Raw genomic sequence first — 56,666 nt, forward strand, 5'->3', positions numbered from 1 at the left:
CCCTCATGGCGATCGTCGCGAAATGTTCGTCCTCAGCCACTTCCCACAGCACCGCGACGGGCTTCAGCGCCATGCCGCCATAGGGTTCGAGCGGGTTGGGCGCGAGCCGGGTCCAGATCACGAAGCCGTCGCTTGCCGGATCGCCCGAGGCCACACCCAGCGTGAAGGGATCGCTGCCGAATTTCGGATCGGCCATGAGGTTGCGCGGATAAGGGCGCTCCTGCCCGAAAGCTGTAAACGGCAGGGTGCCGATCAGGCCGGCACCGCCGGCACCGAGCAACTGAAGGGCGTGGCGACGATCGAAGGGGCGCATGGGCTGGCTTTCTGCAGGGATCAGTCGGAAAGGCGGGTCTAGAGCAGTTTCCGGTCAACGGATTATAAGGTGGATGAAGGCGGTGCGGCCGTAATCGTCCACCTCGGTGTAGTGCTGGAGCTTGTCGCCCATCAGCCACTTCGGCTTCTCCCCCAGCACGTTGTAGAACTCGTACTTGAGTGTTGCGAACGAGGTGATCTTCTGGGTGAGGCTGAGGTCCACCGTGCCATAGCCCGCACGGCCTTCGTCCAGCCAGGGCGAGGCGCCGACGCTCTCGAGATACTTGCCGCGATAGTTGTAGCGCGCGGTGAAGGCGCTGCGCAGGAACGGGGTGTGCCAGGTCACCCCGGCATTGGCGAGGATCTCGGGCTGATAGAGCATCCGGTCGATGCTGCGGGTGCCGCTGTCGCTCACCACGTCCATGTGCCCCTTCATCCAGGTCAGGTTGGCGAAGAGGTCGAACTTCTGGCCGGCAAACTTGATGCCCTTGTTCTCGATCCGGCCCTCGATACCGAAGATGCGCGAACCGGAAGCGTTGAGGGGCTGGCTGATCTTGTAGGTGGTATCGTCAACCGTCGTGTAGCTGGTGAGGTCGTAGATGTCGTCGGCGATCCACTTGGCGAAGGCACTCACCCCGAACAGGCCCTTGTCGCCGTGGAAGCCCTGCGTGAAGGTCACGTCGAGATTGGTCGCCCGGCGGGGCTTGAGGTCGGGGTTGCCCTGGCTGATCGTGCAGCCCTCGCCGCCGTCGTCGGTCTCGCCGCAGCTCACGCTGCGGGCCTGGGCGACATCGCCGGGCGTCGGGCGGCCGATGGTGCGACTGGCCGAACCGCTGAGCACGGTGCGGCGGGCCAGCCTATATTCCGCCGAGAACGAGGGCAGCGGGAAATCGTAGCCGCCGCGATTGCGGGTCATGCCATCGATCGCGCCTTCCGAGACGTAAGGCGTGTCCGCCGCAAAGCGCGTATGGTCGAGCCGCACGCCCCAGACGAGCGCCAGCCTGTCCGTTCGGTAGTGCAACGCGGCATAGGGCGTCAGCGTGGTCTCGTCATAACGATAGTCGGAGATCAGGCTGTCGTAAGCCGAATTGCTCGCATCGACCGTCAGTTCCGCCATCTTGTCGACAAAGCGATAGTCGATCCACGGCATCGCCCCGATCGCCCCCAGCGCGGTATAGTCCGGCGTGAACAGGTAGTCGGTCATGACCATGCCGGTCTTGTATTCGGTCTCGTCGAGGTTGCGGCGCAGGATCAGGTTGCGCCATTCCGCGCCGACCGCAAAACCCAGCCCGCGATCGTCCTCCTCGGCATTCCAGGTATAGTCGATGCGCGCATTGCCCATGTCCTCGCGGGCGACGCGAAACATGTCGTAGGCCGTGCTGAGGTTGTAGGTCGTCTTTGCCGGATCGAGCGCGTTCACATCGCTGAGCGAGGTCACGTAAGGCAGATTGCCCGGCCCACCGTTCGAGGCATAGGTGATATAGGCCGATTTGGGATAGGCCCGCGCGACGATCGAGTACTGGTGATTGTCGTAGAGCGCCTTGTTGTAGCCGCCCCGGATTTCGAGAACACCCGCACCGGCCTTCCACGAAAGATCGCCGATCACGCCGAACAACCGGCGGTCCCAGTTGTCGTGACGATAGCGCGTATAGATCGAATTGAGCTGCTGGCGGCCGCCGTCCTCGGTCTGGTCATAGATCGCGCTCTTGGTGTAGTAGTCCTGCTTGTTCATGGTGGAATCTTCGTAGCGGCGCCGTCCGAAGGCCATGATCGAGGCATAGAGGCTCTCGTCGGCCGACTGCCATTCGAGTTTGGCCGAACCGCCGTAAGAACGCAGCGTATTGGTATAGCTGGCATATTGCTGGTCGTACGGCACGATCAGGCCGTTCCAATTGGGATCCTGCGGGCTGGCCAGCTTCTTGCCGGCATCGCTGAAGTAGTACTTGGTTGCCTGCCAGTACTTGGCCGAGTTGCGGATGCGCTTCTGGTATTCACCGGAAAGCACGATGCCGAACTGGCCGCCGGGGCCGAAGCGATCGCTGACGACACCCTTGATGCCTTCGCCCCAGTGCGCGCCCGAACCCGTAATGGCGTTGATGTGCGCCGGTCCGCGATAGGTCGAATAGATGCCGTTCAGGTCGATCACCTTGTAGAGCCCGTCGTGATCGAAGGCGCTGCGGGTGGCGACGTTGACGACGCCGCCGATGGCGTCACCGGGAAGCTCGGGGGTAAAGCTCTTGTAGACCTCGTTTCCCGCGCTCATGTTCGAGGGCAGCAGTTGCAGGTTCACCTGCCGCGAACCATCGCCGTCCGAACCGATCGAGGCGATGGAAAGACCGTCGATGGTGGTCGCGTTGAGATTGGCGGAAATGCCGCGGATCGAGATGAAGCGCGGGGTATCGCCTTCCTCGATGCCGGTCACACCGGGCAGGGTGACCAGCTGCTCGACCACCGAGCCATCGCCGCCCGCCAGTGTCGCCACATCGTCGAACCGCACGGTATCGACCACAGCCGTCGCCTTGCGGGTCATGCGCGAGGGCACGCGGCGGGCTTCGACAAGGATCGCACCGCCACGGTTCGGCGCGGCAACCGCCGTGCCGTCACGCCGCCCCAGCGTGATGACGGTGCCGTCGATCGACATGACGTCCAGCCCGGTGCCGCGCAGCAGCCGGCCCAGCGCTTCATCGATATCCAGATTGCCCTTCACCGCATTGGTGCGCCTGCCCCGCGTCAGGTCCTTTTCGACAAGGACCTGCACCCCGGCCTGCCGCGCAAAGCTCTGGATGCCCGCGGCGGCGGGCTGGGCGGGTACATCGATCGATGCGGTGCGGGCCTCCACGGCCACGGGCGCGCAGATCGCTGCCAGCCCGGCGCCAAGCATCCATATCGAAGTACGCGAAACCGAAAACATGAAACCTCCACCTGTTGCTGCACAGGAAGAGGATCGACAAAAACAAACCCCTCACTTTTATTCAGAAAAATTTCAGATTACTATTCGATGACTATTTCATTTCCATTTGATGACACTTTAGCGTGCGTCAGACTTGCCAGCGCCTGTGCGAATTCCTGTGCCTGGCTGGTCTGGAAATAGCCGACCAGCCGGTACTGTGCCGCACGCGGGTTCCGGATGCGGATCGGGCGCAGGCTATAGCGGTTGAATTCCGCCGCCGCCTGCAGACCCGTCTCGCCATCCAGCCCGATCTCGCCCCGCCGCCAGGCCAGCGCCTGATCCACGTCCACCGCCACCGGCGGTGCCTGCACGGCGATGTCGGTGCGCAGCAGCGCCTCGTCCCCGCGCGCGATGGCCATGGGGCGTTGCCCCGAGCCGTCGACCCAGGCCAGAACCCGTCCTTCGCTGACGACCACCCGCACGCCCTGCGCGACACTGCGCACCGAAAACGCGGTGCCGGTAGCCCGCACATGCACGCGGCCCACCGTGACTTCGAACGGCCGCGCGCGGTTGTGCGCAACCCTGAACCACGCTTCCCCCTGCCGCAGCGTCAGATCGCGGCGCGCGTGCGAATAGGCAACGTCGAGCTGGCTACCGGTGTTGAGCGCGGCAAGCGAGCCGTCCGCCAGCGTGACCTGACGCTGTTCGCCGATTTCGGTGGCATAGTCCGGCGCGGTGGGCCCCAGCAGGAACAGCGCCAGTGAAGCAGCCATGGCGGCCAGGCCGCCCACCGCAGCCGCCACCGCAGCCGGGCGTATCCACCGCTGCCAGCGGGGCCCCGCCTGCTCCGCTTCCGGACGAGGCACCGCATCGAGCAGGTTCAGAACCGCCTGCGCGCGCACAAAAGCGCCGCGATGGCGGCGATCCGCATCGAGCCAGGCATCGAGTTCGGCCTGCTCCGCCGCATCGAGCACTCCCGCGTCGCCGCGCATGGCCCAGGCACCGGCGATATCGTCAATGGAGGGCATGGATGGCAGGCTCGTCTCGGGTATCGGGCTTCGGGTCGGGAGTGCGGGCGCTGTCGGGCTTGCAGTCGTCATGCCGGTCATCGTCACCGGCCATCATTTTCATCAGCAGGCGCAATCCGCGCAAGGCATTATTCTCGACCACTTTCTCGGTCACGCCAAGGTAGCTGGCGGTTTCCTTCTGCGAAAATCCATGGAGCCGGCGCATTTCCAGCGCATGGCGATAGGCCGGCGGCAGCGCGGCGATCAGGTCGAGCGCCCGGCGCAGTTGCAGCCGCGCGCCGACCGCCTGCTCGGGTGAAGGCGCTTCGTCCGGCATCCCGTCGATTTCGGCCTGATCCGCCGCCTCGAAAGGCACCAGCCGCGCCCGGCGCACGCCGTGGACGACGATCGAGCGAACCGTGGCGAAGAAGTAGGCACGGCCGTTCAGGATATGCCGGTGGTCTGGCAGTTCGGACAGCCGGCAATAGGCCTCCTGGACAACGTCGTCGACATCCCCCTGCCCGCGCAGGCTCCTGCGCAGCCACGCGCGGACTTCCGCCTCATGCGGCAATATCTGCGAGGTGATCCAGCGGATCCTCTCCTCGCGCAAATCCTGTGCGGACACCAGTGCGACCCATTGACCTAGGACCTGGACGGTCCGGCGCCCCAAAGCCACAACGGTGCGACACATTCATGACATTACGCGATTTTTTACGTCATCGTCCCAGCAGGGTCGGCGCATCGATGGTGAACTTGAAGCCGAAGATCAACGCGTCCTTGATGTCCCTGGTGCGGAAGGGCGCGCCGGTCTGGTCGGGATGCAGGATGTACTGGACATTGGGCGATATGCGGATCGCCGGGCCGAGCTGGGCGCCATAGGCCAGTTCCATCATGTACTGGTGACGCTGGATTTTGCCGTCGCCGCCCGCCGAGACCCGCGCGGCGCGCATGCGCTCCATGGCAAGGTCGCTGAAACGCTGGTCGCTGATCATGAAGCCGATGGTATCGGCATCGCGCCCGGCGAAAGTGCCGGTCTGCACCACGCCGAAGTCGAAGAAGCGGCTCTCCTCGACGCGGCCGGACAGGTTCGTCATCGCCACGCCAAAGACACTGAGGCCGCGCTCTGAATTGGGATCGGGCCGGGTCAGGCGCTGATCGAAGCGGAAGTAAATGCCTGAGCGGCCGTTGCGGGTCTGCGCCTCGCGCCCGGTGAGGATGGCGATGCCGCCCTGATCGTCACGCAGCGGATCGGCATAGTCGCCCCGGTCGAACCAGCCACCGACGATGTAGTGGCCGGGCAGGCGCACGCCCTTGCCTTCATTGGAGTAGCCCAGTTCCCACGGCACGATCACGCCGGTGGCGTTCTTGATGCTCGGGTTGAAGCCGTGGTCGCTGGCGCGCTTGCGGTCCGGGTTGACCTCGTAAGCGCCGACATGGACGGTCACGTGCGGCAGGACTTCGGCCTTGGCGCGGATCATCCAGCTCGATGCCGGAAAATAGGTGAAGTTGCTGTTCTTGAAGACGAACGTCGGGTTGCCGCAGCCGGAGTTGCCCTGGAAGTTGCAGTAGATCGGCGAGTTCAGGAAATGGATGTTCGCCTGGCTGCGCCCCGCCTCGATCATCAGGCGGTCGTTCAGCAGCTTCTGCTCCCAGGTCAGGATCGCGAGGTGGGTGTTCTGGGTGCCCCAGATTTCCTGAACCGAGGTGTTGTTGCCCAGCGCCAGCGCCGAAAGGCTGTCGCCATGGCGGTTGGTGATCGCGGCGTGGATGGTGCCACCGCCGATGCCGACGATACGGTCCATGTCGAGGTCCGCCCCGACATAGATCTGCCCGGCATAGGCAGCGTCGCGGCGCAGACCGCCGGTGACGTTCGTTGCCGCCTCTCCGGTGTAGCTGAGCGCGAGGGTTATGCCGTCATCGGCCAGCGGCTGCCACGGCTTGGTAGCTTCAGCCTGTGTCTCTGTGGCCGTTGTGTCCTCTGAAACCGCCTCCTGCGCCATGGCGGCAGACATGCCAGCAAACAAGGAAAGGGCGATGGCACCTGCGCAGCAGGCGCCCTTGAGCAGTGCGAACCGCATCGAAACGTATCCTCTCATGGGTCGGCCCGGTCTTGTGCCGGACCGGAATTATGTCAGCCGGCGGCAGCTTCCGCCGAGGTCGGGCGCGGCTTGAGCAGGCCGACAAGGACCCCGCTCACCAGCACGCCCGCCAGAATGGCCACCCCGTAGACCGCCAGATGCGTGACCGCGCCGGGGATCGGCAGGACAAACACGCCGCCATGCGGCACCTTGAGTTCGACTCCCGCCGCCATCGAAATCGCCCCGGCAATCGCCGAGCCCGCCATCAGCGAGGGGATCACCCGGAACGGATCGCGCGCGGCGAAGGGGATCGCGCCCTCGGTGATGAAGGCGAGGCCCAGCACGGCGGCGGCGCCTCCGGCCTCGCGCTCCTCGGTCGTGAAACGATCGCGGAACAGGCGGGTGGCAAGGCCCACGGCGAGCGGCGGCACCATGCCTGCCGCCATCGTCGCGGCCATCGGCGTGTAGACCTGACTGGAAATCAGCCCGACCGAGAAGGCATAACCCGCCTTGTTGACCGGCCCGCCCATGTCGAAGGCCGACATCGCGCCCAGGATCACGCCCAGCAGGATCGCGCTCGATCCCTGCATCGAGCGCAGCCACTCGGTCAGGAACGCCAGCGCGGCAGCGACCGGCGTGCCCACTGCGTAAATCATCAGCAGTCCGGTCAGCAGCGTGCCCAGCAGCGGCAGGATCAGCACCGGCTTCAGGCCCGCAAGGTTCTTGGGCAGCTTGATAAGCCGGTTCAGCCATTCGACGCCGTAACCGGCGATGAAGCCCGCAACGATGCCGCCCAGGAAACCCGCGCCCAGATTGGCAGCCAGCATCCCGCCGATCATGCCCGGCGCGATGCCGGGACGGTCGGCCACCGAATAGGCGATATAGCCCGCCAGCGCCGGCACGATCAGCGCGAAACCGCCCTGCGCGCCGATGCGGAACAGGGCACCCGCAAGTGTACCCTCGGCCGCTGCGCCGTTGGCATTGATGCCCCCCAGCGCAAAGGCCATGGCAATCATCAGGCCGCCCGCGACCACGAAGGGCAGCATGAAGGAAACGCCGGTCATCAGGTGCTTGTAGGGACCGGCCCGCTCGGCAGCGGCACCGGCGGTCTCGGCCGAAGCCGCGCCGCCCTGCACTTTTGCTTCGGTCAGCGCGCGTTCGATCAGCGTCTTGCCGCCCGAGATGGCGGGCTTGGTGCTCGATGCGAAGACCCGCTTGCCGGCGAAGCGCGCACGGTCGACCTCACGGTCCGCGGCGATGATGACAACATCGGCCGCAGCGATCTCTTCCGCCGTCAGCGGCGAACCGGCGCCGACAGAGCCCTGCGTTTCCACGCGGATCGCATAGCCCAGCTGCTTCGCGCCTTCCTGAAGGCCCTCCGCCGCCATGAAGGTGTGCGCAATGCCGGTGGGGCACGAGGTGATTGCCACCACGCGCGGCGTATCGGTGGACGCCTGCGGTTCCTGCACCAGCGCGGCGGCCGGATCGGCCAGCACAGCCTCCAGCGTCACCCGGCGCTGCGGGGCAAGCGGAAGCGCTGTTCCAGCCTCGTCATTGGCGGCGACCAGCAACAGCGTGTCGCCTGCCTGCAATTCCTCGGGCAGAGGGTTAAGCACGCCCTGTCCGGTGCGCACCTCGATCTCGATATCGCGGCCCCTGGCCCGCGCCGCCTTGCGCAGCGCCTCCCCGGCAAGCACGCCCTGTACGGCGGAATCCGCCGCATCGATAACTGCGTAGAGCTTGGCCATTATTCCTCTCCAGCCCCAATTCCCGTTGTGGCTTTCTGCTGCTCCATCCAGCCGCGCGGCATGAACGGGGCGACGCTGACTTCTTCGGCAAGCGCATGGACAGTCGGCAGATCGGGCAGGTTCGGCCCGGCCATGCCCAGCTTGGCAACCGCAAAGGCCGTGGCGAGGCGCGCGGTACGCTCAAGGTCCGCCCCCTCGCCCAGCGCCGCGACGATCCCCGCGACCATGGCATCCCCGGCGCCGACCGTGCTCGCCACTTGCCCGATGGCGAGGCGCGCCGTGGCCGCGCCTTCTGCCGAAAGGAACAATGCCCCCTCCTCGCCCATCGACACGACCACCAGCGAAACACCGCGCGCGCGCAATTCACTGGCCGCTTCGGAAAGCGCCGCCAGATCGGGGAGAGGACGGCCCAGCAACTGGGCCAGTTCCTCCCGGTTGGGCTTCACCACATCGGGCAGCACATCGGCCGTCAGCGCGCACTTCAGCGGCAGACCACTGGTGTCGAGCACCACACGGCACCCGGCGGCGCGCAGCCGCGCCACCAGCGTGACATAGCTATCCGGCGGACAGCCCGGCGGCAGGCTTCCCGCCAGCACCACCAGATCGCCCTCACGCGCGGCTTCGCAGATCGTCGCCGCCACCATTTCGGCGCGGCCCGCATCGACGGCGATCCCGTCCAGATTGATATCGGTCGTGCCCGTCACATCGACCAGCTTGAGATTGACCCGCGTGGCTCCGGCAATGCGGATGAAGCGGTCCTCGATGGCCTTGGCGGCAAACAGCGCGTCGAAAGCGGCAGCATTGTCACTGCCGAGCAGGCCATAGGCGGCGACCGGCATGCCCCAGTCGGCCAGGCAACTGGCGACGTTCACGCCTTTGCCGCCCGCGTTCTGGCGCACCGAGCGGGCGCGGTGGACTTCGCCCACGACCAGCCGATCCAGCAGGACGGTCTGATCGATGGCCGGGTTGAAGGTGACCGTAAGAGTGCGCATCAGCCTTCCCCTTCTTCGATTTCTGGCACATCGAGAGCGCGGATGTCGCCCGCGCTTTCCATATCGAGCGCTTTGGCGGCGAGTGCGCGCAGCCCTTCAAGGCTGGCGCCGCGAATGCGCGCCTTCACTGCCGGAATGTCACGCGGGGTCATCGAAAGCTCGCTGACGCCGAGCCCCACCAGCAGCGCCGCGCCGAAGGGATCACCGGCAATGCCGCCGCAGACGCCGACCCAGCGGCCATGCGCCTTTGCGCCCTCCACCGTCGCCGCGATCATGCGCAGGACAGCCGGGTGCAGGCTTTCGGCATCGCCCGCCAGTTCCGGGTTCTGCCGGTCGATGGCGAGGACATATTGGGTAAGGTCGTTGGTGCCGATCGAGAAGAAATCGGCATGGGCGGCCAGCGAGCGTGCCTGAACGGCGGCGGCGGGGACCTCGATCATGATGCCCACCGGCACCGCCGGCGCATCGAGTTCGGCGCGGATCGCCTCGCACCGGGCGCGCAAGGCAACCAGTTCGTGAACCGAGGTGATCATCGGGAACATGATCGAAAGATCGCCGCCTGCCTTGGCCGCGCGGTAAAGCGCGCGAAGCTGCGGCTCCAGCAAATCTGGCCGACGCAGCAGCAGCCGCGCGCCGCGCACGCCGAGGAAGGGGTTCTCCTCGCGCGGCAGGTCGAGATGCGGCACCTGCTTGTCGCCGCCGATGTCGAGCGCGCGGACGATCAGCGGGCGATCGCCGAGCGCCTCGGTCATGGCACGGTAGATTTCGGCCTGCTCATCCTCGCCCGGGCTGTCGCCGCGTTCGAGGAACAGGAATTCGGTGCGCATCAGGCCGACGCCCTCACCGCCCTGCGCCAGCGCGAACGCGACCTGATCGGGGCGGTTGACGTTGGCAGCGATCTCCACGCGGTGGCCGTCGCGGGTTTCGGCAGGCTTGCCGCGCTCGGCCTCTTCGGCGGCGCGCTTTTCGGCAAGGTCCGCGATCCACCCGCGGGCAGAGGAAAGATCGGCGTCGGACGGGTTCAGCCAGACGCGGCCACTGTCACCATCGACGATGGCGGTGGCTCCGGCGGCAAGGCCGAGCAGGTCCGCACCGCCCGCCACCACCGAAGGCAGGCCCAGCGTGCGGGCCAGGATCGCACTGTGCGAGGTCGGCCCGCCGAGTGCCGTCGCAATGCCGGCAACCCGCGTGGTATCGAGCGTAGCGGTATCCGAAGGCGAAAGGTCCGCGGCAACCAGCACGCAAGGCTCCTCGGGCAGATCGGTCAGCGACCCGGCCGCAAGCACGGGATCGATCTCTGCCAGAACGCGGCGGCCGATGTCGTGAAGGTCGGCCGCGCGGGCGGCGAGCACCGGATTGCCCAGAGCCGAAAGTTGCCCGGCGATCCGGTCCACCGCCTGATGCCACGACCATGCGACCCCGTGCCCCTCCACCATCAACTGGCAGGTGAGCGTGATGAGGTCGGTATCGTCGAGCAGTTCGGCCTGCGCCTTGAAGATCGCCGCATCGCCTGCGCCCAGACGGCGGGTGGTATCGTCGATCAGCGCCTTCATCTGTGCGCGGGTGCGGGTGAGCGCATCGTTGAGCTGGGTGCCACCACTGGCCAGATCGGTCGGCCGGTCGGGCACGTCGAGTTCCTGCGCGGAGAGCACATGGACCTTGCCGATGGCGAGGCCCGGGCTGGCGGCGACGCCGGCAATCATCTGCGGCTCGCCCACCGGCTTCCAGCCCCGGATCGGCGCGGCGGCCTTCTCGGCAGCGCGCGCGGCGTCTTCCTTCTCGCGCGCGGTCAGGCGGCGGACCACGGCGGCAAAGCTGTCCAGCGCCGCACGGCCCCCTGCCCCTTCGGCGGAGAGAGTCACCCGATCACCAGCACGCAGCCCCAGTTGGAGGAGGGAAACGAGGCTGCGAGGATCGGCGCTCTCCCCGCCGTGACGTACGCGCAGGCGCACGCCAGAGGCACGCGCCGCTTCGACCCAGGCCGAAGCGGGACGGGCATGGAGGCCGGTTGGGTAATCGACCGTCCATTCAATGGTTTCTGCATAGTCGGCCGCCGGTTCGGACGGGGAGGACGCCTCCCCGTCTTCCCACAGGGCGCGCGAAAAGGCGGCCGGATCGTCGGTAGCGACAAGCGCGGCAAGGCGCGGCTCGTCCTGAATGAGGCGGGTCAGGCGGCGCAGGATGGCAATGTGGCTGTCCGAATTGGCAGCAATACCGACCACCAGATGAGCGCGCTGGCCGGGGTTCCATTCCACCCCGTCGCGCAGCTGGAGGATCGCCACGCCGTCGCGGCGGACCAGCCCCTTGTCCTCACCCAGACCATGCGGAATCGCGACGCCCGCGCCAAGGAAGGTGTTGGCCACACCCTCACGGCGGACCATGCTGTCCTCGTATCCGGGTGCGACGCATCCGGCGGCGACCAGAAGCTGGCCGACCTGGCGAATCGCATCGACCTTGTCTGCCGCACTGGCGTCAATTCGTACGAGATCCTCGACCCCCGAGGCGGGCGCATCTGCGAGCATTTCAAGCCTCTCCTGACCGTTTTGATAACGAGTCTTCGATGACTCTAGAAAACGTTTTCTCGCGATCGTTGTCAAGAGAATGCTTGCGATCATGCGAAGAGATGAGGCATAGTCCGCCGCAGGAGAGGGGCGAAACGCTCCAGCAAGTGAGAACGATTTCTCGAATGGTGCACCACTGATGGCAGTTGGAATCAAGGACGTAGCCCGGGTCGCCGAAGTGTCGCCCGCCACCGTTTCGCGGGTGCTGTCGGGACGCAGTGTCGATCCGGCGATGCAGGAACGGGTGCTCGCCGCGGTCAAGTCCACCGGCTACCGCCCCAACCTCGCCGCGCGGCGGCTGCGCTCGCAGCATACCAACACCATCGGCCTGATCGTTGCCGATATCCGCAACCCCTTCTTCACCGCCGTCTCGCGCGCCATCGAAAACCTGGCCACCGCGCAGGGACTGCGGGTGATCCTGTGCAACACCGACGAGGACCCGGCCAAGGAAGCCGCCTACCTCGAACTCATGCACGAGGAACGCGTCACGGGGGTAATCTTCGCGCCCTGCCGCCAATGGGTGGAGAAGGCGGAGAGACTGGAGCCGGGCTTTCCCGTCGTCCTCATCGACCGCAGCCTGCCCTCGGCGGGGCTCGACAGTGTCCTGCTCGACAATGAAAGCATGGCCGCCGAGCTGGTCGCCCACCTCCACGCACAGGGCCATCGCCGGATAGCGGGGCTGTTCGGCGCCGCCAGCAGCACGGGCATCGAGCGTCGCGCCGGGTTCGAACGGGCCGCACGCAAGCTGGGCATGGAAGCCACCGCCGTGGAAATGCCGCATGCCACCGAGGCGGCACAGCGTGTCGTCACCGACTTGCTGTCCGGCCCGGTCCGGCCCGACGCGCTTGTCGCCAGCAACGGCGTCATGCTGCTGACGGTCCTGCGCGCCCTGCGGACCCTCGGTCTCGAAGCGCCCAGCGACATAGCCCTTGCCGGGTTCGACAACAACGACTGGATGGAATTCGTCGGCGGCGGCCTCAGCGTCATCGAACAGCCGGTCGAGGAGATCGGCCGGACCGCGATGACCATGCTGCTGGACCGGCTCGACCATCCCGATGCACCGGCCCGCAAGGTCGTGCTGGCAGGGCGCCTCATCACGCGTGGATCGAGCGGGCCCCGCGGCGCCGCCGCCCAACCTATCGGAGCCTGACCAACCATGACCGACTTCAGCGCCAAGCAATCGATCGGCCGCGACACGCATCTCTGCATGTCGCTTTCGGCACGCCCCGGCAACGCCGGGTCGCGCCTGCACAACACGCTTTACGGACTGCTGGGGCTGGACTTCGTCTACAAGTCCTTCTCCACTACCGATCTGCCGGCCGCCATCGGCGGCGTGCGGGCGCTTGGCATTCGCGGCTGCGCGATCTCGATGCCGTTCAAGGAAGCGGTGATCCCGCTGCTTGACGGGCTTGAGGATTCGGCCCGCGCGATCGACAGCGTGAACACCATCGTCAATGAAGACGGAGTGCTGACCGGCTACAATACCGACTATACGGCGGTGCGCGATCTGGTCGCCCGGCGCGGCATCGATCCCGCCACCCCCTTCCTGCTGCGCGGCAGCGGCGGCATGGCCAAGGCCGTGGCTGCAGCCCTGCGCGACCTCGGCTTCCGCGACGGAACCGTGATCGCCCGCAATGCCGAGGCCGGCCCCGCACTTGCTGCCCAATACGGTTTCCGCTGGCTACCCGAACTGCCCGAACAAAATGCGGCCATGCTGGTCAACGTGACCCCGATCGGCATGGAAGGCGCCCAGGCCGGCGAACTCGCCTTCACGCCCGCGCAGATCGCGGCCTGCGAAATCGCTTTCGACGTTGTCGCGCAGCCCGCGGAGACACCGTTCATCAAGGCTGCTCTCGCGGCCGACAAGACGATTATTTCCGGCGCCGAAGTAATCGTTCTTCAGGCCGTCGAACAATTCTTTCTCTACACCGGCATTCGTCCCGACGATGAAGCCATTGCCAAGGCCACCGCCTTCGCGCATGGCCCTGCCGTAGCCCAGCGGCTGCGCGACGCGGCGTAACGCCTGCCCCAAGGGGTGAACCCGCGCCGGCAATGCCATCGAACTGTCCGGAACATGGGGTAAGGGAACCATCATGAGACCAACCACACTCACCCGTTTCCTGCTTGAAAAGCAGCGCGAGCCGAACTCGACCTGTCCGCCCGAACTGCGCCTGCTGATCGAGACGGTCGCCCGCGCCTGCAAGGCGATCAACCATGCCATCGCCAAGGGCGCGCTGGGCGACGTGCTTGGCAGCCTCGACAGCGAGAACGTCCAGGGCGAAGTCCAGAAGAAGCTCGATGTGCTCGCCAACGAACTGCTGGTCGATGCCAACGAGTGGGGCGGCCATCTGGCCGGCATGGCCTCGGAAGAGATGGAGACGATCCACCCCATTCCGAACCGCTACCCCAGAGGCGAATACCTGCTGGTCTATGATCCGATCGATGGTTCCAGCAATGTCGACGTCAACCTGTCGGTCGGCACGATCTTTTCGGTTCTGCGCGCGCCCGAGGCCTGCGCCGGACGGGAAGTGCGCGAGGAAGATTTCCTGCAGCCCGGCACCGCGCAGGTCGCCGCCGGCTACGCGATCTACGGCCCGCAGACGCTGCTGGTGCTGACGATCGGTTCGGGCGTCTACGAATTCACGCTCGACCGTGAACTCGGCGCCTGGATCATGACCGACGGCCCGATGCAGATCCCCGCGGGCAACTGCGAGATCGCCATCAACATGGCGCGCCGTCCGCAATGGGCACCCGAAGTGGCCACGTTCATCGACGACCGCCTGACCTCCGGCAAGGGGCCGTGCGGGCGAGATTACAACATGCGCTGGACCGCCTCGATGGTGGCCGACGTCCACCGCATCCTCAAGCGCGGCGGCGTGTTCCTCTATCCCGCCGACCATCGTACCCCCGGCAAGGCCCGCCTGCGCCTGCTCTACGAAGCCAATCCGATGAGCTTCCTCGTCGAACAGGCCGGCGGCGCCTCGATCGACGGTGCCGGACGCATCATGGAGGTCACGCCGGTCGGCCTGCACCAGCGTGTCGGCCTGATTCTGGGCGACAAGGACCAGGTGGCCGAACTGCGCAGCGCAGTTCCCGCCTGACGCGCAAGGAGGCCGCGTCCGGAATTGGGCGCGGCCTCCTTTCCGTTCACGCGGCCGAAGCCAGCGGATAGCTGGCCGTCAGCGCTTCAAGCCGCCAGCGGATGTCCGCGGGCATCGGGAAACGGTCGCGGTTGTAGTCGCGGTGGCCGTTGCCGGCCTGCTCCACCAGATCGTCATGCATGCTGCCCATCAGCCCGTTGATGGCGCTGAGGAAGCGGGACATGCGATAGACCTGCTCGTCCGGTCGCAACGTGCGCATCGCATCGTAGAACGACACCTGCCGGCTCACGACCTTGCGCATCATGTGAAAACGGTGCCCGGTGAGCGCGCCTTCACCAAGCCAGGACGCCAGACGCCGGAATTCGAGCTTGCGGAAGGCGAGAAAGCCCATGGCATCGTCGAGACGGACCTGCTCGACCTCGCGGCGCACCGCCAGCCATGCAGGCCAGAGCAGGAGAAGGCGCAGCAGGAGCGCGTAAGCAGGCACCGCCAGCCGCCGCCGATTGCGGAAGGCATCCTGCAAGTGCCCCATCAGCGCCACCGTCGAGCGGAACAGCAGGGGTGCCTTGTGGCGGCGGCCATACAGCACCAGGGCAAAGCGCAGTTGCTTGTAGGAAGCGCGGATATGCTTGTAGCGCACCCGTGCATCCTGCGGCAGATCGCCGGTGACCAGCAGTGTCGCGACAAGATCGCATAGGGCCCGGCGGTCCGCATGTTCGTGCCAGAACTGTACGCAGAGATCGAAGCAGGCCTTCATGTCCTCCTCGCTGCAGGCGACGGGGACCGGGTCGGGAAGACTGACGACGGGATCGACCACGTCGTCCATCTCCACCGCCTGGAACAGCGCGGCAAGGGTCTCGGCCTTGTAGCGGTGACGCGCGCTCATGCCTGCGCCTCCGGCGCCATCACGGAAACGAGCATGTCCCGCTCCCGGTAGGCCCAGAGCGTGGGCAGCAACATGAACAGCGCCTTGAGCGACACCCCCGCCACATAGGCAAGGCCCGCGCCGGTGATGCCGAAGAAATGGATCAGCACAAACAGCAATAGCGCATAACCCGCCGCCGCCGTGCCTTCCGAGACCAGCGCGGAACGCTGGCGCCCGGCCATGTAGAGCAGCGATTCCAGCGGGAAACTGGCCATCGTCACGATCAGCGAAGCGGTCATCAGCTGAAGCAGGTCATAAGCCTCGACATAACGCTTGCCGAACACCAGGCCGATCACCGGTTCGCCGCCGACCATCACCACCAGCAGGATCAGGAGCCCCATGCCGCCCGAGATGAAGGCGCTGCGGATCGCCAGCTGCCAGGGATGCCGGCTGGCGGGGTCGAGGCGCATGATCTCGGGATAGAAGCTGCGCGACATGAGGTCGGCCGGCTTGCTGGCGGAATCGAAAAAGGTCGCGGCGATCTTGAACAGGCCCGCACTCGTCGGTCCGAGCATGGCGCCGACGATGAGGTTGCTCACCGGCCCCCAGGCCGCCCAGATCGAATGGGCGATGTTGGTCGTCCACACGAAGTTCCAGGCCGTCTTGAGCCGCCGTCCCGGACCGATCAGGCCCGGACGCAGGGCGCCGGCGATGCCGCGGCGCCGCAGTTCGATCACCGACATGATCCACAGGCACACGTCACCGGCAAGATCCGCGACAAACCAGGTGATCATGAAGCCGATGAAGCCGAAATTGCCGAAGTACGAGACCACGCCGCCCAGGGCCCGCAGGGCCGGGGTGACCAGCTGCTGCAGGGCCAGCTGGTCAAAGCGGTCCAGCACACGCAGGACACCCGTGGGCGTCGCGGCGGTCATCGTCGGGATCAACAGGCAATAGACCATGGCGAGGTGGACGTCCTCGGCCGGAATGTCGAACCAGTCGGCCAGAAACGGCAGCAGCGCCAGGCCGCCGACCAGGCCCACAAGCCCGCTGGCAAGGTCCAGCCCGAAGGCAAAGCCGGTCACGTCGCGCAGTTCATCGATATCCCCGCGCCCGAGCGCCGGAGTGCCGTAGCGCACGATGAACTGCCAGGTCTGGAACTTGACCAGCGCGCCCACGCCATTGGCATAGGAATGGATGATGACCAGCGTACCGAACAGCCCCGGCGTCATCCCCCGCCCGGCACAGGCCAGCGCGACAAGGCCCAGAAGCGCCGCCACCAGCTTGCCCGAGCCGAGGTAGGAGGCATTGCGCACGATCGTGCGGAACACCCCGTCGGCGAACCAGTGCTTCACGTTGAGCGTATTGCGGTTGAACGACTTGATCGAGAGGCTTTTCATCACGCGGCCTCCTGCGCAGGGGCCGCGCCCAGCGCAAGCAGCCGCTCGGCGATGGCAGCGCGGGCCTGTGCAAGAACCTGTTCCAGCGGCTGCTCCGCGTCGATTTCGACGATCGGCGCCCCTTCAAAGGTCAGGCGCGGCACGTCGGCGACCTTGCGGGCAAGCGAGGAGAGCCGGTGGTCGGGCTTGCGGGCGACCGCCACGTCGAGCGAGACATTGAGCCGCAGCACGAGATCAGGGCGATTGGCGACCATCGCCGCGTAACGCCGGTGTTCGGCCCGCGCGAGCAGGCCGACAAGGCCCGAGGCCTCCATCGAACTGGCCAGTCCCAGCCCGTCCATCGGCCCGGGGACCCCGAGCTGCGGGAAACGGTCGCCGATCACGGCGAAACCTTCGCGCCGCAGCTTCATCATGCGCGCAAAGCGGTACACCCGGCGCATCGAGAAGAGGTAGATCACCAGCGCCGCGAGCAGGCCGGGGCCCTTGTCGGTCTGGGCTTTCTGCGCCTTGGCATGGATCGACTTGTCGAGCCTGCCGCCGAGCAGCGGCAGGCGCGCGATGGCGCGGCCGATATTGCCGGACTGCTTGCCGAGGTGGCAGATCCGCGTGGGACGGCGCTCGTTCATCCAGGCGCAGAGCGCCTCGGTCACGGTCGACTTGCCCGAGCCGTCGCAACCGACGACGGCGATGAGGGGAGGCAGGGTTTCGAATTTCATGGAGGAACCTGGGGTACTCGAATTGCGGGTCAGGACGGCATGCCGTGGCGGCGCAGCACGGCGCGGATGCCTTCCAGCACGTCGTGATAGGGGCGGGTCGCATCGACATCGACGATCTGGGCCCCGCCGAAGCGCAGCGTCGGCACGACCGCGATCTTCTTTTCCAGCATGGCGCGCTGGTGGTCGGACTTGCGCGCCAGTGCGGTGTCCACGTCGACGTTGAGGCGGATCACCAGCGTCGGCCGATAGGAGGCCATGTCCTCGTAAAGCGCCCGTTCGCGCTGGGCGAGCCGCTCCACCAGCGCCGAGCCCTTGCGCGTCCACGAGAGGCCGGGGCCATCGAAGCTGCCGGGCACTTCGGCCTGCGGATAGCGATCGGTGATCACCTGCACGCCCTGCCGCCGATAGCCCAGCACCTGCCGGAAGCGCCGATAACGCGCGAGCGAGAAGCCGAACATCGCCAGCGCCGTGGCAAGGCCGGGCAGGCGCTTTTCCGTGTTGTTCCGGCGCGAAGCCGCCTGCCCTTCGTGCGCCTTGCTCGCCTTGCCGGTGAGGAAACGCTCGGCGATCGGGCCGATCAGCGGGATCCCGCCGATCCGCCGCCCGAGGTCGCCGGTGCCGAGGCCGAGGTACATCGAACGGGTCGGCGCCTCGCGGTTCAGCAGGGCCACGAGGTCGCTGGCGAGCGTCGATTTTCCCGAACCATCGCAGCCGATCAGCGCCACGCAGGGGGCGAGACCGGTACGGGGGCGGGCAAGTTTGCCGTCCGCCGCAGGCGCGAAGGCGGAATGGGACGCGAGCTCGCGGGGGGACTTGTGCAAGGTCATGATTTCGTTGGCCGTTTCTGGGCCTTCGCGAAGCGGGGGGCTGCGAAAAAGGCGCGTTTCTTCGGGTCGGGGAACCGCGGCTAGACCCCGAAACTGATGCGAAGCTGATGCGCCGGAAAAGTTTTTTGCCCGTTTGACGCCGGGGCAACAGCTGTCGTAGGTCCCGGGCTGAAACGCCCCTAGAGGGGGCTGAACCGACCCTAGACGGGCCTCAAGCGTACCGGAGCCCTCCCTTGCCGCGCCTGCTGATCGCCGAAGACGATGCCGACCTTGGCCCGGCGATGAAACGCGCGCTGGAGCTCGACGGCTACGTTGTCGACCTCGTCGCGCGCGGCGACGAAGTCGGCGCCGCGCTCGCCGCCAGCGCTTACGACGTTGTCCTGCTCGACATCGGCTTGCCGCACATGACCGGCCTCGAAGTGCTGCGCGAACTGCGTTCGCAGCGCAACGCGACGCCGGTCATCGTCATCACCGCGCTCGACCGCACCACCCACCGCGTCGCCGGGCTCGATGCCGGGGCGGACGACTATGTGGTCAAGCCCGTCGACCTCGAGGAACTGGCCGCCCGCATCCGCGCGCAGCTGCGCCGGCGCGACCGCCGCCATGACGACAGCCTGTGCGTGGGCCGGGTCACGCTCGACTTCGCGGGCCATGTCGCCAGCATGGACGGCGAGGAAGTCCCGCTCACCGCCAAGGAATTCCGCGTCCTCGCGCTCCTGATGCGGCGCAGCCGCCGCTTCGTGTCCAAGGCCGACCTCGAGGGCGAGCTCTACGACCAGGACCAGTGGGTGGAATCGAACACCATCGAGGTCGCCATCTCGGCCCTGCGCCGCAAGTTCGGGCGCGATTTCATCCGCACCGCGCGGGGGCTTGGCTACATGGTCGGCGGCATCGAGGCGTGAGGCGCTCCTCGCTCTCGACCCGGCTCTATCGCCGCGTGCTGATCCTGCTGGCGCTGACCGGGCTCGCCATGGGCGCGGTGATCTACTCGGTCGCCAATGTCGAAGTCGGCCGGGCTGCGGACGCCCAGCTCGTCAACGCCTCGCGCCTGCTCTACATGATGATGCAGGACGAACTCACCGCCGGAGCGCTGGCCGCACGCGGCGGGGGGCTGGGCGCCGAGACCGATCCCCTGCTCTCCTCCGAAGAGCGCAAGGCGTTCCACGCCTCGTACGACTGGTGCATGTTCGCGGTGTTCTGGCAGGGCCAGCCGGTCGCGCGGTCGGGCTGGGGGGCGCCGATCGACCTCATCCCCAGGACGCCCGGGCTGCACGGCTTCACCGCCATGGGCGACCGCTGGCGCGGCTACGGCCTGCTCGGCAGCGATCCGCGCCTGCTGGTGGTCGTCGCCGAGCGCGATTCCATGCGCCAGTTCTCGATGGTGCCGGTGATCCGCAAGCTGGCGGTGCCGCTGATCCTGCTGATCGGCGCGGCCATGATCGTGCTCTGGTGGACGCTGCGCAAGAGCCTCTCGGAAGTGGAGCGGCTGGCCTCCTCGCTCAGCGCGCGCTCGCTGGCCGATCTCACGCCGTTGCAGCCCGAGGACTGGTCGCGCGATCTCGGGCCGCTGATCACCGCGCTCAACACGTTGTTCGCCCGGCTCGAACAGGCTTACGAGCTGGAGCAGGCCTTTACCGACGATGTCGCCCACGAACTGCGCACGCCGCTGGCCGCCATTCGCGCGCAGGCGCAGCTGATCCACCGCACCGCGCCGGACGCGCTGCACGAGGACCTGCGCCGCCTGCTCGCCGCCGTCGACCGCGCCAATGCCCTGATCGACGGCCTGCTCACGCTCGCCCGCCTCAACGCCACCTCGGTGGCCAGCCGCTCGGTCGACGTCCATGCGCTGGTGGCCGACGTGGTGGCCGAAGCGGTGATGAACCTGCCCCCCGAGGCGATGGAATTCACCGTCACGCCCGATCACATCGTGCGCTGGCGCTGCGATCCGGGGGCCTTGCAGATCGCGCTCTCGGCGGTGATCGCCAATGCCGCGCTCCATGCCTGCGAGGGCGGCCACATCGACATCGCCGTGGTGCGCGGCGGCGACCGGCTGGTGATCACGGTCGGGGACCGGGGCAGCGGCGTCGCCAGCACCGATCGCGAGCGGGTGCTGCGCCGCTTCGAGCGCGGCGCCTCGCCCCGGCCCGGCAGCGGGCTCGGCCTGTCGATCGCGGTCAAGGCGATGGCGCTGGGCGGCGGCACCATCCGCCTCGAGGACCGGCAGGACGGACCCGGCCTGCTGGTCGTGCTCACCCTGCCCGCCCGTCCCGATTGACGCCCCGATTGACAGCCCTTCTGGACGTACCGCGCCGCTGAGGCGCCCCATCGCATCGCCCCGTGCGCAGCGCGCCCATCCGGCGTAGGATGATGGCGTGGGGAATCGTGTGCCTGAACGGAGGTCGCGAATGGCAAGATATACACTGAGATTCGATGCGGAAGGCCCGGGACCGGCAACCCAGATCGTGTTCGAGGCGCCGGATGCCGGCGGGGCCCTCGTGCAGGCGCACCGCGAGGCGCAGCTGCACGACCATCAGCCATGGCAGGCGGAACTGTGGCAGGGCGAGCGCAAGCTCTGCTCGATCATGCAGCCCGCCAACGACGTCTGGCGCGCGAGCCCCTAAGGCGGAAGAGCGGCGGTAGAGCGGCGGGAGGGCGCCCGATCAGGCGCCCTTGATCAGCCGGAACGCCCCGGCCATCAGCGCATCGACCGCCTCGGTGCCCAGCACGCATTGCGGCTCGTAACCAAGCCCTTGCCTGCGCACCTTGCGCCACTGGTCGACGTAGAGCCCCTTGTCATGGCCAAACACCGAATGGACGTGGCGGGCCAGCACCGGCGGACAGTCCCGCTCGTTGGCGCGGCGGAACAGCGCCAGCTCGGCAATGTTCGGCCCGATCATGACCCAGACGTGGCCGCTAAAGCCATCCGCGCAGACATCGGCCGCCGTCACCGGCTGGCGGCTGCCCAGCACCGGCACGCCGTCGACGGTCAGGGTTCCGGCAACCACCTGGATCGGCGCGTCCAGCACCCGGCCGAGCTGCACCGCAAAGGCGGCGGCGAGCTGCGCGCCGCTGCCCGGCGCCCGGGGGAACACTTTCAGCAGGGCGACCGCGCTGCCGGCGATGCGCGCGCGGTCGGCATCGGTCATCTCGAAGGCCTTGAAGGCCCGCGCCTCGTCCCAGCCCTGCGCCTGGGCGACGAGCTTGCCGAGCTGGATGAGGTCCTTTGCCGAAGTCATGAAATGTCCGAATGCCTGAGGGAAGAGAAGCCGTGCCCATAGGCGACGGCGCCCACCCGGCCAAGCCCGCTTAGGGGAGATCCTGTTCCAAAACAAATTCGCCCCTTGCCACCGCCTTGCCGTTGACCAGCAGGTCGATCGCGTGGACGCCGGGATGATGCCGCTGCGTGGAAAAGTCGCGGATCGTCTGGCGGATGGCCAGACGCACCGTCTCGCCCGCGGCAAGGTCGAAAGTCCTGAGCTTGAACACCTTGGCAGCGCTCTTGCCCGAGGGCCGCGCATAGTGGAGGCGGTAATCCACCACCAGCCGCTGCACGTCCCGGCCGGTCGAGGTCAGTTCGGCGGCGATCGTGATCTCCCCGCCCAGCCGCAGCCGGGCCGGGGTGACGGTGAACTCGCCCGGTGTCACCTCCGCCCCGTGCCCGGCCCCGATCAGCGCAAGCGCGCGGGGATCGCCGTGCTTGATCAGGGTGCGCAAGGCATGGCGGACGATCCAGCGGGTCCGCGCATCGTCCTGCGGCCACTGGCCCAGCCGCGCGACGACCCAGTCCGGCGCGTCCTTGGCGATGTCGTTGAGATGATTGGCGACCGACTTGCGCACATAGAGGCTGGGGTCCGCCTTCAGCCGTTCGAGGATCGCCGCGGCCAGCGTGGGATCGGCGGTCAGCGCCGGAATCCGCCCGGCCCACGGCAGGCGCGGGCGGCAGCCTTCGCTGGCGAGGCGGCGGACATGCGCGTCCTCGTGCCCGCTCCATTCCAGCATCGTGTCCAGCGTGCGCGCGGGGTCGGCGGCCAGGAACGGCCGCACCGCGAATTCGGCCGTGCCGTGGCGGGTGAGACGGGCGAGCGCGGCCATCGACAGGTCGAAATGATCGAGGCCGCGCCGGGCGACAAATTCGGTGACCGCGACGGCCTGGAAGGCATGGCCAAGGTGCGGCCCCATGGCGACAACGATCTCCAGCGCCTCGGGATAGGCCGGAGGCAAGGCCGCCGCCAGGGCATCGGCAATATGGCGCACCCGTTCCATGATCGAGAGCGATGCCAGCCCGGCCCGGGCGGTTTCGAGAAACCCGTCGTGATCGAACCGGCCAGAGGTTGCAGCTGCGGTGGCAGCTGCGGTGGAGGCGGCCGCCGCCGCACCGGCCGCCGCGATGACGCCGAGCGCCGCCTCGCCGAGCATGTCCTTCATCAGCGGCGCGGCGGGACGCGGCTCGCTCATCGTGCCTGCTCCGGCCCGCCCTCGGCCTGCACCACCGCTCGCGGCGGCGGGCCGCCCGCGGCCATGGCGGCCAGCAGCATGGCGAGCCCGGAGACCTGTGCCGCGGCGGCGGCGGTGGCGGTCTGGCCGTCGCGGGCGGCATCCCAGGTCGCCGCGTCGAGCGACCAGTCCGCCGCGATCCCCCGCGTGCCCGCCGCGCTCAGCCGCCATACCGCCTCGGCATTGGCAGCGGTCCAGCGGGCGAGTTCACGCCGCTCGGCGCTGTCGGGCATGGCGTCGAGCAGATGGCCCAGGTGATAGGCAAACACGCCCTTGAACATCAGCCCGTCGGCACCGAGCGAGCCGACCGGCTCGCGCAGGATTCCGGCGGGAGTCGACAGCCTGCGCGTCGCCGCCAGCGCCGTGGCCACCGCGACGCCGCGGTACTGCGGATCGCCGGTGATGGCCGTCAGGTCGTTCAGCGCGCCGATCAGCACGCCCTGGTTGTAGGTGAAGCGCGCCTGCCCGTTGTTGCGGCAAAGCCCGTCGAGCCCGTCGTTGACCAGGCCGTCGGCACCGATCATCGAGGAGGCGCGAAACCACTGCCAGCTGCGCAGCGCCCAGTCCCGGTAACCCGCCTGCCCCGTCGCCAGGTAGAGCTGCGTCGCGGCGTAGAACAGCAGTTCGTTGGTGATCGCGTTCTTGTAGCTGCGCTTGGGATCCCACCAGATGCCGCCACCGCAGCGATCGTCCCAATAGGTCGTCACCAGCGTGCCGAACGTCGTGCCCGCATAGTCGAGCAGCGCCGGATCGCGATCGACCTGCCAGGCATGGACACTGGCGATGACCGCCCAGAGCGCGTCGTCGTTGAGATAGAGCCCCTCGCGGTTGCGCACGGCCGCGGCGATCCGGGGGCTCCATTGTCGCTCGCCGGTGCGCTGCTGGTAGTCGAGCAGGGCATCGACGATCACGAAGCGCTGCCAGTTCTCGCTGGCGTTCCAGCCGCCCGGCCTGCCCCATTGCGCGTCGAGATAGGCCGCCGCCGCACCCGCCCGCTCAGCTGCCCGTGCGCCCTCCCGTACGCCGGCGCCGGTCTCGCCGGAAGCGCCCGCGATGGCGGGATCGGCGCCGCAAAGCGCAAGGGGCACGGCCAGCAGCAGCCATCTCGATTTCGGCACAGTCACTCCGCGCGGGTCAGTCATCCGCCTCCCGGATAGCGCCAAGTCCCGGGTCGATCCAAGCGCCCCCCGCACGAGAACGCGGGATAACCCTCCTCACCGGCATGGACGCCGCCCCCTGCCCGGCGCTAGCGGCGCGCGCATGAGTATCATTGCCCAGATCATGAATTCCACCACCGGCCAGCTCATCCAGAAGATGAAGTTCGAGCGCATGCCCAAGCCCTGGGTCACCTTCCACCTCGAAAACGGCGAACAGGTCACCGCCGACCGCGTCCACGTCGGCAAGCCGGCGCCGGGCAAGTTCATCACCCCGGTCGAGGTCTGGGTGACCCCCAAGGGATAGATCCCGCCGCCGCATCGCAAGACGAACACAAAAAAGGGGGAGGCCGGTCCAGGCACTCCCCCTTGCCATTTCACCGGACCCGCAGCGGCGTCCGAACGGACGATTGCAATATTATAGCTTTACTTATCGGCCGTTCGCGCGGAAGGAACGATACCTGCTGTCCAAAATGGTATTCGGGAGCTTCACCGATGTCTGACAACGATCAACCGGAACTGGCACGCCTCACCGTAGAATTGCTGAGCGCCTACTTCGCCAACAACAGTGTCCCCAGCAGCGAGCTGCCCAGCCTGATCGAAGCCACAAGGACCGCGCTGCGCGGCGCGCCTGCGCCCGGCGAGGAGGTGATCGAGACTTACGTCGCCGCCGTCACGATCGAGGAAAGCCTGGCTTCGCCGCAGCACATCCTCAGCATGATCGACGGCAAGGGTTACAAGACGCTCAAGCGGCATCTGTCGAACAACGGTCTCACGCCCGAGCAATACAAGGCGCGCTACAACCTGCCCGCCGACTATCCTCTCGTCGCCCCGGACTATTCCGTATTGCGCCGCAACTTTGCCCGCAAGCTCGGTCTTGGCGGACGTCCGGCAGAGGCGGCAACGCCCGCCATCGCGGCAAAGCCTGCCAGCAAGGCGCCTGCCAAGGCTGCGACCACCAAGGCGCCGGCCACCGAAACTCCGCCTACCGAAACTCTGGCCGAGAAAGCTCCGGCGGCAAAAGCGCAGGCCGCCAAGCCTGCCCGCAAGGTGACTGCCAAGAAGGCCGCCGCCCCGGCTGCCGCCGCCGCCAAGGACAGCCCGGCGCCCGCGATCGCCTCGGCCCCGGCGGTTGCCGCGGTTGCCACCCCCGCCAAGGCTGCGCCCGCGACAGGCGGCGCCAAGAAGCCCCGCCGCATGGCCCGGCCCGCTTCGCCGCCATCCACGCCGGCCAAGGCCGCCGCCGCCAAGGCTGCGCCCGCCAAGACCGCTGCAACCAAGTCCAAACCCACTCCGGCCAAGGCTGCTGCCGCCAAGCCCCAAAGCGCCAAACCCAAGAACGCCAAGGCCGCGCCCAAGGACAAGCCCGTGGCTCCCGCAGCCAGGCAGGCGACGCCCGCGGAAAAGAAGGCTCCGGCCAAGGCAGCGGCAAAAGCAGGCGCCAAGGCCAAGCCGGATGCGACCAGGACCGCCAAGGAAAAGCCCGCCGCAAAGCCGGCCGCAAAACCAGCTGCGAGCAGCCCGGCCCCTGACGCGTAAAAGGCTTCGAGGCCGGTTCAGCCGGACCGGCCTCGTGATGCTCCTTTGCTCATGATGCGGCAGGGCCTGGAAGCAGAACCGGCATCAACCGGATCGTTTTCCATCCTGGGCTTCACGAATACCGTCTAGGATCGTGCGTGTTCCGGGACGATGTGTGCCAGTACGGCAGTGTCAGGTCCGATAGCATCGGAGCGACTGCGTCAGCACTGTTCACCGCCCCCATACGGCCGACATGACCGCGCAGCTCATCACCGCGCAGGGCGCGCAGGCGCAGACGCACCGTGTCTTCCCGACAAGCTCCGGTCTCGCCCGCCCCGTTACGGATCCCGTTACGGATCCCGTTACTGGCCCACCAGCCCCGGCGCCCTGAGGGCTGCACCGACCTTGCGCGCGTGCAGCTGCTCGGACAGATAGTCGATCAGTGGCTGTTCGAGATTGGGGTTGATGACCAGGAAGTGCCGCCGCCGGTCATGCTCGTCGGGCAGGCGGCACAGGACGTCTTCCGCGACAAGCCGCCGAACCAGCCGCAGGGCCGTGCTCATCGGCGCGCCCGAGGCAATGCAGGCGCTGGAAACCGCCACTTCGCGCCCCTCGATCTTGGCCAGCAGCAGATCCAGCAGCATTTCCCAGGCCGGATCGCCAAACAGTTCGCCCCCGCCGATCTCGCGGCGCTTGCTTTCCTTGCGCAGGATTTCGCGGATATAGGCGGTAAGCTCGCCCGGCTGGTGATCGTGCGACAGGCGGACGGAGGCCTGGGCCGGGCCGATCGGCCCGCCGGCAGCGCCCTGGGCGGCCGCGGCACCCTGCTGCTCCTCCGGTTCATCCAGCAATTGCGCCAGGCTGCGCAGTTCCTGGCTGAGATTGCTGATCTTGCCCAGCAGGTCCCCGCGCGCGCCGGGCGCATCGCGCAGCCCCTTGGTGCGCTGCAGCGCCCGCCGCAGATCGGCCTGCTGCACCGGCTTTTCCAGGAAATCGATCGCCGAGGCGCGCATCGCGTCAACCGCGACGTCCTTGCTGGCATTACCGGTGACCATGATGAACTGCAGCCGCCGCCCGCGCAGGTCAGCCCTTTGCGACAGCTCGTAGATCAGCGAGATGCCGTCCTGCCCGGGCATGTTGTAATCGACGATGACGATGGCGACGTCATTCTCGGCATAGAGGCGTTCCGCCTCGCGCGCGCTACCGGCCACCAGCGGGGCATATCCCATCGCCCGCAGGCTGAAGGCGCATTCCTCGCACCAGTCCGCATCGTCATCGACGATCAGCACCGTCTCGATCGGAAGCGAACCGGCGATCTCTTCTTCCACGGGTCTTGTCACCGTTGCGTTTGCCGGGCTGAGGATGGCCCCCAGCCGCGCTCTCCAGTTCGGTGTCATTTCATTCATATGCGCCAAAGACCTCCGAAAGCCTTTTCGGTCCGTTATCCAGGCATCCCCCGATTATCAAACCAGCATCATGATCTGGCCGAATCCAGTGCAAAGTATCGCCATGACTGCGATAGCATTTGCATCCGGGCGCCTCCCTTTACTGCTTATGCTATAAATTGCCCCCATAATAAATAGCATTAACCCTGTTATCAATACCATGGCGCAAGCGGCGACAGGCCCGAGGTATAAGGCCGCCGATGACAGAAGTTTAATTTGTCCACCGGTGAGGATTTGCATTCCACTGGCAAACCGCAGTGCCGCAACCTGAGACAGGATAAGCGCAAGGCATGCCGCCCCGGTGGCAAGGGCCAGGGCCGCGCCTTCGGGGCCCGAGCGGGCAAAGCCAAAGGCCAACCCCGCCAGGGCGATCGCGGCATAAGCCGCATCCGGTGCCCGGCGCCCTTCCCATGGCAATACCACCGGCGGCAGGACCAGCACGATCAATACCGCCAGGCGGATATAGTCCAGCGCCACCATCTCAATAGCCGCCGTTGGTCACGATGACGCTGGCACTGAGGTTCGCCGTCGGCAGCGGAACCATGTTGCCGTAACGCATGATCGGGCTCCTGCTCATGTCATAGCTGACCGCGACGGTGAAGGCGCCGGTGCCGTCGGCGCTGGCGGTGATAACCGGCGTGCTGCTGTTGCCGAGCAGCGTCTTGTAATTGTCCATCACCGCCGCCGCCCGGGCCCGGGCGAGGCTCGCCCGTTCCGGGGACGAGAGCCCGGCAACCGCCGCCCGCGCGCCTTCGGCAGCGGCCTGCCGCACGCCGATCAGCGCGCTGAAATAGATCGAATAGACGATGGTGCCGAAGACCAGGAGAAGCAGCGCCGGAGCCAGGAAAACGAACTCCAGCGCCGCCATCCCGCGCGTGCACCTCCGTAACCGGGACAAGCATCCGGCGGACATGCGCATGGCAGAACCTCCCGTTCAGGTCTGGTCGAACAGATGCCCGAATGCCGTCGAAAGATCGGCCTGGAACGCATCGCCGACCGCAACGATCCCGCCCACTACGATGGCGCCGAGAACCGCGTATTCAACGGCCGTGAGGCCGCGTTCATCGGTCTTGAGGCGGACCAGGAACTTGAGAACCATGTCCTTCATCGTATTTCTCCCCATTGCCCCCCTTGAGAGTACCGATGCCGGACGGGGGCTTGCCCGGCATCGGTGTCCGTGAATGTCACACCAGCACGGGCACCCCGCAGCGTGCCCCGGTGGTCCAGACCCGCGCGGTGCCGAGCTGGATGCCGAGCGCGGTCAGCACATTGGTCAGCAGCGGATCGACCACCGTGCCGACCAGATCGGTCACCGGCTGCACGAGCGCGGGCAGGACGGTGCCGGTGACGGTCGAAAGGCCGGTCGATTCCAGCAGCGAGCAGGCGAGCGGCAGGCAGGCCCCCAGAACGTCGAGCTTCACGTCGAGCCCGTCCGAGCGCAGCAGGCTGGTGGTGACGCTGCTGAGGGTCTGGCCGATCTTCACCGCATTGCCGATCGTCTGCGCATGCGTGGGCTGCGCGGGCGTGCCGGCGCCGGGGCCGAACGTCAGCGCCGCGCTCTGCGCCCCGGCGACCGGCTGCACCACCGCCCTGCCGCTGACGGTGGCGCCGATGCCCAGCAGCGAGATGCCGGCGATCTCGGTCTGCTTGAAGTCCGCCGCCTGCAGCGCCGGCAGCGTCCTGGCCATCGGATCGAAGGCAGGCACATCGCCGACATAGGCATTGACGAGGCCGGAACTGGCCAGGACGTTCACCGTGGTGTCGCTGGCCTGTTCGCCGGTGTCGGGGCAGTTGATCCCGGTCACTTGCGCCTGCGCCGCGGCAACGTCGAGGATGACGGGCAGGTGCACGTTGACCGAGGCGACCGCGAGATTGACCGGCAGGTCGATCAGCACCTGCACCCGCAGCGCCGAGGTGGCGACGAAAGTTTCCCCCGCAGGCCCGAAGGCGAAACGGGGACGATCGCCCGCACCGCTAGGCTCAGGACCCATTGATTGGCAGAGGGCGATGTGATTCAGGCTCCGCGAGGAGACTGAGCATGAGCGACCTGTATTGGCTGACGGAGGAGCAGATGGCGCGTCTGTCGCCTTATTTCCCCAAGAGCCATGGCAAACCCCGGGTTGATGACCGGCGGGTGCTGAGCGGGATCATCTTCGTCAACCGCAACGGCCTGCGCTGGCGAGATGCGCCCAGGGAATATGGTCCGCACAAGACATTGTATAACCGCTGGAAACGGTGGGGCGCGATGGGAGTGTTCACCCGAATGATGGAGGGCCTGTCTGCCAAGAAGGCTGAGCCTCAGACCGTCATGATCGATGCAACCTATCTGAAGGCTCACCGCACGGCTTCCAGCCTTGGGGTAAAAAAGGGGATCTCGGCCGTCTGATCGGACGGACCAAGGGCGGGATGAATACCAAGCTTCACGCCGTCACGGATGCCAACGGCCGCCCCTTGAGCTTCTTCATCACGGCCGGCCAGGTGAGCGATTACACCGGCGCGGCAGCCCTGCTCGATGATCTGCCCAAGGCGCAGTGGATGCTGGCTGACCGGGGCTATGACGCCGAGTGGTTCAGGGACGCGCTCGAGCGAAAGGGCATCAAGCCTTGCATTCCTGGCCGAAAATCTCGTTATTTTCCCGTCAAATACGACAAGCGCCGGTACAAACGGCGCAACCGCATCGAGATCATGTTTGGTCGCCTGAAAGACTGGCGTCGCGTGGCAACCCGCTACGACCGCTGCCCAACCGTCTTCTTCTCCGCCCTTGCTCTCGCGGCCACCGTACTCTTCTGGCTGTGATCAACGAGTCCTGAGCCTAGGCGGCGTGGACAAATTCCTCGAGGTCACGACCGGAGGCAAAACCCGTCAATTCAAGGAGAGGAGGCGCAGGACTATGTCGATATTTCAAGACTTCCCGACGCAGCGCTGGGCCATTTTGCCATCAAACCTCGATGGTCCCGTTTATGCGTTTACGACCTGACAAGGTCATGCGTTGCTCGTAGGCTGCGGCCAGTTCCTCGATCGCAAATGCCACTCCGGCGAGCGGCGTGTTGAAGGCAGCCGCGACGCCTGCCGCACCGCCAGCGATGTAAACCGACGATTTCAGAGGAATTCGGAATATCTTGTGAATGCGGCCCATCACGGCAGCCGCAATCTGGACAGTGGGCCCTTCCCTCCCGACCGAAGCGCCGATCGGTAGCGCGCCGATCGTGAGGAAGAACTTGGCAATGCGATGTCGCCAAACTTCCGCTTCAGGACCATGCCGACGAAGAACTATTCACAGGCGGCCTCGCGCCACATCACGCTCAACCGGCTGGATGTCCACCTGGCAAGTCCGATATTTCTCCCCGCTCTGGATTGTTCCGCCTATCGCCGCTGCCGGGAACAAGCCGCTCTGTCAGTTCGGGCCTGCCACCTCGGGCGCGAGCAAGGCATCGAGCCGCTCGAGCCCGGCCAGGATCATCGCCTGTTCCCAGGCAGCAAGACCGGCAAACCCCTGACTGAAGCGCATCTGGAGCGGAAACGGCGAAGCCCTGAGCTTTTCCCGCCCCAGTTCGGTGACCTGCAACAGGACCTGCCGCTTATCGGCAAGACCGCGCGTTCGCGTTACGAGCTGCGCTGCCACGAGACGATCGACAATATTGGTGATCGTCGCCTGCCCAAAGCCCAGGACGCTGGCGACGGCGCTCGGCGTAATCGTCTCATGGCCGCCGATCTGCCGCAGCACCAATGCCTGCGAGGAGGTCAGGCCCGTCGCGGCAGCCATTTTCCGGTTCTCCAACTCGGCCGCGTCAAGAATTTTTCGCAGGGCCAGAAGGGCCGCCGGCGTGAGGTCGATTTCCATGCCCGACAGCTAGCTTTCCTGCGGGTTTGCGCCAAGCGTGAAGATGCTTCGATTGTCGAATTAATTGCACTTCAATGACAGCTTTGAGAGGTCATTTTCGACTCCGTACTGTTGCGCATCTTCTCGTAATGCCTATGGTAATGGCCGAGAACCACGGATGACATGGCAACAGCCAAGCACGCGAACGTGCTTCGGAGGGTGAAGTAATATTTGATGATGATGTAAACAATGCCCGCCTGCGGAGCGATTCCGCGGGCCCGATCCGCGCGCACGCCGTCGGCCGTCGCACTTCAGTGGACGCGGGCGCAGCGATTATCCTGCGCGAACCCAAAGCAGAGGATGGACCGGCCGTTTCCGCACTGATCGCCGCCTCGCCGCCGCTCGACGGCAACTCGGCTTATTGCAATCTCCTGCAGTGCAGCGATTTCGCCGGCACTTGCGTCGTTGCCGAGAGGAACGGCCGCATTGTCGGTTGGATTTCCGCCTATCGGCCTCCTTCGCATCCCGAGCGGCTGTTCGTCTGGCAGGTTGCCGTCGCGGCCGAAGCGCGCGGCCAAGGCCTCGGCGGGCGCATGCTCGACGCGCTGATCGTGCGCCCGGCATCGCGCGGCGCCTGCGAACTCACCACCACCATTACCGAGGCCAATCCGGCTTCCTGGGCCCTCTTCACGGCCTTCGCGCGGCGCCACGGCGCCGTGCTGACCCGCTCCGTGCGCTTCGATCGCGAAAGCCACTTTGCCGGAGCACACGATACCGAATGGCAGGCGTGCATCGCCCCCCTGCCCTTCAATTCGTCCAACTGAACGTCACTTCCAAACGAACAGGGGGTTTCCTCCACATGACGACGATTCCCACACCGAGCGCCGATGCGCCGGACACCAGCATCTATGACCGCCGAGAATCGCAGGTGCGCAGCTATTCGCGCGCCATGCCGCGCCAGTTCGACCGCGCCGAAGGCGTATGGCTGCACGACAGCAAGGGCGGGCGCTACCTCGACTTCCTCTCGGGCTGTTCCTCATTGAACTACGGTCACAACCATCCGGTACTGAAGCAGGCACTGATCGACTACATCGCGCGCGACGGCGTGACCCATGCGCTCGATCTGCATACCGAGGCCAAAACCCGGTTCCTGCGCGCGTTCGAGGACATAATCCTGGAGCCGCGCGGGCTCGATTACCGCGCTATGTTCACCGGGCCGACCGGGACCAACGCGGTGGAAGCGGCCATCAAGCTGGCCCGCAAGGTGACCGGACGCGAGATGGTCATCGCCTTCACCAACGGTTTCCACGGCATGACCCTGGGCGCGCTGGCCTGCACCGGCAATGCCGGAAAACGCAGCGGCGCCGGTGTCCCGCTGAGCCACGTCAGCCACGAGCCCTTCGACGGCTACTACGGACCCGACGTCGATACCGCGGACCTGCTCGAACAGCGCCTGTCGGACCCTTCGAGCGGGCTCGACTCACCCGCCGCCTTCCTTGTCGAGACCGTGCAAGGCGAAGGCGGCCTCAACGCGGCATCGCCTGAGTGGCTGCGCCGCATTGCCGCGATCGCCCGCAAGCATGGCGCCTTGCTGATCGTCGATGACATCCAGGCCGGCTGCGGGCGGACCGGCAGCTTCTTCAGCTTCGATGCAATGGGTTTCACACCCGACATCGTGACGCTTGCCAAATCGCTCTCGGGCATGGGCCTGCCTTTCGCGCTCACGCTGATGCGCCCCCACCTCGACCAGTGGGCGCCGGGCGAGCACAACGGGACGTTCCGCGGCAACAATCACGCCTTCGTCACCGCCACGGCCGCCTTGCGCGAGTTCTGGGCCGATCCCGCTTTCCAGGACGATATCACCCGGCGCGGCGATATCCTGGAGCGGCGGCTGGAACGCATGGCTACGCGCCATGGTCTCTCGACGCGCGGGCGGGGCATGATGCGCGGAATTGACGTGGGGAGCGGCGAGATCGCCGCGAAGATCACCTCCGCCTGCTTCGCGCAGGGGCTCATCATCGAGACCAGCGGCGCGCATGACGAGATCGTCAAGGTGCTTGCCCCGCTCGTCATCGACGATGCCGTGCTCAATGCCGGTCTCGACATTCTGGAAGAAGCCGTCGCCGAGGCGCTGCCTGCCTCGGCCGAGCAGCACGCGCTCGGCGTCGCGGCCTGAGCCTCCTCCCACCAAAAGGAATTCACGCATGATCGTTCGCAATCTCGAAGATATCCGCACGTCCGACCGCCACGTCGAGGGCAAAGGCTGGGTCAGTGACCGCCTGCTGCTCAAGGACGACCAGATGGGCTTTTCCTTCCACGTCACGACGATGTTCGCGGGCGAGGAACTGCACATGCACTACCAGAACCACCTGGAAGCCGTGCTTGTCCTTCAGGGCACCGGCACCATCGAGGATCTCGGCACCGGGCTCACCCACGAACTGAAGCCGGGCGTGATGTATGCGCTCAACGCCCATGACCGCCACATCGTCCGGCCGACGCAGGACATCCTGTGTGCCTGCGCCTTCAACCCGCCGGTCACCGGCCGCGAGGTGCACGACGAGAACGGCGCCTACCCGGCGCTCGCGGACTGAACAGGGAGGGACAGGTTCAAGATGCAGGATCTCTATCCGACCCGGTGCGCAAGCGAACCCCGGCTGTTGCCGCGCGGCGAACCCGTCGCGCGCCGGGACTGGACCCCGCAGGCGCCGCTGAGCGCGGCACAAATCGAACAATTCGACCGGGACGGCTTCCTCGTTCTGGAGAACGTGTTTTCACCGCAGGAAGTCGCCGCCCTGCAGGCCGAAACCGGAAGCCTTCTGGCCGATCCGGCCGGCCTCAAGGATGAGACGGTCGTGATCGAGCCCGGCAGCCGCGAAGTGCGCTCGATCTTCGAAATCCATCTGCAGAGCGCGGTGATGGCTCGCCTGGTTGCCGACGCGCGACTGGCGGGCGTGGCCAGCTTCCTGCTCGACGATGAAGTCTATCTCCACCAGTCGAGGCTCAACTACAAGCCGGGCTTCGCGGGCAAGGAATTCTACTGGCATTCCGACTTCGAAACCTGGCACGCCGAAGACGGGATGCCCTCCATGCGGGCTCTGTCGATGTCGGTCCTGCTGGCCGAGAACACGCCGAACAACGGACCGCTCATGGTCTTGCCCGGTTCGCATCGCACTTTTGTCTCCTGCGTCGGCGAGACCCCGCCCGATCACTACCGCCAGTCCCTGCGACGCCAGGAATATGGCGTGCCCGACGAGATGAGCCTTGCCGAACTGGCCCATCGGCACGGGATCGTCGCCCCTGTCGGCAAGCCGGGCACCGTGGTGCTGTTCGACTGCAACACGATGCACGGTTCGAACGGCAACATCACGCCTTTCCCCCGCGCCAATGCGTTCCTCGTCTACAACGCGGTCAGCAACCGGTTGAAAGATCCCTTCGCGGCCCCTGCCCGTCGCCCCGAATTCATTGCGACCCGCTTCGTTCGTCCCATCACGCCGGTTTCCGGCCCGATTGGCGGCATTACCCAGGGAGCACCGGCATGACGAGAACACACTGCGTCGAAAAGATCGGCGGCACATCGATGGCGGCAACCTCCACCGTGTTCGAAAACGTCTTGATCGCCGGGCGGGAGGGCGCGGAGCTCTACAATCGGATCTTCGTTGTCTCTGCCTATGCCGGGATGACCGACCTGCTGCTCGAAAACAAGAAGACCGGCGCCCCCGGCGTCCATGGTCATTTTCTCCGCAATGAAACGCCGGGTGCCTGGCGCACGGCCCTGACCGACGTGCTCGGCGCGATGTGGGCCCGCAATGCCGAGATGTTCGCCCGCCCGGAAAGCCGCGAGGAAGCGGACCGTTTCGTGGCCGCGCGGATTGCGACGCTCGATGCCTGCCTCGAGGATCTCGACCGGCTGCGCAGTCGCGGCCATTTCTGCCTCAGTGAACAGATGAGCACCGTGCGCGAGATGCTGGCAGGGCTCGGCGAAGCTCATGCCGCGCACTCTACCGCGCTGCTGCTGCGCGATCGCGGCGTCAACGCCGTCTTCGTCGACCTTTCCGTCTGGAACCACGACGATCTGGTCAGTCTGGATGAACGCATCCACGCCGCATTCGACACCATAGACCTGTCGCGCGAAATGCCGATCGTCACTGGATACGCAGGCTGCGAGGGCGGAATGGTCCGCCGTTACGCGCGCGGTTATTCCGAAATGACGTTTTCGCGCATTGCCGTCGTCACCAGCGCCCGCGAAGCCATCATCCACAAGGAGTTCCATCTCTCCAGCGCCGATCCGCGCCTTGTGGGTGAAGAGCGGGCGCGCAAGATCGGTCGCACCAACTACGACGTCGCCGATCAGCTCGCCAATCTCGGCATGGAAGCCATCCATCCGCGCGCGGGCCGGGGCCTGCGCCAATCGGGCATCCCGCTCAGGGTTCGCAACACCTTCGAACGCCATGACAAGGGCACCTTGATCGAAGGGGACTTCGTTTCGAAAACGCCCCGCGTGGAAATCGTCACCGGGCTCGCCTCGGTCCAGGCATTGCAGTTCTTCGAGCAGGACATGGTGGGGGAGAAGGGTTACGACGCCGCGATCCTCGAAACACTCACGCGCCATGGCGCCTGGATCGTCAGCAAGAGCTCCAACGCCAATACGATTACCCACTACCTCAGCGGAACCGGTGCCGAACAGGCTGCACGGATCGTCGAGGACTTGCGCCGGCAATGGCCGGGCGCGCAAGTGACAGCGCAGGAAGTGGCGATGGTATCGGTGATCGGCAGCGCCTTGTCCGAACCGACACTGGTGCCGCGCGCGCTCGCCGCGCTCGACCGGGCGGGCATCGGTCTTGTCGCGCTCCAGCACCAGATCCAGGGCGTCGACATCCAGTTCATCGTCGATCCGGCGGATTTCGAAGGCGCGATCCAGGCGCTGCACGCGGCACTCGTCGAGAGCGACGCCCTGACCGACCGCGCCGCGGCTTGATGGGAAAGCCCCCTTGCTGCCGCGACCGGCAGCAAGGGGGGCCGTTTCATGCTCAGCGCCATTCTTCCTGTCCGCAGCTTGCTGGCCGCCATTTTCCTGCTGATGGCGGGGGGCGGCTTCCTCAACACGCTCGTCGCCCTGCGACTGGAGCGGTCGGGAAGCGGTGCCCTGACGATCGGTCTTGTCGGCACGGCCTATTTCGCTGGCCTGACCCTGGGTTCGATCCGGGTTCCGGCACTTGTCGGCCGCATCGGCCATATCCGCGCCTTTGCGACGTTCGTGGCGCTGCTGAGCGCTGACACCCTCGCTTACGCGCTTTATACCCACGCGCTGTTCTGGGGAGCGCTGCGCCTTGTCGACGGGCTTTGCCTCGCCGGGATCTACGTTTGCATCGAAAGCTGGCTGAACGAACGGGCCAGTCCCGAGCGCCGGGGCGTAGTGCTGGCAGGCTACATGATCCTGCTCTACGGCGGGCAGGCGGCGGGGCAATTCCTGATCCGCCTCGGCGCCGGCAATCCGGCCATGCCGCTGCTGATCGGCTCGATCCTCGTTTCCGTCGCGGCGATCCCGGTGCTCCTTACCCGTATCGCCGCACCCGATACCGGCGCACTGGCCCCGCTGCCATTTGCCGAACTCTACAAGGCATCCCCGCTCGGAATGGTCGGCGCAGGACTGACCGGCATGATGCTCGGCGCGTTCTACGCACTCGGTGCGGTGTTCGCGCGCCGGCTGGGCATGGACCTTGCCGATACCACCCTTTTCATGAGTGCGGTGATCCTGGGCGGCGTGATCCTGCAATGGCCGCTCGGCTGGCTGTCCGACCGCATCGACCGGCGCAAGGTGATCGTGCTCGTTCTTGCAGGTACGCTTGCCGCAGCGCTGACGATCGTCCTTGCGGCAGCCCCCGGATCGTTGCTGCTTGGTCTGGGCGCCTTGTTCGGCGGACTGAGCTTCGCGCTCTATCCCTTGTGCGTGGCGCACACCAACGATCACCTCTCCGCGGACCGGCGCGTGGCGGCAAGCGGCGGCCTCGTGCTTGTCTATTCGCTGGGTGCAGCGGCCGGTCCGGCGATCGGATCTCTTGCAGTGGCGCTGGCCGGAGCTTCGGGCCTGTTCCTGTTCATCGCCGCCTGCGCCAGCGCTGCCCTTTCGTTTGCGCTGATGCGGCAGGCCAGATCCGAGCCCGTGCCGGCTCATCTGCAGGAAGACTTCGTCATCCTGCCGCGCACGTCGCCGCTGGCCGCCTCGCTTGATCCCCTCGCCTTGGATCCGGCGACCGGATCGGCTGAGCAAACCAAAACAGGGAGCACCCATTGAACCCGCCCATCCCCAAACCCGCCAGCCCATCTGCAAACCTGTCAGCAAGTCCACGCGCACTGCGCCGGGCGATCGCCGCCTCTGCCATCGGCAATGCCACCGAATGGTTCGACTACGGCATCTATGCTTACGGTGTGAGCTACATCTCCGCCGCGCTCTTTCCCGGCGAAACTGCCGACGCCACCCTGTTTGCGCTTGCCACGTTCGCGATCTCTTTCCTGGTTCGCCCACTGGGCGGCCTCTTCTGGGGACCGCTCGGCGACCGCTATGGCCGCAAGGCCGTTCTCGGGCTGACGATCCTGCTCATGGCCGGGGCGACCGTGGGCGTGGGCCTGATCCCCTCCTACGCTGCGATCGGCGTCTGGGCGCCGGCCCTCCTCATCGCGATGCGCATGCTCCAGGGTTTCTCCACGGGCGGCGAATATGGCGGTGCCGCGATCTTCATGGCGGAGTACGCCCCGGACGAGAAGCGCGGCTTCTATGGAAGTTTCCTAGAAGTCGGCACGCTGGCGGGCTTTTGTGCGGGCGCCCTGCTGATGCTGGGCTTTTCGCTGGCGCTGGGCGAGGAGGCCATGCGCCAATGGGCCTGGCGCCTGCCGTTTCTGCTCGCCGGGCCGCTCGGCCTTGTCGGCGTCTACCTGCGTGCGCGCATGGCGGAAACGCCGTTGTTTCAGGAAGCGGAAGCACACCGCGACGACAGCCCGGCCGGCCATGGAGGCCTCGGCCACCTGCTGAAGCGCCATCGCCGCCCGCTTCTGGCGATGAGCGGCCTCGTCATTGCGCTCAACGTCGTCAACTACACGCTGCTCAGCTACATGCCGACGTATCTCGAACGCCGGCTGGGCCTCGCCACCGACACCGCGCTGATGGTACCGATCGCGGGCATGGTGTTCATGATGGTTCTCCTACCCCTGGCCGGTTCGCTGTCCGACCGGATCGGCCGCAAGCCGATGTGGCGTTTCTCGCTGCTGGGGCTGATCCTGCTGGTCATCCCGCTCTACCATCTCATGGGTCTGGGCACGGCGCCGGCCGCGATCGGCTACGTCCTGCTTGGCCTGCTCTATGTGCCGCAACTCGCCACGATCTCGGCAACGTTTCCGGCATTCTTTCCGACACCGGTTCGCTTTGCGGGTTTCGCGCTTGCCTACAATCTTTCCACCTCGCTGTTCGGAGGAACCGCGCCGGCGTTCAATTCCTGGCTGATCGATGTGACGGGCAATCCGCTCGTTCCCGCCTATGTCATGATCGCCGCCTGCCTCTGCGGCCTGCTGGCGCTGCGTTTCACACCCGAAAGCGCGGGAAAACCCCTTCCGCGCACCTGAAGCCCCTTCCGCCTCCCGTCTCGAGTATTCTCCCTTGCCTGACCAGCCTTTCGTATCGACCATCGTCTTCGCCGGCACCAACATGCCCTGGGCCCGCGAGCCCTGGATGCGGACGGGCCTCACGCTCCTCGCCCTTGCCGGAGGCGCCTGCCTTGCGAACTGGGTGGCCAAGCGCATCGTCCTGAAAGGCGTGCTGCGGCTGCTCGGCCGCAGCCCGTTCGAGGCCGAAGCGCAGCATGTCGGTGCCATCGTCGCGCGCCTGTCCAACATCCTGCCCGCACTGATCGTCCAGTCCGGAATCGCCGCGGTCCCCGGATTGCCGGCCGAATTGGTCGCCTTCGTCCACAGCCTGAGCGCCGCGTTCATCATCCTCACCCTGGCGCTGGCTGTGACGACAACGCTGACGCTGGGCAACGAATTGTACCAGCGGCGGCCCGATGCAGGTAACCGGCCGATCAAGGGCTATGTCCAGGTTGCCAACCTGCTGGTCTATGCCGCCGCCGCGATCCTCGTGCTGGCGGCGCTCATGAACCAGTCCCCGCTGCTGCTCCTCTCGGGGCTAGGTGCGATGGCTGCCGTACTCCTGCTGGTGTTCAAGGACACCATTCTCTCATTGGTCGCCTCGGTCCAGATCGGCTCCAACGACATGGTGCGCGTGGGCGACTGGATCGAAATGCCCAAGCTCGACGCCAACGGCGATGTGATAGATATCGCGCTGCACACGGTGAAGGTTCAGAACTTCGACAAGACCATCACCACCATCCCCACGCATCGGCTAATCACGGAAAGCTTCCGGAACTGGCGGGGAATGTCGGAATCGGGCGGCCGCCGCATCATGCGTGCGCTCATGATCGACCAGACCTCGATCGGCTTTCTCGATGATGAGGGTCTCGCCAAGGTCGCGCGCTTCGGCCTGCTTGGCGACTATCTGCGCGACCGTCAGGCGCAGGTCCGCAACTGGAACGAAAGGAACGCACCCTCGGAAATCCTCGACGCACGCCGCCTCACCAACATCGGCACCTACCGCGCCTACGTGCTGGCCTATCTGAAAGCCCGGCCGGACATCGCCGAAGACAAGACCCTGCTGGTCCGCCAACTCGCGCCCGGTGAACACGGCCTGCCGCTTGAGATCTACGCTTTTGCCGCGACCACTGCCTGGGCGCATTACGAGGACATCCAGGCGGATATCTTCGATCATCTCATCGCGATCATGCCCGAATTCGGCCTACGAGTGTTCCAGCATCCGACCGGGGCGGATTTTGCCTTTGTCCACGCCGCCTAGCCCTGAACGCACGTTCCTGTCGCCCGCCTCCATGTCCTTTCAGCGGAACCCCTGACCATGCCCCCCCGCCTCTCAACCCAGCTGATCGGCCTTGCGGCCGCCACCTGTTCGCTCGCGCCGAGCGCCGCTCCGGCTCAGGTCCGCTCCCATTCGGCGGATCAGGGAACATACGTCGACACGGTAGAGCTCTCCCAAAAGGCCGATCTGGTCGTACTGGCGAGGGTAACGCAAATGAAGCCTGTGCCGACCTCGACGCCAGGCGCACTGGTGCCAAGCCATCGCCGCTACTATGCAGAAGCCAGCACCAAGGCGCTGCTGTACGGCCAGAGCGGGATCGGGGGCTCGCTGCGATATCTGGTCGACCTGCCGGTGGCGCCAGGCCAAGGCAGCGCCGATTTGACAGGCAAGGATGTGTTTCTTTTCGCCTCGCCCGTTCCCGGCCGCCCCGAGGAAATAAAGCTGGTGGAACCTACGGCACAGCAACTGTGGTCGCCGGAACGGGAAGATCGGCTGCGCGCCGTCCTTCGTGCTCTGGTCTCGCCGCACGCCCCGGCCCCGGTCACGGGGGTCAGGGAACTCAGCTACGTTCCGGGCAATCTTGCAGGGCAAGGGCGCACGCAGATCTTCCTCGATACGAAAAAGGGGCCGGTGACCATCGCCGTTCGCCACCTGCCCGGCCAGGCCGAGACTTGGGGCGTCTCGCTTTCGGAAGTGACGGGAGGCGATCTGCGTCCCCCTGCCAGAGACACCCTCGAATGGTACAACCTTGCCTGTTTCATGCCGGCTTCGCCGCCGCAAAGTGCTTACGTGTCAGGCAGCTTTCCCTCCAAGCAGCAGGCTTATGCGGACTATCGCATGGTCCTTGCAGCGCTCGGCCCATGCGAACGCAGCCAGTGAATGATCCGAACCGAAACGCGCTTGAAAATTGCCGACTTTATGACGGAAACAGCATAATATCAGGGACGTTGTTACCCTGATCGAACAAGCCGACACGGAGAGCGGATTTGGACAAAGCGAGCGCGCCATTGCCATCGCAGGATAACGTGGCAGCACATTTCCAGCACGTGCCGCTCTATCGCTGGTGGCGGCGCGCGATCGTCGGCCGCGTCGATCACGCTCTCGTTCTGGAGCGTATCCAGGAGGATAGTGGCTGGTCACCGCGCTATGCCTTCATGGTGATGATGTCCGCGGGGATCGCAGTTCTCGGCCTGCTCCTGTCGTCTCCGGCAGTGGTAATCGGCGCGATGCTGATTTCCCCCCTGATGAGCCCGATCCTGGGGCTCGGCTTCAGCCTCGCCCTCTTCGATTTCTCCGAAATGCGCCGTTCGCTGACGGCTCTGGCCATCGGCGCGGTAGCTGCCGTCGTCTTCACCGCACTTATCGTCGCGCTTTCGCCGCTGCAGGCCCCGACTGCCGAGATCATCGCGCGCACCCGGCCCAACCTGTTCGACCTTGCCGTCGCGCTGTTCGCGGCGCTCGCCGGAACATTCGCGATCATCCGGGGGCGCGGCGACACGATTGTCGGCGTCGCGATCGCTACGGCCCTCATGCCGCCGCTTGCAGTCGTGGGTTACGGCCTTGCGACCTGGAACATGCCGATCCTCGGCGGCGCCTTTGCCCTGTTCGTGACAAACTTCGTGACGATCGCATTGTCCGCCACGGTCATGGCGCGCTTCTATGGCTTTGGACACCACCTCAGCAGTCAGCAGACCTGGACGCAGACTTTCGTGCTGCTCTTCGTCTTCATGGGCATGGCAATCCCGCTCGGCATTTCCCTGCGGCAAATCGCCAGTGAAACCGTGACCCTCAACCAGACCCGGACGTTCCTGGCGCAGCGCTTCGGCGCGGACGCGCGCATTACCCAGCTCGACATCGACTTCGACAGCAAGCCGCTGGTCGTGCGTGCCGTCGTCATCGCTCCGCGCGCAAGCCTCGAACGATCCAGCGGCTTGCAACAGGATTTGACCGAAAGGCTCGGACGGCCGTTGAAACTGCGGCTGGATCAGGTCGTCCTGGAGCCAGGAGCGGGCGCCATCGATGCGCAGCGCGAAGAGCTGCGCCAGGCAGGTGAAGCCGCCGCAATCGAGAGCCAGCGTATTGCCGCGCTTTCGCAGGTTCTGGCGCTTACGGCCGGCATTGCCCCTGACAGTGTCACCATCGACCGCGACCATCACCGCGCCATGGCAACGGCGGGTCCCTTGCCCGGAGCCTCGCTGGCAACCTACCGCACATTGGAGCGCCGCGTCGCCGCGCAGGCGCAAGGCTGGGACATTGTCCTGATCCCGCCGCAAATGGCCTATCCGCAAATCGCCTTTGTCGGCACCGACGACCAGCTGGACGCGCCTTCTCGCGAGGCGGTCCTGACCTCGGCGTGGGCGGCTCAGCGCTGGAACGTCCGCGCTCTCGCGGTTCCAGGTCTTCCTGAAGCTACACCCGAGACACCCTCGCTCACCGAGCGACGCGCTATTACGATTGCGGCACTTCTGCGCGAAAACGGTATCGAACCCAAGCCCGCCCCGGCCGCAGGCAGCCGAATTGCGCTCCGGGCCGCCACTGCTGACGAGGAACGGCCTTGAGCCCTGCCCTCCTCAGCGCGCTGATCCTGCTCGGCGCGCTGGTCCTGTTCGTCTCGGAGCGAGTGCGGCACGATCTCGTGGCCCTGTTCGCGCTCATTGCCTGTCTTGCAGCCGGACTTGTGACGCCTGCCGAAGCCTTCACCGGCTTTGCCGACCCGGCCGTGATTGCCGTTGCCGCGGTGCTTGTGGTTGGCCGCGCCATCGAACTCAGCGGTGCGGCAGCGGTTGTCGCCAGCAGGATCATTCCTCCCGGCGCACCGTTCGCGATCCGCCTCTCCAGCCTGCTTCTGGTTGGCGCCCTGCTCTCCGCCTTCATGAACAACATTGCCGCGCTGGTCATAACGATGCCGATCGCCTCCGAAATCGCACGGTCTGCAAGACGCCCGCCGGCGGCGACACTGATGCCGCTTGCCTTCGCGACGATCCTGGGCGGCATGACGACACTGATCGGCACGCCTGCCAATCTCATCCTCTCCTCGGTGCGCGAGACCCGGCTCGGCGCGCCTTTCGGCTTCTTCACCATGACGCCTGTGGGCATTGCCGTCACGATCGTGGGACTTGCCTATCTGGCGCTCATCGGCTGGCGTCTCCTGCCGAAGCGTGGCGGCGAGGTGACAGATGAAAAGGCCCCCTGGCGCGTCTATGAACTCGAAGTGCGCGATGAGACTTTCGATTTTGCTGAATTGCGCCAGCGCCTTCGCCGTTCCGGTGCGCGGCTCCTTGCAATGTTCCGCGATATCGAGCGGATCGAGGGCATCGATCGGCTGTTGCCCCAGGATCGGTTGCTGGTTCTCTCGCGAGAGAACCAATGGTCCGTCGCGGCCAAATCGGGCCTGGCCTCGGACGTTGCTGTAGACCGCGATCCCGATGCCGTTACGGGTCGGGTCGTTGTGGCTTACGGTTCGCCCCTCATCGGCATGGGCTATGACGAAGTCCGTACGCGTAGCCTGCAGCAATTGCAGGTTGTAGCCGTGGGCCCCAGGGTCGCCAAGGAACGGGTTCAGCTTGTCGACATGCGCATCGGCCCGGGGGACCAGCTCTACATCCGTGGCCCGCAGCGTGTTCTGGGTGCTTTCTGTGCCGGAGCACGCCTCCTCGAGATCGATCGGCACGATCCGATATCCACGGCGCGCCCGCAGGCGCTCGCAATCCTCGCCATCTTTGCCGCAGCGATCGGCTCCATCGTCGCGCTGGGGCTATCCCCTGCCCTCGCGTTTACCGGGGCAGCCGTGCTCATCGCCGCAGCGCGCCTTCTCCCGGCCGAGGAAATCTATCGCTCCATCGACTGGAGCGTGATCGTCCTGCTCGCCGCGATGATTCCGGTCGGTCAGAGTTTCGAGCATAGCGGGGCGGCGGCCATCGCCGCACAGTGGCTGGGACAGGCCCTCGGCGGGATTCCGCTCATCGGTGTGCTGGCAGCGTTGTGCGCGGTAACCTTGGTGCTGTCGATTTTCCTCAACAACGTGGCGACCGCGATCATCATGGGGCCGCTGGCGATCGATGCGGCAAACCTCCTGCACGTCAGCCCGGATGCCGCGCTGCTGGCGGTACTGATCGGCGCGTCTTCGGATTTCCTGACGCCGATCGGCCACCAGAACAACCTCCTGGTCATGGGGCCGGGAGGCTATCGGTTCGGCGACTACGCACGCATGGGCGCGCCGCTGGTGGCGCTCGTCGTGGGCTGCGCGGCGCTTACCCTCTCGTGGCTCTACGCCTGATCCGGGACTTCCCGGTGCACCAGCCGCAAGACGACGAAGCCGGCGGCGAGGAAGGCGACGCGCAACTGCTCCGCATCATGGAGACGATGCAGGCCCTGCTGCGCAAAGGGCCAACCTTCCATCGTCCGCCGTTCGGTACCCTACGCCACCAACCGACCACCTTCGCGCAACAACCCGCGCAAGGAGCGCAACATGGTCTGATCTGCATCGTCGAAATAGAGCACGTTGAGCGCGAGGTCCTTGCCGAAGTCAAAAAGACCGATCGCGATCTCGAAAAGCTCGTCGACATCATGCTGCGAGGCGGCAATGTGGCCGAAGGCGTAACCGGCAAGCTGGCTTGAATGAGGATCGAGGATTTCTGATTTCAGATGGTTGCGTGAGGGTACGCAACCAAAGCAACGCATCCCGATTAGGCAGTGTATTCCCGCGCCAATCAGAACATCGCACGCACACCAAAGACCGCCGAAACGCCGGACACCCCCTCACCCGCAGTCCGCGCAATCCGGGCGGTTCCGCCAAGCTTGCGCTCCCAGTTCACGCCCACGTAAGGGTCCAGCGATCGGTTTCGCTCGTAGCGCAGTCTCGCACCCATTTCGAGGCGCTCGAAGCCCGCTCCGACGTTCAGCGCCGGTACGTCCTGAAAGGCGAAATTGACTTCAGCCTCGGGTTCGAGCACCAGCGACTGGGTTATGCGCTGGGTATAGCCCGCCTTGCCGCGTGCGTGGACATCGCCCTTGTTCGAGACGAGCAACTGACCTTGCAGTTCGAACCAGTAAGGTGCCAGCCCCTCGATGCCGACCAGCGCGTAAGTGCGCTGCGGATCGGGCCGGAAGTCCTGCCGCATGCCGAGTTGCAGGTTGAACCAGGGATCGAGCGCGTGACGCCAGTAGGCATTAAGCTCGATACGCTCGGCCCGCTCGCCGAAGGTGCCCTCGCCCTCGCTGGCAAGCACGATCCGGTCGATATCGCCGCCGTACCACGCCTGCCCTTCCCAGCCGAAACCGTCCCCGCCCTTGCCGGTGCGGAATTCCAGTTGGTCGACCTGAAGGGCGAAAGTGTTGAACTTCATCTCCTTCACCATCGCCGCGCGCGACGCCGCCATGCGATCGGGCGCGAAGAAGCGCTGCGCAGGAAAGTCGGTCGGCACCGGTGGCGGCGGGGCATCACCCGGCTCGTCGGAGACCGTGCTTGCGGGGACGGCGTGAGCGGAGTGATCCATGCCCTTCATATCCGGCGCGCTCATGTCCATGCCGGACATGTCCATCTGCGAATGGTCCATGCTGCCATGATCCATTCCGGCATGTTCGTCGGCTTGAGGCGGTGTGGGATTAGCCTCCTGCGCTTGCACGGCCAAAGGGGAGGTCGCCAGCAGCAGCGAGGTGAGGACCGGGAAGAACCGAGCCATCAGGCTTCTCCCTCCCGGCGCACCGTCACCACGCGCTGAAGCGCCCCGGGTTTTCCGGAGGCTCCGATTTATGAGAAGGAGCTTTCGTTATGAGCAGAACCCGGAACAAGTTTTCACCTGAGATCCGCGATCGTGCAGTGCGTATGGTTGGCGAACATCGCGCCGATTACGGTTCGGAGTGGGAGGCGATGTCTTCGATTGCCGCCAAGATTGGCTGTACGGCCGAGACGCTGCGCCGCTGGTGCCGCGAGGAGGCGAGCCGACGAGCGGGGCCAGCGGCGCTTGCCGCTGATGAGAAGGCCAGGATCAAGCTGCTCGAGCGCGAGGTAAAGGAGTTGCGGCGCGCGAACGAGATCCTGCGCAAGGCATCGGCGTATTTTGCGCTGGCGGAGCTCGACCGCCGCGAGAGGTGATGATGTCGTTCATCGACGCGCATCGCGAGGACTTGGGTATCGAGCCGATCTGCCGCGAACTGGCGATCGCCCCGTCCTCCTATCGTGAACATGCTGCCCGTCTGGCCGACCCCGCCAGGCGTTCAGCACGTGCCCGGCGCGATGACGACATGCGCGAGCTGCCAGAGAAACTCCGTCAGTCACTCACGTGGGACCAAGGTGCCGAGATGGCCCAGCACGCAACGCTCCGGGTCGACAGTGGACTGAAAATCTACTTCTGCGATCCGCAAAGCCCATGGCAGCGTGGCTCAAATGAAAACACCAACGGCCTGCTCCGCCAATACTTCCCGAAGGGCACCGATCTCAGCCGGCACTCGATACCAGAACTCGAAGCAGTTGCTCACGCCATGAACACGCGCCCGCGTAAGACGCTCGGATGGAAGACACCTGCAGAAGTCCTCGACCAGTTCCTCGCCCCGCAGCAGGAAGCAGGTGTTGCGACGACCGATTGAATCCGCCCAATACCTTGCCATGAACTACACCCAGCGCCTTGCCGAAGCCAACCTGGTTCCTTCAGTCGGCAGTGTCGGGGACTCTTACGACTGTGAGAAGATGCGTGCAGTCTGGAAGGTCTGACCCGTGCTTACGACTGACCACGTGTCATGGCGTTGATCTGTCGGCCCTCCAGGCTGCACCCGGGGCGTCGCGAAACGTGACTTGATAGGAGCCTGAGGGAGTGCCGTCCCGTCACAGTCCTGTCCGCTCGCGAAGGGCCTTCGGGTTCCACCCGCCTGGAGGACCAATATGCATGATATCACACCAGACGCCGTCGTCATCGGCATCGACACCCATAAAGACGTTCACGTCGCGGTCGCGATCAACGGATTGGGCGCGCGGCTTGCCACAGCATCGTTCCCGGTAACCAGCAAGGGCTATCGCCAGGTAGCAGCTTGGGCAACCGAGCACGGAACCGTGCACGCGTTCGGTATCGAAGGAACTGGCTCATACGGTGCCGGCCTCGCACGTGCGTTGGCTGCGAAGGGTTGGCGCGTCATTGAGGTCGGCCGGATCAACCGGCAGCTCCGGCGTCGATATGGCAAGACCGATACCGTGGATGCCGAGTCTGCTGCAAGGGCCGTGCTTGCGGGTGACGCTGGCGGTGAGCCCAAGCTCGGTGATGGCACCGTCGAAATGATCCGTCACCTCAAGATCGCCCGCGACACCGCGCTCAAAGCGCGAACACAAGCCATGGTCACGCTCAAGACAATGCTGGTGAACGCGCCCCAGGCGTTGCGCGAGCGGTTCATCAGCATGACCGGCAAGATGACGCTTATCCACGCGATCGCAGCGCTGCGCCCGGGGGCACTGCTATCCACCACTGCATCGGCGAAGATGGCGCTACGCGCATTGGCGAACCGATGGCTGATGCTGGATGCCGAGATCAAAGAGCACGAAGCCGTCCTCGAGCAGTTGGTGCGTGCCCACGCACCGGCATTGATGGATGCGCCTGGCGTGTCGACCGGTACCATCGCCGACATGCTCATTGTCTTGGGCGACAATCCTCAGCGGATCCGATCCGAGGCCGCGTTCGCCAAGCTATGCGGCGTGTGCCCCGTGCCGGCATCAAGTGGCAAGACCAACCGTCACCGGCTCAACCGCGGTGGCAACCGGCGGGCGAATGCGGCTCTGTACCGCGTCGCCTTGGTTCGCATGCGCCACCATCCGCCGACCCGCGAATATATCCAGCGCCGAACCGCCGAAGGCAAGTCACCTCGCGAAATCCGGCGGTGCCTCAAGCGCTACATCGCTCGCGAAATCTACCAACACCTTTGCACTGAAAAGCCGCTCCCAGCAGCCGCGAAAGGCTCTTGACCAACATAGGAGCATCAACGCTTTGGCCGAAACAATCAATGGTCTCTACAAGGCAGAGGTAATCTGGCGCCAGCGCTCCTGGCCGAGTGCATCGGCCGTCGAAATGGCCACCTTGCGCTGGGTCCACTGGTACAACGAGCATCGCCTCTTCGGTCCCATCGGCTACATTCCGCCCGCCGAGGCAGAGGCAAATTACTATGCAGCCATCGAGACCCTCGATATGGCTGCCTGAGCCAAACCGGATAGCCTCCGGAAAACCCGGGGCGCTTCACTCCCCAAGGGAGACCGCGAGCGGGAGGGAATGGTTCCGCGCCGGAGACGCGCTCAGAGGCCGTTTGGAAATTCGCGAAAAGCGCATTGCACGCCGCCAGCCTTCAAAATGCCCTGCCGGGCATTTTCCAGACAGACTTCAATCCTCGCTGGCCAAGTCCTCGGCCAAGGCTCCATAGGGCGCTTGATCGGGCGTTTCATCAAGCGCGCCCTCCCGCGCCTCGCGCAGCGCCCGCTCGACCGCCTCCAGCACCCCGGCCAGCCCGCTGCCTTCGGCAACGAGAATCTCGACGGCCAGCCCCTCGCGCACATGGCGCAGGCGGCCGATCCGCGATCCGTCCAGCTCGATCGCCTGTTCGGCCTCGCGCAAGCGATCGGTCGTCTTGCCGGCCTGCTTGAGCCGTGCCAGCACGCTGGCCGCGGGGATCAGCCGCTCGCCAGTGGCGGCCAGCTTCTGCTGCTCCTCGGCGATGCCACGGGCCGCGCAGAGCACATGTTCGCGCTGCTGGGCCCGGCGCAGCAGCGGCGTCAGCACCTCGGAATGGCGGACGCGCAGTTCGTCCTTGGTGGCGAAGGCGTCTACCACCTCGTCCGGCATCTGTGCCAGCGCCAGCAGGCGACTGAGCTGGCTGTTCGACAACCCGAGTGCTTCTGCCATGCGCGACTGGACGCCGCCGTAGAAACGATCGACCGCATTCTGATAGCTGCGCGCGCGATCGATCTCGGTGATGTCCTGACGTTCACGGTTCTCGATATCGGCAAGGCGGAACGCCTCTTCGTCCGACAGGTCGACGATCAGCGCGTTCAGGCGGATTTCCGGCCGCCCGTTGTGATTGAGCCAGTCTATCGCGAAACGGCGCCGGCTCCCGACCAGCAACTGGTAGGGCAGGTCGGCGCCCGGAGGGTTGCGGCGGTCCAGGACGGGGATGCGATTGCCGTCTTCCAGCGCGATGGAATCGATCAGCGAGCGGCAACTATCGGCAGAGAGGCCCGGCACGTCGCGCGGGTTGCCGTCCCACACGCTGCAATCCGACGGCCGGATCGAGATCGCCCCGCGCGAACGGGTATTGTCCTGCACGAAATCCGACAGGCGCGCATCCAGCCGCGACAGCGCCGCGGCATCCGCAGGCCGCAATTCGGCCGGGGCAGGTTCGTAGGACAGGGTTGCGAGAATATCCTTGAGAAAACCTGCCATCAAACCCTCCGATGGTGCGCTGCAAAGCCCGCACAAGGCGCCAGATCGGGACCGCCTGCCCCGCGCTTCGCGGCATTGCCGCCCCCTGGCCCACCGATGATACCGCCCCGCAGCGCCGGTGCTGCCCGAAACTGTGTTCGTTTCGACTGCATTTTCGGTGGACGCTTGCGGTATCGGGCGGCGCGGGAACCTGCCGCGCCGCCCAGCCCGTTCGGTGGTGCGACCCGAGGGCTATTCAGAACCGCCTGCTGGCCGTGATCGCCAGCCCATGCACATGGCGATCGGCGGCAAATTCGCCCGAATAGGCAAGCCTTATGCTTATCCGCTCGCCGCTCGCCGCGGACAGTCCCGCCTTCACGACGGCGACGTCGCGGGCATACTGTGCCCCGGGCAAGACAAAGATCGGCGTATCACCGCCGGCAAACACGGCTTCGATCCGGCTATCGGGATGGCCGCGCAATTCGCGTTGCCATTGTGCCTCGACGTTCGGCCTTACGGTCCACGAACCTGTTCGGGCCTTGGTCGAGGCACGCAGGCCAATGCTGCTGCGAACGGACTGCGTCTTGTACTGCGCCACGGCCAGAGCGGCCGCACCACCGTGTTCGACAAAGCCGCTTACATCAGCATAGCGGTAGTGCAGCCCGGCGAAGGGTTGCGCCCGAAGGGCGCCGAACTGCAGGATGCTACCAGCCTCGACGGTTGCGGCGGCGTTGTCTCCGCTCACGTTTGTCCTCAGCTGGTCGGAAAAGCCGCTCCAGCTGATCTGCCGGCGAAGCTTGTAATAACTGCGATTATAGACAGAAGTCGCGTCGATATAGAACGTGTTGGTCGAATAGCTGGCGTAAGGACCGATATCGACGTTGAACTGCGTGATCCGGGGGTGCTGCGACCGGTCGAGGTTGGCATCGATGCCGTCGATCCCCAGCGTTGCCCCCAGAATCAGGCCTTTCGCCGGCGAGACATCCAGGCCGGAGCGGATCGACCGGCTGTCCGAATTGGCCGCGGGCCGGTCGATCCGCTGCTTGTAGGCAGCCTGCTTGAGCCCGAAGCTGAGCATGAAGCGAACCGTCTGGTCGGCAGGCGGCGGCGGCGCCGCCGCCGCGTCCCACGCCTGTTCGCGCCGCTCGGCCAGATAGCCCCGGATCTCGCTATCGCTGGCATCCATCGACTGGATCGCCAGTCGCGGCAAGAGCCGGTAATTGCGCGGCGAAAGCTGGCCCAGCGCATCGGCGCGCTCCGCCGAACTGCCCAGGCCGTCGATCGCTGCGAGCATGTCGCCATAAACGGTCGTGTCGGGGCTGGCGATGCTGTCCAGAGCGCCGGCCACGGCGCCTTGCGCGGGGGTTGCCGCATCCTCGCCATAAGTGGCGGCCTGCGCCGCGCTTCCCAGCGAAACCGCTGCCATCAGCGACAAGGCCGCCACCGCGCTGCGCTGGAAAAAGATGGTATCGAAGCGCAAGTTCGCCTCCTTCCATGGAGCGTTTTCCAGTCCGGCAGGAACACCGGTTTGGAAAACGCGAAAGACCGCCAGACCATGATCCGGATGCCCGCGGCAACCTTCACGACAAGGACAGATGATCGGCAATATTTACAATGAAGCAACGTGAATTGAATTCTGATCGGATGGTTATTATTGATCAATACTTACAACAATCATCGATAACGCCGCGATAATTTCGCAATATCGTTCGTAATCCCGCTGATCGCGGAAAGATTCCAGAGCCTTTGCGCTCCACCGGCATTCCTTGCGCGCGCCCCTCGCCATGGCCGAAAAAAATACCGTCGATCCGGTTCCATTTTTTTCGTGGCACCGCGAAACCCAGATCCATCCCGTCGCGGCCATGATCCGGCACCAGCGCTCAAAATGCCCTTTCGGGCATTTTTCAAACGGACCCTCAACGCCAGTTCGGGCCTTCGATCCAGGTCACCAGGCTCTTGCGGCTACCCTGGCTGACGGACAGCACACGGTGCTGGAGAAACGAGGGAAAGATCAGCAGGCTGCCGCGATCGGCAAAGGTCGGCCCGGGGTTCTGGATGCCGAAGAACTCGAACTGCCCTCCATCGTAATCGCCGGGTGCCGAAAGCTGCACAACAACCGAAAGCTTGCGCGCGAACGGACGGTTCGATTCCAGCCAGACATCCTGATGCCAGTCGTAATGCCCCTTGTTTGTCGCGTGGTACTCGGTGAACTGCAGTTCGAACGGCGCAACGATGTCGGCACCGAAGTTCGAGCGGTTCGACGACTGCACAAAGGACATGATGCGCGAGACGATGTCCTTCTCCCGCCCCGCATCGAACCAGCGGATGGTCGAACTGCGCTGGATGTGATCGCTGCGCAGGTCCGCCGCAAAACCGACCGTCGCGTCCTGCGGAGCGTAATGCGCCGCGCGATTGACGATCGCGTCACACTCCGCATCGCTCAGCGCCTTTGGCCAGACTTCCCAGACGTTTTTCATTTCCCCTCCCACATCACAACTTTTCCTCATCGGACCATCGTCGATCCGGGACGCCGCTCAACCGTTTTGCGTATACGCAAAAGCGTTCAGATCGAGCGCGCCAGACTGAACAGGAACCGCGCTTTCTTGCTGTAATTCGGTGAAATACTCTTGACTGGGGCCGCCACTTGTGCCTCGACGATCCAGCCCGGAACCGGCGATACCCGCACTCCGCCGCCCGCCGTCGCCAGCGAATAATCGGCAGCCTTCAAGCCGTACGTCGGCCTGCCGTAACTATGGGCAAGCACACCATCGCCATAGACAAAGGCCGTCAGCGCCCGCTTGCCTTGCGCGCCGCCAACGAGCTGCCACGCCACTTGCACCTGTCCCGCCACCGCCTTATCGGCGGTGACGATCCCGGTCCGGTAGGCCAGGCCCGCGCCTTCCCCTCCCAGCGAAAACCGTTCGGTCGTCGCCAGCCGGTCGCGTGTGTATTGGCCGCGCAGGGTCGCCTGAAGCGATACCTTGCCGCCGACCTGCTTGACAAACGTGGTCTGGGCATTGGCCTTGCGGAAATCGGCCTGCGAATAGCCGGCCAGCGGCCGCGCGCCGAGCGCATCGAGCCCCTGGCTGATCGTGGCTGAAACGGCGTAACCACCGGTCTTGCCGATCGCGCTCCACGATGCCCCAAGCCGCAGGGCGCGGGTGCGGAATTGCCCGAAGGCGGTATCGAGGTAGTAGTTGCTGCTGTTGGCGCCGTCGAGCGATGCATGCACCGTAAGGTTGCGGCGATAGGAGCGGATCACGGGATGCGACAGGGCGATGCCCACCTGGCGCGCTTCGCCGAGGATGTCGCTCGTGCGGGTGCGGGTGCGGACATAGGCGCCGCTCACCCCCAGCGTTGTTCCATCGCTGCCCAGCGGCGTCGCATGGCTGAGCGTGTAGAACTGATAATGCGCCGGCTGGAACGGCAGATAGGCGGAAGCACGCGTGACGTCCGCTTCGCGCAGCAGCCCGTTCGCCGCCACCGTGACCTGGGCCTGCACGCCGGAGGTCACGTTGACCACGCCGCCGTTGTTGAGGTTGACGCCCAGTTCGATCTGCTTGCGCTTCACGGCAAGGTCGAGCGCCAGCTCGCCGGGCCGGGCGGTCCGCCGCAGCTTCGCCTCGACCCGCTGTCCGGGAATGTCGCGCAGCAGCGACAGGGTCCGCTCCAGCGTGGAGCGGCGTGTCGGCATCTCTTTCATCAGCCGTTTCATGCGCCGGTCGATCAGCCGCGTGGGAGTGCTCGGCGTCCGGTGGCCGAGCGCATAATCGACGACCCGCCCCTCCACCGCGCGCACCAGCAGCACGCCGCCGGTCGGCGCCTGTGGGGGGATCGACACCGCGTAAAAGGCAATATCGCTGCGCGCATAAGCCGCGGTCACCGCATTGGCGATGCCCTGCAGCACCTCCTTGTCGAGAGGCTTGCCGATCCACGGGCGCACGCAGGCCGCCAGGGTTTCTTCCGCAAGGGTGCTGCCGTCGAAACGCACCGCGGTGAGCACGGCAGCAGTCAGCGGCCCGGCGGCCCCGGGCCCGGCGGCCTTGAGTTCGGCCGGCAGATCGACGGGCGGGGCGACAGTCTGCGGCGCAGGAACCGGATCGCCTTGCGCGGGCCGCGGCAGGACCGGAACCGCGCGGTCGATACGGTCGCGGTCAATCGTCGGCACGGGATTGGCCTGGTCGGCAATCTGCGCCTGCGCAGGACGGCTGAGCGGCACCGTCACCATCGCCATGAGCAGGGCGATAGCAAGCAGCACGCGGCCGCCGATCCGGGTCCACGCAGGCGATCCGGCACGCTCGTCCAACCGGCACGGAGGCAACAGGATGGGAATAGCCTCGACTGTCATTTCAGTACCTCCCGCCGGGATCACCCGGGCCGTGCAATCGGCGCGCACAGCGAATGCGCTGCGCTGTTCCTGCTCCGGTCTAGGGAGTGCGGCAGGGCACCGCACGGCAAAGAGCAGCCGCTGCGAGGGTATCGGCGCGGGGCGCTCCGAACCGCACCGGCGGCGACATGTTCGGGGTGAAACCAATCCCGGCGGTCCCACGCAACAGGCTTGCGGAAAGCCGGAAAGACCTGTCGGCAGCGCTATCGCGCTGCGCACGATCAGGCCTGAACGAAACCCGGGAAAGGGGCCGCATAATACGCTTATTACATTGATATAAAATGATTATACCTGCGGCGCCGACGATGCCTGGGCCATTGGGCCGCCGGGATCGCGCCTGCGCAAAGCGAGCGTCCAACGGGACAATGGCCGCCCCGATCGGCGCGCCGCAACAACCGGATCGGCGGCAAGACGCAGCCGGACCGGCTCAGACTTGCTCAACCTTGTCCGGCCGCCTCGCCCGGAAGAACCTCGGGCAAAACCTCGGGCAGCGACGATCGCACCAGCCAGCGTTCGAGCGTGCGCATCAGCACGGCCGGATCCACCGGCTTGGCGACATGATCGTTCATGCCGGCCGCAAGGCATCGCTGGCGCTCCTCCTCGTAAGCGTGCGCGGTCATCGCGATGATCGGCAACTGCTCCACCGGCCAGCGCCTGCGGATCACCCGGGTGGCTTCAAGACCGTCCATTTCCGGCATCTGCACATCCATCAGGATCGCGGCATAAGCCCCCTGCCGCGCCTCCACCCCCGCGCAGGCGGCCAGGCCGTCGGCCGCACAGTCGACCTCCAGCCCGGCATCGCGCAGCAGTTCGGTGCCGATCTCGCGGTTGATCTCGTTGTCCTCCACCAGCAGCACGCGCAGCCCGCGCAGGCGCGGCGAAACGACCGGTGCGATCGGCCCCGCCAGAGCGCTGCCCTCCATGAAGCCCGCGCCGGAAAAGACCGCCACGATCGTCTCGAGAAGCGTCTCGGGCACCAGCGGCTTGGGCAGAAATCCGTCGATGACGTCCGCGCCGGTCCCCAGGACCGCTTCTTCGGTGCCATAGGCGGTGACGAGGATCGTCTTGGGCAGCAACAGGCCGCGCAGCACCGTGCGGATCGCCTGCGCCGTTTCCAGACCGTCGAGCCCCGGCATCTTCCAGTCGATCAGGACCAGATCGTAGGGCCGGGCGATCTCCTCCGCCGCCCGCAGCGCACTCAGCGCCTCGCTTCCCGAAGCCACGAGGTCGAGCGACATGCCCCATCCGGCCAGCACTTCCTGCATGATCTGGCGCGAGGCGGAATTGTCGTCGGCAGCCAGCACCCGCAGGCCCTTCACCCAGTCGGGGACCGACACGTCGCGCGGCCCGTCCGCCGCCAGCAGCATCGGTATCCGGCACGTGAAAGTGCTGCCCTCGCCCGGCGCGCTCGCCACCGCGATGCCGCCGCCCATCTGCTCCAGGATCTGCCGGCAGATCGCCAGCCCGAGGCCGGTGCCGCCGAAGCGCCGGGTCGTGGTGCTGTCGGCCTGGGTGAAGGAGGTGAACAGGCCCGCCTGCTGCTGCGCGGTCATGCCGATGCCGGTATCGGCCACGCAAAGCGTGAGGACCACGCGGTCCTCCCCGTCCCGCTCGGCCGCCAGCCCGACCCGCACCATGCCCCCGGGGGAGAATTTCACCGCATTGTTGAGCAGATTGAGCAGGATCTGCCCGAAGCGGATCTCGTCCCCGCAGAGGCGCCGGGGAACGTCCGCGGCGATCTCGGTCACGACCATGACGCCTGCGAATTCGGCATCGTGGGCGATCAGCTGGCGCTGGGCCTCGACGGCGGCGCGCACGTCGAACGGATGCGCTTCGAGCGACAGCTTGCCCGCCTCGTTCTTCGAGAAGTCGAGAATGTCGTTGATGACCCGCAGCAGCGAATTGCCCGCCTGGTTGATCTTGGCGACGTAGTCCTTCTGCCGGGCGTCGAGCCGGCTGCGGCCGATCAGATGGCAGAAGCCCAGGATCGCGTTCATCGGCGTACGGATTTCGTGGCTCATGTTGGCGAGGAACAGGCTCTTGGCGCGGTTGGCCTCTTCCGCCTCGCGGGTGCGTGCCTCCAGCGCCTCGTGCTTTGCCAGGATCTCGTCGGCCAGAGCTTTCTGCCGCGTGAAACTCTCGACCAGACGGTCGCTCAGCCAGACCAGGACCGCCGTCTGGAACAGGACGATCACGGCATGCAGGACGACCCGCTCCACGCTGCCGCCACCGGGGAAGACAACCAGGGGCAGGAGATAGAGCAGCACCAGGTGATGCAGTATCGTCGCCACGGCGGCGACGAGGATCGCCAGCCGGTCGCACCAGGCGATGGTCACCGCGAACATCGCGAAGAAGTACATGTGCATGTCCATCTGCCAGGGATGCCCCCGCAGCAGGACCAGCAGGACCGCAGGTTCCCCGATCAGCACCACCGCCGAAACATAGCGCGTCGCCCGCGAAATCCCGCGGCGGTGCCACATCAGGTGATAGCATCCCGCCAGCGCCACGCCGGCCAGCGCGGCGCGCCAGGCGGAATTGCGGGTCATCACCGCCACGCCCGCCAGCAGCGGCACATGGGCCCAGACGAGGAACAGCAGGAAGCGGCCGACCCGGTGCCGCAGCGTGTCGAGTTCCGTAATCATCCGCCCCCTCTCCCCGCCTTAGCTCGTAAACTCATAAACGGCACCATCGAGGCGCCCAAATGGCCCAGCGCTGCGTCGGGAAGTCTTGAAATATCGACATATTCCAGCGCCTTCCCTCCTGCCGCTGCGCCATTTTGCCTCAAACCTCGATTGTGCCGTTTATGAGTTTACGACCTAGTTGCCCTCGCAAGCGGCCCTTGCGCTCGTGCCGATCACCATCCACGCGCCGGCCTTGCGCATGGACGATGCGAAGTCGGGCGCCGCCGAATCCACCACCAGACTGTTCGGCAAGGCACCCGCGCCGATCAGCCTGCCGTGCGAGCGCTGGACCAGCGTGACCGTCTCTCCCAGTCCCATGCCGCGCCCGGCCACGACCAGATAGCGCCCCGAATCCGCCGCCTGCATC

General features: G+C 65.9%; 51 protein-coding genes, 4 pseudogenes and 1 other annotated feature (2 of these 56 running past the window's edge). Of the genes and pseudogenes, 25 read left to right on the forward strand and 30 right to left on the reverse strand.

The genetic code is table 11. The features are described 5' to 3' along the window. The 8 genes from CA833_RS24615 to ptsP all read right to left on the reverse strand — a co-directional run. A protein-coding gene (locus tag CA833_RS24615; protein ID WP_207080534.1) for an alkaline phosphatase crosses the window boundary here: on the reverse strand, positions 1-313 show its 5' portion. The gene continues 1,322 nt to the left of window position 1, outside the view; only the first 313 of its 1,635 coding nucleotides appear in the window; its start codon is at positions 311-313; its stop codon lies off the left edge, out of view. A 54-nt stretch (positions 314-367) separates the two neighbouring features. Next, the gene (locus CA833_RS24620; protein WP_207080535.1) at positions 368-3,223 is read right to left on the reverse strand and encodes a TonB-dependent receptor; all 2,856 of its coding nucleotides are present in this window, start codon (positions 3,221-3,223) and stop codon (positions 368-370) included. A gap of 80 nt (positions 3,224-3,303) precedes the next feature. Continuing rightward, positions 3,304-4,230, reverse strand: a complete 927-nt coding sequence (locus tag CA833_RS24625) for a FecR domain-containing protein (RefSeq protein WP_207080536.1) — start codon at positions 4,228-4,230, stop codon at positions 3,304-3,306. Continuing rightward, on the reverse strand, positions 4,217-4,834 hold the full coding sequence (locus CA833_RS24630) for an RNA polymerase sigma factor (protein WP_185928810.1): 618 nt from the start codon (positions 4,832-4,834) through the stop codon (positions 4,217-4,219). Before CA833_RS24630 ends, CA833_RS24625 begins: the two co-directional genes overlap by 14 nt. A 91-nt stretch (positions 4,835-4,925) precedes the next feature. Next, positions 4,926-6,287, reverse strand: coding sequence for a carbohydrate porin (locus tag CA833_RS24635; protein WP_207080537.1), 1,362 nt, complete (start codon positions 6,285-6,287; stop codon positions 4,926-4,928). Positions 6,288-6,340: 53 nt separating this feature from the next. Beyond that, positions 6,341-8,035, reverse strand: a complete 1,695-nt coding sequence (locus CA833_RS24640; RefSeq protein ID WP_207080538.1) for a fructose-specific PTS transporter subunit EIIC — start codon at positions 8,033-8,035, stop codon at positions 6,341-6,343. Beyond that, a complete protein-coding gene (gene pfkB / locus CA833_RS24645) occupies positions 8,035-9,027 on the reverse strand; it encodes a 1-phosphofructokinase (protein ID WP_207080539.1) in 993 nt (330 codons plus the stop codon). The genes CA833_RS24640 and pfkB overlap by 1 nt, the downstream gene beginning before the upstream one ends. After that, entirely contained in the window at positions 9,027-11,549 is a 2,523-nt protein-coding gene (gene ptsP / locus CA833_RS24650) for a phosphoenolpyruvate--protein phosphotransferase (RefSeq protein WP_207080540.1), read from the reverse strand. Before ptsP ends, pfkB begins: the two co-directional genes overlap by 1 nt. Before the next feature lie 178 nt (positions 11,550-11,727). Between ptsP and CA833_RS24655 the strand changes: the two genes are divergently transcribed. From CA833_RS24655 to CA833_RS24665, 3 genes are all read left to right on the forward strand, one after another. After that, positions 11,728-12,738, forward strand: a complete 1,011-nt coding sequence (locus CA833_RS24655) for a LacI family DNA-binding transcriptional regulator (RefSeq protein ID WP_142639105.1) — start codon at positions 11,728-11,730, stop codon at positions 12,736-12,738. A 6-nt stretch (positions 12,739-12,744) separates the two neighbouring features. Further along, the gene (locus tag CA833_RS24660) at positions 12,745-13,608 is read left to right on the forward strand and encodes a shikimate 5-dehydrogenase (RefSeq protein ID WP_142639107.1); all 864 of its coding nucleotides are present in this window, start codon (positions 12,745-12,747) and stop codon (positions 13,606-13,608) included. Positions 13,609-13,681: 73 nt separating this feature from the next. Next, on the forward strand, positions 13,682-14,689 hold the full coding sequence (locus CA833_RS24665) for a class 1 fructose-bisphosphatase (RefSeq protein WP_142639109.1): 1,008 nt from the start codon (positions 13,682-13,684) through the stop codon (positions 14,687-14,689). Positions 14,690-14,735: 46 nt separating this feature from the next. On the opposite strand, the gene CA833_RS24670 is transcribed toward CA833_RS24665, so the two are convergent. The 4 genes from CA833_RS24670 to CA833_RS24685 are packed head-to-tail and all read right to left on the reverse strand — an operon-like array spanning position 14,736 to position 18,497. Next, positions 14,736-15,575, reverse strand: coding sequence for a hypothetical protein (locus tag CA833_RS24670; protein ID WP_142639111.1), 840 nt, complete (start codon positions 15,573-15,575; stop codon positions 14,736-14,738). Continuing rightward, positions 15,572-16,954, reverse strand: coding sequence for a lipopolysaccharide biosynthesis protein (locus tag CA833_RS24675; RefSeq protein ID WP_242526492.1), 1,383 nt, complete (start codon positions 16,952-16,954; stop codon positions 15,572-15,574). Before CA833_RS24675 ends, CA833_RS24670 begins: the two co-directional genes overlap by 4 nt. Next, the gene (locus tag CA833_RS24680) at positions 16,954-17,670 is read right to left on the reverse strand and encodes a nucleoside triphosphate hydrolase (protein ID WP_142639113.1); all 717 of its coding nucleotides are present in this window, start codon (positions 17,668-17,670) and stop codon (positions 16,954-16,956) included. Before CA833_RS24680 ends, CA833_RS24675 begins: the two co-directional genes overlap by 1 nt. Positions 17,671-17,699: 29 nt before the next feature. Beyond that, entirely contained in the window at positions 17,700-18,497 is a 798-nt protein-coding gene (locus CA833_RS24685) for a hypothetical protein (protein WP_185928811.1), read from the reverse strand. Positions 18,498-18,730: 233 nt separating this feature from the next. On the opposite strand from CA833_RS24685, the gene CA833_RS24690 reads away from it, so the two are divergent. The 3 genes from CA833_RS24690 to CA833_RS24700 all read left to right on the forward strand — a co-directional run bounded on the left by CA833_RS24690 (position 18,731) and on the right by CA833_RS24700 (position 21,118). Then, entirely contained in the window at positions 18,731-19,399 is a 669-nt protein-coding gene (locus CA833_RS24690) for a response regulator transcription factor (RefSeq protein ID WP_207080541.1), read from the forward strand. After that, positions 19,396-20,772, forward strand: coding sequence for a HAMP domain-containing sensor histidine kinase (locus CA833_RS24695; protein ID WP_142639115.1), 1,377 nt, complete (start codon positions 19,396-19,398; stop codon positions 20,770-20,772). The genes CA833_RS24690 and CA833_RS24695 overlap by 4 nt, the downstream gene beginning before the upstream one ends. A 130-nt stretch (positions 20,773-20,902) precedes the next feature. Further along, complete coding sequence (locus CA833_RS24700; RefSeq protein WP_142639117.1) at positions 20,903-21,118, forward strand: hypothetical protein; 216 nt, start codon at positions 20,903-20,905, stop codon at positions 21,116-21,118. 39 nt (positions 21,119-21,157) lie between these two features. On the opposite strand, the gene CA833_RS24705 is transcribed toward CA833_RS24700, so the two are convergent. The 3 genes from CA833_RS24705 to CA833_RS24715 all read right to left on the reverse strand — a co-directional run bounded on the left by CA833_RS24705 (position 21,158) and on the right by CA833_RS24715 (position 24,109). Further along, positions 21,158-21,733 (reverse strand): hypothetical protein, encoded by a 576-nt coding sequence (locus tag CA833_RS24705; protein ID WP_207080542.1) that lies wholly within the window; start codon positions 21,731-21,733, stop codon positions 21,158-21,160. Positions 21,734-21,803: 70 nt separating this feature from the next. Beyond that, the gene (locus CA833_RS24710) at positions 21,804-22,952 is read right to left on the reverse strand and encodes a DNA alkylation repair protein (RefSeq protein WP_207080543.1); all 1,149 of its coding nucleotides are present in this window, start codon (positions 22,950-22,952) and stop codon (positions 21,804-21,806) included. Beyond that, positions 22,949-24,109 (reverse strand): glycoside hydrolase family 76 protein, encoded by a 1,161-nt coding sequence (locus tag CA833_RS24715; protein WP_242526493.1) that lies wholly within the window; start codon positions 24,107-24,109, stop codon positions 22,949-22,951. Before CA833_RS24715 ends, CA833_RS24710 begins: the two co-directional genes overlap by 4 nt. 142 nt (positions 24,110-24,251) lie before the next feature. Here CA833_RS24715 and CA833_RS24720 point away from each other — a divergent pair, with 142 nt between their 5' ends. Then, positions 24,252-24,452, forward strand: coding sequence for a hypothetical protein (locus CA833_RS24720; protein ID WP_185928812.1), 201 nt, complete (start codon positions 24,252-24,254; stop codon positions 24,450-24,452). Positions 24,453-24,640: 188 nt separating this feature from the next. Beyond that, complete coding sequence (locus tag CA833_RS27255) at positions 24,641-25,684, forward strand: MucR family transcriptional regulator (protein WP_142639125.1); 1,044 nt, start codon at positions 24,641-24,643, stop codon at positions 25,682-25,684. Positions 25,685-26,025: 341 nt separating this feature from the next. Here CA833_RS27255 and CA833_RS24730 read toward each other — a convergent pair whose 3' ends face one another. The 5 genes from CA833_RS24730 to CA833_RS24750 all read right to left on the reverse strand — a co-directional run bounded on the left by CA833_RS24730 (position 26,026) and on the right by CA833_RS24750 (position 29,099). Then, the gene (locus tag CA833_RS24730) at positions 26,026-27,003 is read right to left on the reverse strand and encodes a response regulator (protein WP_242526494.1); all 978 of its coding nucleotides are present in this window, start codon (positions 27,001-27,003) and stop codon (positions 26,026-26,028) included. Between the two features lie 123 nt (positions 27,004-27,126). Continuing rightward, positions 27,127-27,588, reverse strand: coding sequence for a hypothetical protein (locus tag CA833_RS24735; RefSeq protein ID WP_207080545.1), 462 nt, complete (start codon positions 27,586-27,588; stop codon positions 27,127-27,129). 1 nt (position 27,589) lies between these two features. Then, the gene (locus CA833_RS24740) at positions 27,590-27,976 is read right to left on the reverse strand and encodes a TadE family protein (RefSeq protein WP_242526495.1); all 387 of its coding nucleotides are present in this window, start codon (positions 27,974-27,976) and stop codon (positions 27,590-27,592) included. Between the two features lie 66 nt (positions 27,977-28,042). After that, a complete protein-coding gene (locus tag CA833_RS24745; RefSeq protein WP_142639131.1) occupies positions 28,043-28,216 on the reverse strand; it encodes a Flp family type IVb pilin in 174 nt (57 codons plus the stop codon). A gap of 76 nt (positions 28,217-28,292) precedes the next feature. Continuing rightward, positions 28,293-29,099, reverse strand: a complete 807-nt coding sequence (locus tag CA833_RS24750) for a hypothetical protein (RefSeq protein ID WP_207080547.1) — start codon at positions 29,097-29,099, stop codon at positions 28,293-28,295. 47 nt (positions 29,100-29,146) lie between these two features. Between CA833_RS24750 and CA833_RS24755 the strand changes: the two genes are divergently transcribed. After that, positions 29,147-29,904 (forward strand): IS5 family transposase gene (locus CA833_RS24755; RefSeq protein ID WP_207079810.1). Its coding sequence is split into 2 segments (ribosomal slippage): positions 29,147-29,480 and positions 29,480-29,904, totalling 759 coding nucleotides; the frame shifts between segments, so codons are not numbered across the junction. Positions 29,905-30,085: 181 nt separating this feature from the next. Here the strand turns inward: CA833_RS24755 and CA833_RS24760 are convergent. Together CA833_RS24760 and CA833_RS24765 are read right to left on the reverse strand one after the other, a co-directional pair. Continuing rightward, a pseudogene (locus CA833_RS24760) lies at positions 30,086-30,382 on the reverse strand (chloride channel protein); the annotation flags it as partial. A gap of 120 nt (positions 30,383-30,502) precedes the next feature. Next, entirely contained in the window at positions 30,503-30,949 is a 447-nt protein-coding gene (locus CA833_RS24765) for a MarR family winged helix-turn-helix transcriptional regulator (RefSeq protein WP_142639157.1), read from the reverse strand. Positions 30,950-31,263: 314 nt separating this feature from the next. Between CA833_RS24765 and ectA the strand changes: the two genes are divergently transcribed. The 12 genes from ectA (at position 31,264) to CA833_RS24825 (ending at position 44,459) form a co-directional block, all read left to right on the forward strand. Next, a complete protein-coding gene (gene ectA / locus CA833_RS24770; RefSeq protein ID WP_142639520.1) occupies positions 31,264-31,752 on the forward strand; it encodes a diaminobutyrate acetyltransferase in 489 nt (162 codons plus the stop codon). Between the two features lie 35 nt (positions 31,753-31,787). Beyond that, positions 31,788-33,104 (forward strand): diaminobutyrate--2-oxoglutarate transaminase, encoded by a 1,317-nt coding sequence (ectB, locus tag CA833_RS24775; protein WP_142639159.1) that lies wholly within the window; start codon positions 31,788-31,790, stop codon positions 33,102-33,104. Between the two features lie 28 nt (positions 33,105-33,132). Continuing rightward, positions 33,133-33,519: an ectoine synthase gene (locus CA833_RS24780; protein WP_142639161.1), complete on the forward strand. Its 387-nt coding sequence runs from the start codon at positions 33,133-33,135 to the stop codon at positions 33,517-33,519. A gap of 21 nt (positions 33,520-33,540) precedes the next feature. Further along, positions 33,541-34,467, forward strand: a complete 927-nt coding sequence (gene thpD, locus CA833_RS24785; protein ID WP_142639163.1) for an ectoine hydroxylase — start codon at positions 33,541-33,543, stop codon at positions 34,465-34,467. Then, entirely contained in the window at positions 34,464-35,903 is a 1,440-nt protein-coding gene (locus CA833_RS24790) for an aspartate kinase (RefSeq protein ID WP_207080548.1), read from the forward strand. The genes thpD and CA833_RS24790 overlap by 4 nt, the downstream gene beginning before the upstream one ends. Before the next feature lie 48 nt (positions 35,904-35,951). Continuing rightward, positions 35,952-37,220 carry an MFS transporter gene (locus CA833_RS24795; RefSeq protein ID WP_207080549.1) on the forward strand — a complete coding sequence of 423 codons (1,269 nt, stop codon included), beginning with the start codon at positions 35,952-35,954 and terminating at the stop codon, positions 37,218-37,220. After that, entirely contained in the window at positions 37,217-38,542 is a 1,326-nt protein-coding gene (locus CA833_RS24800) for an MFS transporter (protein ID WP_370584592.1), read from the forward strand. Before CA833_RS24795 ends, CA833_RS24800 begins: the two co-directional genes overlap by 4 nt. A gap of 106 nt (positions 38,543-38,648) precedes the next feature. After that, positions 38,649-39,824, forward strand: a complete 1,176-nt coding sequence (locus tag CA833_RS24805; protein ID WP_242526627.1) for a mechanosensitive ion channel family protein — start codon at positions 38,649-38,651, stop codon at positions 39,822-39,824. Positions 39,825-39,881: 57 nt separating this feature from the next. Continuing rightward, positions 39,882-40,721, forward strand: a complete 840-nt coding sequence (locus CA833_RS24810; RefSeq protein WP_142639169.1) for a hypothetical protein — start codon at positions 39,882-39,884, stop codon at positions 40,719-40,721. A 146-nt stretch (positions 40,722-40,867) separates the two neighbouring features. Next, positions 40,868-42,400 (forward strand): DUF389 domain-containing protein, encoded by a 1,533-nt coding sequence (locus CA833_RS24815; protein WP_242526496.1) that lies wholly within the window; start codon positions 40,868-40,870, stop codon positions 42,398-42,400. Next, on the forward strand, positions 42,397-44,118 hold the full coding sequence (locus CA833_RS24820; RefSeq protein ID WP_142639173.1) for an SLC13 family permease: 1,722 nt from the start codon (positions 42,397-42,399) through the stop codon (positions 44,116-44,118). The genes CA833_RS24815 and CA833_RS24820 overlap by 4 nt, the downstream gene beginning before the upstream one ends. Then, the gene (locus CA833_RS24825; RefSeq protein WP_142639175.1) at positions 44,103-44,459 is read left to right on the forward strand and encodes a hypothetical protein; all 357 of its coding nucleotides are present in this window, start codon (positions 44,103-44,105) and stop codon (positions 44,457-44,459) included. Before CA833_RS24820 ends, CA833_RS24825 begins: the two co-directional genes overlap by 16 nt. 92 nt (positions 44,460-44,551) lie before the next feature. Here the strand turns inward: CA833_RS24825 and CA833_RS24830 are convergent, their stop codons facing one another. Then, positions 44,552-45,523, reverse strand: coding sequence for a copper resistance protein B (locus tag CA833_RS24830; protein ID WP_207080551.1), 972 nt, complete (start codon positions 45,521-45,523; stop codon positions 44,552-44,554). Between the two features lie 89 nt (positions 45,524-45,612). On the opposite strand from CA833_RS24830, the pseudogene CA833_RS24835 reads away from it, so the two are divergent. The 4 genes and pseudogenes from CA833_RS24835 to CA833_RS24850 all read left to right on the forward strand — a co-directional run. Then, positions 45,613-46,086, forward strand: a pseudogene (locus CA833_RS24835) (transposase); the annotation flags it as partial. Further along, positions 45,894-46,008 (forward strand) — a sequence feature (AL1L pseudoknot). Its footprint overlaps the pseudogene before it by 115 nt. A gap of 5 nt (positions 46,087-46,091) precedes the next feature. Then, positions 46,092-46,427: pseudogene (locus tag CA833_RS24840) on the forward strand (IS30 family transposase); the annotation flags it as partial. Between the two features lie 292 nt (positions 46,428-46,719). Then, the gene (locus CA833_RS24845) at positions 46,720-47,787 is read left to right on the forward strand and encodes an IS110 family transposase (RefSeq protein ID WP_142639180.1); all 1,068 of its coding nucleotides are present in this window, start codon (positions 46,720-46,722) and stop codon (positions 47,785-47,787) included. Between the two features lie 16 nt (positions 47,788-47,803). After that, positions 47,804-48,019: pseudogene (locus CA833_RS24850) on the forward strand (integrase core domain-containing protein); the annotation flags it as partial. A gap of 177 nt (positions 48,020-48,196) precedes the next feature. Here CA833_RS24850 and CA833_RS24855 read toward each other — a convergent pair. From CA833_RS24855 to CA833_RS24885, 7 genes are all read right to left on the reverse strand, one after another. Then, the gene (locus CA833_RS24855) at positions 48,197-49,252 is read right to left on the reverse strand and encodes a ParB/RepB/Spo0J family partition protein (protein WP_207080552.1); all 1,056 of its coding nucleotides are present in this window, start codon (positions 49,250-49,252) and stop codon (positions 48,197-48,199) included. A 235-nt stretch (positions 49,253-49,487) separates the two neighbouring features. Further along, a complete protein-coding gene (locus CA833_RS24860; protein ID WP_242526497.1) occupies positions 49,488-50,711 on the reverse strand; it encodes an autotransporter domain-containing protein in 1,224 nt (407 codons plus the stop codon). A 178-nt stretch (positions 50,712-50,889) separates the two neighbouring features. Next, a complete protein-coding gene (locus CA833_RS24865) occupies positions 50,890-51,105 on the reverse strand; it encodes a hypothetical protein (protein WP_207080553.1) in 216 nt (71 codons plus the stop codon). Positions 51,106-51,147: 42 nt separating this feature from the next. Continuing rightward, complete coding sequence (locus CA833_RS24870) at positions 51,148-51,708, reverse strand: 2OG-Fe(II) oxygenase (protein WP_142639186.1); 561 nt, start codon at positions 51,706-51,708, stop codon at positions 51,148-51,150. 86 nt (positions 51,709-51,794) lie between these two features. Next, on the reverse strand, positions 51,795-53,579 hold the full coding sequence (locus tag CA833_RS24875) for a ShlB/FhaC/HecB family hemolysin secretion/activation protein (RefSeq protein WP_242526498.1): 1,785 nt from the start codon (positions 53,577-53,579) through the stop codon (positions 51,795-51,797). Positions 53,580-54,055: 476 nt separating this feature from the next. After that, positions 54,056-56,260 carry a response regulator gene (locus CA833_RS24880; protein ID WP_207080554.1) on the reverse strand — a complete coding sequence of 735 codons (2,205 nt, stop codon included), beginning with the start codon at positions 56,258-56,260 and terminating at the stop codon, positions 54,056-54,058. 174 nt (positions 56,261-56,434) lie between these two features. Further along, positions 56,435-56,666: the 3' portion of a hypothetical protein gene (locus CA833_RS24885; protein WP_142639192.1), read on the reverse strand. It continues 107 nt past the right edge of the window; 232 of the gene's 339 nt are visible here — the last part of the coding sequence; its start codon lies beyond the right edge, outside the window; it ends in the stop codon at positions 56,435-56,437.

Origin of the sequence: Novosphingobium sp. KA1 (assembly GCF_017309955.1) — a bacterium.
In the GTDB taxonomy this organism is placed as follows: domain Bacteria; phylum Pseudomonadota; class Alphaproteobacteria; order Sphingomonadales; family Sphingomonadaceae; genus Novosphingobium.

What these genes read in the sequence shown, in the direction of transcription:
- CA833_RS24670 (WP_142639111.1), bottom strand. Translation starts at nt 15,575, where the DNA reads ATGAGCGCGCGTCACCGCTACAAGGCCGAGACCCTTGCCGCGCTGTTC.
- CA833_RS24620 (WP_207080535.1), bottom strand. Translation starts at nt 3,223, where the DNA reads ATGTTTTCGGTTTCGCGTACTTCGATATGGATGCTTGGCGCCGGGCTG.
- CA833_RS24880 (WP_207080554.1), bottom strand. Translation starts at nt 56,260, where the DNA reads ATGATTACGGAACTCGACACGCTGCGGCACCGGGTCGGCCGCTTCCTG.
- CA833_RS24640 (WP_207080538.1), bottom strand. Translation starts at nt 8,035, where the DNA reads ATGGCCAAGCTCTACGCAGTTATCGATGCGGCGGATTCCGCCGTACAG.
- CA833_RS24710 (WP_207080543.1), bottom strand. Translation starts at nt 22,952, where the DNA reads ATGAGCGAGCCGCGTCCCGCCGCGCCGCTGATGAAGGACATGCTCGGC.
- CA833_RS27255 (WP_142639125.1), top strand. Translation starts at nt 24,641, where the DNA reads ATGTCTGACAACGATCAACCGGAACTGGCACGCCTCACCGTAGAATTG.
- CA833_RS24720 (WP_185928812.1), top strand. Translation starts at nt 24,252, where the DNA reads ATGAGTATCATTGCCCAGATCATGAATTCCACCACCGGCCAGCTCATC.
- CA833_RS24830 (WP_207080551.1), bottom strand. Translation starts at nt 45,523, where the DNA reads ATGGCTCGGTTCTTCCCGGTCCTCACCTCGCTGCTGCTGGCGACCTCC.
- CA833_RS24680 (WP_142639113.1), bottom strand. Translation starts at nt 17,670, where the DNA reads ATGAAATTCGAAACCCTGCCTCCCCTCATCGCCGTCGTCGGTTGCGAC.
- CA833_RS24700 (WP_142639117.1), top strand. Translation starts at nt 20,903, where the DNA reads ATGGCAAGATATACACTGAGATTCGATGCGGAAGGCCCGGGACCGGCA.
- thpD (WP_142639163.1), top strand. Translation starts at nt 33,541, where the DNA reads ATGCAGGATCTCTATCCGACCCGGTGCGCAAGCGAACCCCGGCTGTTG.
- CA833_RS24845 (WP_142639180.1), top strand. Translation starts at nt 46,720, where the DNA reads ATGCATGATATCACACCAGACGCCGTCGTCATCGGCATCGACACCCAT.
- CA833_RS24740 (WP_242526495.1), bottom strand. Translation starts at nt 27,976, where the DNA reads ATGGCGGCGCTGGAGTTCGTTTTCCTGGCTCCGGCGCTGCTTCTCCTG.
- CA833_RS24635 (WP_207080537.1), bottom strand. Translation starts at nt 6,287, where the DNA reads ATGCGGTTCGCACTGCTCAAGGGCGCCTGCTGCGCAGGTGCCATCGCC.
- CA833_RS24735 (WP_207080545.1), bottom strand. Translation starts at nt 27,588, where the DNA reads ATGGTGGCGCTGGACTATATCCGCCTGGCGGTATTGATCGTGCTGGTC.
- CA833_RS24655 (WP_142639105.1), top strand. Translation starts at nt 11,728, where the DNA reads ATGGCAGTTGGAATCAAGGACGTAGCCCGGGTCGCCGAAGTGTCGCCC.
- CA833_RS24750 (WP_207080547.1), bottom strand. Translation starts at nt 29,099, where the DNA reads ATGGGTCCTGAGCCTAGCGGTGCGGGCGATCGTCCCCGTTTCGCCTTC.
- CA833_RS24660 (WP_142639107.1), top strand. Translation starts at nt 12,745, where the DNA reads ATGACCGACTTCAGCGCCAAGCAATCGATCGGCCGCGACACGCATCTC.
- CA833_RS24790 (WP_207080548.1), top strand. Translation starts at nt 34,464, where the DNA reads ATGACGAGAACACACTGCGTCGAAAAGATCGGCGGCACATCGATGGCG.
- CA833_RS24675 (WP_242526492.1), bottom strand. Translation starts at nt 16,954, where the DNA reads ATGAAAAGCCTCTCGATCAAGTCGTTCAACCGCAATACGCTCAACGTG.
- CA833_RS24665 (WP_142639109.1), top strand. Translation starts at nt 13,682, where the DNA reads ATGAGACCAACCACACTCACCCGTTTCCTGCTTGAAAAGCAGCGCGAG.
- CA833_RS24685 (WP_185928811.1), bottom strand. Translation starts at nt 18,497, where the DNA reads ATGACCTTGCACAAGTCCCCCCGCGAGCTCGCGTCCCATTCCGCCTTC.
- CA833_RS24625 (WP_207080536.1), bottom strand. Translation starts at nt 4,230, where the DNA reads ATGCCCTCCATTGACGATATCGCCGGTGCCTGGGCCATGCGCGGCGAC.
- pfkB (WP_207080539.1), bottom strand. Translation starts at nt 9,027, where the DNA reads ATGCGCACTCTTACGGTCACCTTCAACCCGGCCATCGATCAGACCGTC.
- CA833_RS24810 (WP_142639169.1), top strand. Translation starts at nt 39,882, where the DNA reads ATGCCCCCCCGCCTCTCAACCCAGCTGATCGGCCTTGCGGCCGCCACC.
- CA833_RS24705 (WP_207080542.1), bottom strand. Translation starts at nt 21,733, where the DNA reads ATGACTTCGGCAAAGGACCTCATCCAGCTCGGCAAGCTCGTCGCCCAG.
- CA833_RS24780 (WP_142639161.1), top strand. Translation starts at nt 33,133, where the DNA reads ATGATCGTTCGCAATCTCGAAGATATCCGCACGTCCGACCGCCACGTC.
- CA833_RS24870 (WP_142639186.1), bottom strand. Translation starts at nt 51,708, where the DNA reads ATGAAAAACGTCTGGGAAGTCTGGCCAAAGGCGCTGAGCGATGCGGAG.
- CA833_RS24765 (WP_142639157.1), bottom strand. Translation starts at nt 30,949, where the DNA reads ATGGAAATCGACCTCACGCCGGCGGCCCTTCTGGCCCTGCGAAAAATT.
- CA833_RS24795 (WP_207080549.1), top strand. Translation starts at nt 35,952, where the DNA reads ATGCTCAGCGCCATTCTTCCTGTCCGCAGCTTGCTGGCCGCCATTTTC.
- CA833_RS24745 (WP_142639131.1), bottom strand. Translation starts at nt 28,216, where the DNA reads ATGAAGGACATGGTTCTCAAGTTCCTGGTCCGCCTCAAGACCGATGAA.
- CA833_RS24805 (WP_242526627.1), top strand. Translation starts at nt 38,649, where the DNA reads ATGCGGACGGGCCTCACGCTCCTCGCCCTTGCCGGAGGCGCCTGCCTT.
- CA833_RS24855 (WP_207080552.1), bottom strand. Translation starts at nt 49,252, where the DNA reads ATGGCAGGTTTTCTCAAGGATATTCTCGCAACCCTGTCCTACGAACCT.
- ptsP (WP_207080540.1), bottom strand. Translation starts at nt 11,549, where the DNA reads ATGCTCGCAGATGCGCCCGCCTCGGGGGTCGAGGATCTCGTACGAATT.
- CA833_RS24875 (WP_242526498.1), bottom strand. Translation starts at nt 53,579, where the DNA reads ATGACAGTCGAGGCTATTCCCATCCTGTTGCCTCCGTGCCGGTTGGAC.
- ectB (WP_142639159.1), top strand. Translation starts at nt 31,788, where the DNA reads ATGACGACGATTCCCACACCGAGCGCCGATGCGCCGGACACCAGCATC.